Here is a 54,177-nt window from a genome sequence, read left to right on the forward strand (position 1 = left end):
ACAGCGCCGCGCCGCCCAGGATCTGGATCGAACCGCCCAGACCGGCGGCGGTGCCCGACAGGTGCGGCCGCACCGACAGCATGCCCGACGTCCCCGAGGGCAGCACCAACCCGTTGCCCAGACCCACCACTGTCATGAACCCGAAGAACACGTAAGGAGAGCTGTGGCCGTTCACCGTCAGCAGCAGCGACACCACCAGGCCGGCGGTGGCAATCAGCGTGCCGGCAAGGATCATCCGGTTCAGCCCGACGCGGGCAGCGAACATGCCGGTCATCCAGTTGCCCAGGAAGTATCCGATGGCCGGGGCCCCGGTGAAATAGCCGAACTGCGCCGGGGTCATGCCATAGACGTTGGACGCCACGAAGGGTGCGCCGCCCAGGAAGGCAAAGAAGGCCCCCGAGGTGAAGGCGGTGGCCAGGCAATAGCCCCAGAACCGGGGCGAGCGCAGAAGCTCGGGGTATTCCGCGAACTGACGGCCCAGGGTCAGCCCGCTTGGCGTGCCGGTTTCGCCCAGGTCGAACCAGACGATCAGCAGCACGACAAAGCCAAAGCCGAACAGCACCCAGAAGGTCGACTGCCAGCCGAAGGCCTGATCCAGGACGCCGCCGATGGCGGGGGCGATCATCGGCACGATCGACATGCCCATGACCACGTAGCCCAGCACGGATGCGGCCCGGTCGGCGGTGTGCATGTCCCGCACCACGGCGCGCGACAGCACCATGGCCACCGCGCAGGTGGCCTGCAGGGATCGGAATACCAGGAAGACGCCCACGTTTGGCGCATAGATGCAGCCAAGCGTCGCGACGCAGAAGATGCCAAGCCCCCACAGGATGATCGGCCGGCGTCCGAACTTGTCCGCCATCGGCCCGACGAACAGCTGCAGCAGCCCGTTGGTGGCCAGGAAGACGGCAACCGACAGCTGGACATAACGGTAGGGCGCGTCGAAATGCTCGGCCATGCGGGGCAGGGACGGCAGGAAGACGTTCATCGCCAGGGCGGTCATGGACGCCAGCAGGATCAGCGTCGTCACGTGGGGCGGAGAGTCATTCCGCATGTAGCGGGGGGCGTTGTCGATCATGGCCATCAATCTGCGTTATCCGTGCACTTGGTCAAAGTCCATGTAGGTGTCATGTATTTTTCGCAAGCTCGGATATGCGGCTCTGAGCTAATTTGCTGGTTTGCAATTAGCTTTAGCTGCGCTGCCAATTCTTTGCAAATTTGCCAAATCCTCCTTTGGCTTGCGCAGCAAAGCCCCTATGGTCCGGCCAGAATGGACAGGGCCGCCCGGCCCGTCAGGACACCCCGTCAAGAGGAAGCAGCCCCATGAAGGACATCCTGCAAGAGCTTCACGACCGCCGCGAAGCCGCCCGCCTGGGTGGCGGCCAGAAGCGGATCGACAGCCAGCACGCCAAGGGCAAGCTGACCGCCCGTGAACGGATCGAACTTTTGCTCGACCACGACAGTTTCGAGGAATTCGACATGTTCGTGGCGCATCGCTGCACCGATTTTGGCATGGAAGAACAACGCCCTGCGGGCGACGGGGTCGTCACCGGCTGGGGCACGATCAATGGCCGCATGGTCTATGTCTTCTCTCAGGATTTCACCGTTTTCGGCGGGTCGCTGTCTGAAACCCACGCCCAGAAGATCTGCAAGATCATGGATATGGCGATCCAGAATGGCGCCCCGGTCATCGGTCTGAACGATTCGGGCGGCGCGCGGATCCAGGAAGGTGTCGCCTCGCTTGCCGGTTACGCCGACGTGTTCCAGCGCAACATCATGGCCTCGGGCGTGGTGCCGCAGATCTCTGTCATCATGGGCCCCTGTGCCGGTGGCGCGGTTTACTCGCCCGCGATGACCGACTTCATCTTCATGGTGAAGGACAGCTCTTACATGTTCGTAACCGGCCCCGACGTGGTGAAGACCGTCACGAACGAGGTCGTCACCGCCGAGGAACTGGGCGGTGCATCGACCCATACCAAGAAATCCAGCGTTGCCGACGGCGCGTTTGAAAACGATGTCGAAGCCCTGGCCGAGGTGCGTCGCCTGGTCGACTTCCTGCCGCTGAACAACCGCGAAAAGCCGCCCGTGCGTCCCTTCTTCGACGCGCCCGGCCGGATCGAGGATAGCCTGGACACGCTGATCCCGGAAAATGCCAACACCCCCTACGACATGAAGGAACTGATCCTGAAGGTCGCGGACGAAGGCGATTTCTACGAGATCCAGGAAGACTACGCCAAGAACATCATCACCGGCTTCATCCGTCTGGAAGGCCAGACCGTGGGTGTCGTCGCCAACCAGCCGATGGTTCTGGCGGGCTGTCTGGACATCGACTCCAGCCGCAAGGCCGCGCGCTTTGTCCGCTTCTGCGACGCGTTCGAAATCCCGATCCTGACCTTCGTCGACGTGCCCGGCTTCCTGCCCGGCACGACGCAGGAATACGGCGGGGTCATCAAGCACGGCGCGAAGCTGCTGTTCGCCTATGGCGAGGCGACGGTCCCCAAGGTCACGGTCATCACCCGCAAGGCCTATGGCGGTGCCTATGACGTGATGGCGTCCAAACACCTGCGGGGCGATTTCAACTACGCATGGCCGACGGCGGAAATCGCCGTGATGGGGGCCAAGGGCGCGGTCGAGATCCTGTACCGCTCGGAACTGGGCGATGCAGAGAAGATCGCCGAACGCACGCAGAACTATGAAGACCGTTTCGCCAACCCCTTCGTGGCGGCCGAAAAGGGCTTCATCGACGAGGTGATCCAGCCGAAATCGACCCGCAAGCGGGTGGCGCGCGCCTTTGCGTCGCTGCGCAACAAGAAGCTCCAGAACCCCTGGAAAAAGCACGACAACATTCCGCTGTGATCGCCTGAGATGACCCGCAACACCTGCCATATGGCGCGCGACGCCGACACGCTGACCCTGGCCCGGCACCTGCCGGCCCGGTTCGACGTGGTCGCGCGCGCCGATCTGTCCGGGGATGCGGGGCTGTCGCTTGGACGGCTGGCACATCAGGTGCGCCAGGACGTCTGGCGCGGGCTTCAGCGCGTGCGGGGCTTTTCCCCGGTGGTCCGCGTGACCCGCGCCGCCCATGGCGTGACGATCGAGGCGGGCGGACGGCTGGCGGCCCCGCGTGCTGCCGGCGGGGCCGAGGCCGCGCTGAGCGATATTCTGGCGAACCCGACCAATCGCGCCCGCTGGACGGCCCAAGCTGTAAAGGGCCAAGCGGCCAAGGGCCAAGCCGCCAAAGGCCATTCGGCGCGGGGCCGGAAGGGCCGGGCAGAATGATCCGGTCTTGGATAAACGTCGCGGCCATGGGGGTGCTCTGCGCCGCCGCGACCACGGTGCGAGGGCAGGAGGGGCCCTCGCCCGTGCCCTCAGATTCTGGGCACTCTAATCCCGCGCGCGTCGAAGCAGCGGTGATCGCCGTGCCCTCGGGCCGCGCGCTGTCCCTGCAAGAGGTCCGCGAGGAAACCCAACCCGACGGAACGCTGTGGCTGCGGCTGCGCTATGTGGCCCCGGGCATGACCCGCGCCGACCGTGCGGCGGTTGCGGATGATTTTCAGGCATTGTGCCAGACCGACGCCCTGCGCTACCAGCCTCAGGCCCCGGTGACGGCGGCGCAGGCGGTGATCTCGATCGCGGCCGCGCCGATGGAATTCGGGGTATCGAACCCTGAAATTCCCCAGTTTTTCGAGGCATTCCGGTTGGAAAACGGCACCTGCATATGGGAGGCATTCTGATGTCCCCACTATATCTAGCAAAACGCGCAACTTCCCGCTTGGGCGCTGCGTCTTTCCCGTCACAGCGGCTTTCGGCCCTAAGCTCTCCGTATGAAAGTGAAAAAAATTGCGCTATGTTCTGTGAAGGCGGTTCCCAAGACCTGCCCTCAAGCAGCCGATGCGCGTCGGAATTCACCGGCGGGCGTCAGGTTGGGACAATGTACAGGAGAAACGGATGTCCAAGAGCATCAAACTCACCTTCGCTTTCGGTCTGGTTGCTTTCGCAGCCGCATGTGCTCAGCCCGAGCCGGTCTATGTCGAGCCCGAGCCGGTCTCGGTCGAGCCGGTTTACACTGGCAAGTACAAGTAAGCGCATTCGGGGTCGGGCCTTCGGGCCCGCCCCGGCACCCCTTGCACGCATGACCGCGGGCCTGACCGGAAAGGGACGGCCATGCTGAAACACCGCGGTTTCCCCGGACGCCTTCGTGGCACCGATTTCCAGTTCACCATCCGGCGCGCCAATCCCAAGGGCGCATCCCCGATCACCCGGCGCGAACGCTATCGCGACCGCCGTGCCCCCGACCGCCGTGCCGACGAAGGCTTCCTGGCGGCACTGTGGGAACATTTCGGGGCCGAGCCTTTTGAGCGTGGCAACCTGGACGCCGGTCGGCTGTCCTGGCTGTTCGGGCGCGAAGTCGTGGCAGTGGACGATCCTTTTGATCCCGAAAGCTACGAGGCGCTGCTGCGCATCGACGAAGACGCCGCCCGCGCAAGCTTTCCCCAAGTCTTTGAAGAGAATGGGGATCTCTGGTGATGCAAAACGGGGCGACAGGCACCGCGATGCCGCGGATTTTGGGCGAATTCCTGCCAGCGCAGCGCGCGCATGGGCAGGTTTCGGCCCAATCTTCTGCATCCGCGAAAACGGCCTTTGATCGCCCCGGAATCGCGGGCAACGTCGCTTGTGTCGCCGGTCGGCCGTACAACCGGACGGCGGCGGGTCACTACCGTTACCCTTCCCTTAACGGGCGGTCTGATGTCCCCAAGGTCAGACCGTCCGCCCTTTTTTCGCAGCATGCGGAGATCCCCCGAAATCAGCCCCTTCGGCCAAAACCTGCCGAGCATGATTTTGCGATGGAACTTTCCCGCGCGCCGTCTGTTAATCAGTCGACATGCATTGATCGAGGAGTAACGGAACGATGCGCAGAGCAAAAATCATCGCCGTGGCATTTGTCGGTTTCGCGGGCCTTGCGGCTTGCGGCGGCACTGTCGGGGAACAAGCCCTTGTCGGCGGCGCAGCCGGCCTTGGCACCGCAGCAGTCACGGGCGGCAACATCGGCACCGGTGCCATCATCGGTGGCGCAGCGAACGTTGCCTATTGCCAGTCGAACCCCGGCGCCTGCCGGAGCGTCAACTGATCTGACAGATATCACCCGCCGGGTCCGCCCGTCGGGTCACATCGACATGAACCCCGCCGCAGCCGGTCTGCGACGGGGTTTTTGCATGCAAATTCGTTCCGGGACATCCGGAACCAGGGACTGGGCCAAAAGCCGGGGAAGGGACTGATATGTTCGATAAAATCCTGATCGCCAACCGGGGTGAGATCGCCTGCCGCGTCATCAAGACCGCGCGCAAGATGGGCATCCAGACGGTGGCCATCTATTCTGACGCCGACCGCAATGCGCTGCACGTCTCGATGGCGGACGAAGCGATCCACATCGGCCCGCCGCCTGCCAACCAGTCCTATATCGTCATAGACAAGGTGATGGCGGCCATCAAGGAATCCGGCGCGCAGGCCGTGCACCCGGGCTATGGCTTCCTGTCGGAAAACGCGAAATTCGCCGAGGCGCTGGATGCCGCCGGCGTCGCCTTCATCGGCCCGCCCGTCAAGGCGATCGAAGCCATGGGCGACAAGATCACAAGTAAGAAGATCGCGCAGGAAGCAGGCGTGTCGACCGTGCCCGGCTACATGGGCCTGATCGAGGACGCGGACGAAGCCGTGAAGATCTCGAACGATATCGGCTATCCCGTGATGATCAAGGCCAGCGCCGGCGGCGGCGGCAAGGGCATGCGCATCGCCTGGAATGATCAGGAGGCCCGCGAAGGCTTCCAGTCGTCCAAGAACGAGGCCGCGAACAGCTTTGGCGACGACCGGATCTTTATCGAAAAGTTCGTCACCCAGCCGCGCCACATCGAAATTCAGGTTCTGTGCGACGCGCATGGCAACGGCGTCTACTTGGGCGAACGCGAATGTTCGATCCAGCGCCGCAACCAGAAGGTCGTCGAAGAGGCCCCCAGCCCCTTCCTGGATGAAGCCACCCGCAAGGCCATGGGCGACCAGGCCGTGGCCCTGGCCAAGGCCGTGGGCTATGCCTCTGCCGGTACCGTGGAATTCATCGTCGACGGGTCCAAGAACTTCTACTTCCTGGAAATGAACACCCGCCTGCAGGTGGAACACCCGGTGACGGAACTGATCACCGGTGTCGACCTGGTGGAGCAGATGATCCGCGTCGCCAACGGCGAGCCGCTGAGCATCACCCAGGACGACGTGAAACTGACCGGCTGGGCCATCGAAAACCGCCTGTATGCGGAAGATCCCTATCGGAACTTCCTGCCCTCCATCGGGCGTCTGACCCGCTATCGCCCGCCTTCGGAAACCGCCGGCTACACCCCCGGTGTGGCCCCCGGTGACGCGGGCGACGTGGTCGTGCGCAACGACACCGGCGTCTATGAAGGCGGCGAGATCAGCATGTACTACGACCCGATGATCGCCAAGCTCTGCACCTGGGCCCCGACCCGCGAGGCGGCGATCGAGGCGATGCGCGTCGCGCTGGACAGCTTCGAGGTCGAAGGCATCGGTCACAACCTGCCCTTCCTGTCGGCCGTGATGGACCACCCGAAGTTCATCAGCGGTGACATGACCACCGCCTTCATCGCCGAAGAATATCCCGAAGGCTTCGACGGCGTCGAGCTGCCCGAGGACGACCTGCGCCGCATCGCCGCCGCCTGTGCCGCGATGAACCGTGTCGCCGAGATCCGCCGCACCCGCGTCTCGGGCCGGATGGACAACCACGAACGCCACGTCGGCGAAGATTGGGTCGTCACCCTGCAGGGCCGCGATTTCGAGACCACCATCGACGCCGATCCCAAGGGCGCGACGGTCGCCTTCTCGGACGGTACTTCGCTGCGGGTCGAAGGCAACTGGACCCCGGGCGATCAGCTGGCCGAGATGACCGTGGGCGATGCGCCCCTGGTGCTGAAGGTCGGCAAGATCTCGGGCGGGTTCCGCATCCGCAATCGCGGCGCGGACCTGAAGGTGCATGTGCGCAGCCCGCGCCACGCGGAACTGGCACGCCTGATGCCGGAAAAACTGCCGCCCGACACGTCGAAACTGCTGCTCTGCCCGATGCCGGGCCTGGTGGTGAAGATCGACGTGGAAGAAGGCCAGGAGGTCCAGGAGGGCCAGGCGCTGTGCACCATCGAGGCGATGAAGATGGAAAACATCCTTCGCGCCGAGAAGAAGGGCGTTGTCTCCAAGATCAACGCCGGCGCAGGCGACAGCCTGGCCGTCGACGAAGTGATCATGGAATTCGAGTGATCCGATGCATGCCATCCCCCTGATATTGATCCCGTCGCGGGCCATTGGGGTGCATCCCCGCCGCGCGCGTCGGGTCGTCCGGGGGGACCTGGCAGAAAACCTGTCCGAAAAACTGGCCGGGGCCGCAGGGGCCCCGGTTCGGCTCTACCGTCCGATGGCCACGCCGCCGCGCTGGCCCAGGTCACGCAGTTCCTGCTGGCGCAGCGGCGATTTGTCGATGGCGCGGGACAGTTCCCGCACGTCCCAGGGCAACGGCTTGCGCAGCTTGATCTGCCCGTCCTTGCCGACCAGCACCAGCATGAAGCCGCGCGGCCGGAAGGTCTGGCGCAGGGCGCTGTCGGCGGCAGGGTCGGTGTCGGTCAGCACCACCACGTCGCGAAAGGCCAGGGGGGCGGGATCACGCTCCAGCGCCTCCATCTGGCGGCGGAACAGCGGGTCGTTCGGGCTGTCGGCAAAGACCGCGACGACGCGCTTGATCCAGCGCAGCTCCTCGACCGTTTCGGGCGGTTGGGCGGGAAAGATCCCGTCGGTCGCCTGGGCGGCGGGTTCGGGGGGCGTCTCTGTCCCGGCCTGGCCCGCAGGTTGTGAAGCCGGTTGTTCCTTCGTGTCGGCGGCCTGCGCGGGTACGACAGGGGCCGCATCCGCGCCCGTGCCGGCACTTGCCCCTGGGGCGGTCGCAGAGACGGCATCCTGCGCGGCCAGCGGGCCGGACGCCAGAATGACAAGACAAGTCAGAAGTTTACGCATCAAGGGCCAGTCCTCCGTACCTACCGATATAGGGTCGGAAAGCCGCGCCGTCATCCATCGCGTCGGGATTTGTCCCGATCCCCTTCCACTTCCGGTCGCAACCGGAGCTGAAATTCCCGGAACGCCGGGCAGGGCCCCCTGCCACGGCACCCCCGGCCAATAAGAGGATTTTCACCATGGCATCGAAAAAAGACGCCTGGGCGGAGCTGGCCCAGAAGGAAATGAAGGGCAAATCGCCCGACACGCTGAACTGGGACACGCTGGAAGGCATCCGGGTCAAGCCGCTGTACACCGAAGAAGACACCGAGGGGCTGGATCACCTGGGCTCGATGCCCGGCATGGCCCCCTTCACCCGTGGCCCCAAGGCGACGATGTACGCGGGCCGTCCCTGGACCATCCGCCAGTACGCCGGTTTCTCGACCGCCGAGGAATCCAACGCCTTTTATCGCCGCAACCTGGCCGCCGGTCAGCAGGGCGTGTCGGTCGCCTTCGACCTGGCGACGCACCGCGGCTATGACAGCGACCACCCCCGCGTGGTGGGTGACGTCGGCAAGGCCGGTGTGGCCATCGACAGCGTCGAGGACATGAAGATCCTGTTCGACGGCATCCCGCTGGATCAGGTGTCGGTGTCGATGACGATGAACGGCGCGGTGATCCCGATCCTGGCCTCCTTCATCGTGACGGGCGAGGAGCAGGGCCATGACAAGTCGGTCCTGGCGGGCACGATCCAGAACGACATCCTGAAGGAATTCATGGTGCGGAACACCTATATCTATCCGCCCCAGCCCTCGATGAAGATCATTTCCGATATCATCGAATACACCTCGAACGAGATGCCCAAGTTCAACTCGATCTCGATCTCCGGCTATCACATGCAGGAGGCCGGTGCGAACCTGGTACAGGAACTGGCCTATACCCTGGCCGACGGCCGGGAATACGTGAAGGCCGCGATCGAGGCCGGCATGGACGTCGACAAATTCGCGGGGCGTCTGTCGTTCTTCTTTGCCATCGGCATGAACTTCTTCATGGAGATCGCCAAGCTGCGCGCGGCGCGCACCCTGTGGCACCGCGTCATGACGGAATTCGGGGCCAAGAACGAACGGTCCAAGATGCTGCGGACGCACTGCCAGACCTCGGGCGTGTCCTTGCAGGAACAGGACCCCTACAACAACGTCATCCGCACCGCGTATGAAGCCATGTCGGCGGTCCTGGGCGGCACCCAGTCGCTGCACACCAACGCCCTGGACGAGGCGATCGCGCTGCCCACGGACTTCTCGGCCCGGATCGCCCGGAACACCCAGCTGGTGCTTCAGGAAGAAACCGGCGTGACCAAGGTCGTCGATCCGCTGGCGGGCTCCTACTATATCGAAAGCCTCACGGATGAGCTGATCAACAAGGCCTGGGCCCTGATGGAAGAGGTCGAGGAGATGGGCGGCATGACCAAGGCTGTGGCCTCTGGCATGCCCAAGCTGCGGATCGAGGAATCGGCCGCGCGCCGTCAGGCCATGATCGACCGTGGCGAAGAGGTCATCGTCGGCGTCAACAAGTACCGCAAGGACAAGGAAGACCCGATCGACATCCTGGATGTCGACAACGTCGCCGTGCGCGAAAGCCAGATCAAGCGCCTGGAACAGATCCGTGCGACCCGGGACGAGGCCGCCTGCCAGGCCGCGCTTGATGAATTGACCCGCCGCGCCAAGGAAGGCGGCAACCTGTTGGAAGCCGCGGTCGAAGCCGCCCGCGCCCGCGCCTCTGTCGGAGAAATCAGCATGGCAATGGAGAAGGAATTCGGCCGCCACCGCGCCGAGGTGAAGACCCTGGCGGGCGTCTACGGCGCCGCCTATGAAGGCGACGAAGGCTTTGCCGCCATCCAGAAGGACATCGAAGCCTTTGCCGAGGAAGAGGGCCGCCGCCCGCGTCTTCTGGTGGTCAAGATGGGCCAGGACGGCCACGACCGCGGCGCCAAGGTGATTGCCACGGCCTTTGCCGACATCGGGTTCGACGTCGACGTGGGCCCGCTGTTCCAGACGCCGGACGAGGCCGCGCAGGACGCCATCGACAACGACGTGCACGTCGTGGGGATTTCGTCCCAGGCCGCCGGTCACAAGACCCTGGCCCCGCAGCTGATCGAGGCGCTGAAGGGCAAGGACGCGGGCGACATCATCGTGATCTGCGGCGGTGTGATCCCGCAGCAGGACTACGATTTCCTGAAGAAGGCCGGTGTAAAGGCGATCTTCGGGCCGGGGACCAATATCCCCTCGGCCGCGCAGGACATCCTGCGCCTGATCCGCGAGGCGCGCGCGTAAGGGCGCGACGAGCCGCTCGTCCCGCCCTTGCATGCGGGCCTCGCAGGGGCGGGCGGCCGCGTCTGGGATCGAAATTGCCCCAAGGGCGCGGGGCCGCCAACGGGTGCTGCGTGTTGACGCTGCCCCGTTCGGCTGCAATGAAAGGCGTGATCTAACGACCAAGGCCCGGTTCCATGGATGTATCTGCCTCTGCCGACCAGAAAGATGTCGAATGGGGGCCGTTCGAACGGCCCTTGTTCTCTGACCCCTCTGTCCGGCACCTCAGCCGCGTGGGCGTCGTGGATGTCGGGTCGAACTCGGTCCGGCTGGTGGTATTCGACGGCGCGGCGCGCAGCCCGGCCTATTTCTACAACGAAAAGATCATGTGCGCCCTGGGCGCGGGCCTGTCCGAAACCGGACGCCTGAACCCCGAAGGCCGCGCCCGTGCCCTGGCCGCGATCAAGCGCTTTCAGCTTCTTGCCCACGGGATGGAGGCCACGCCCCTGACCGCCGTGGCCACCGCCGCCGTGCGCGATGCCGAGGACGGGCAGGATTTTGTCGACCAGGTGCATCGCGAAACCGGCCTGCGGATCAACGTGATCCCCGGCGCGGAAGAGGCCCGGCTGTCCGCGCAGGGCGTGCTTCTGGGCTGGCCCGGCAGCTACGGCCTTGTCTGCGACATCGGTGGATCCTCGCTGGAACTGGCGGAAATCAAGGGCGGTCAGGTCGGGCGGCGCGTCACATCGGCCCTGGGGCCGCTGAAGCTGCGCGAAATCCCCGGCGGCCGGAAGGGACGGCGCGCCTATATCAAGCAGGTCGTGGCCGAGCTTCTGGACCAGATGGGATCGCAGCGCGACCGGCTGTTCCTTGTCGGCGGCTCCTGGCGGGCCATCGCGCGCATCGACATGGACCGGCAGGCCTATCCGCTGCACGTGCTGCATGAATACCGCATGTCCACCAAGGCGATCCGCGCCACCGCCGACTACATCCGCGAATCCGACCTGAACGAGCTGCGCGGGCGGTGCAGCATCTCGTCGGCGCGGATGGAACTGGTGCCCTTTGCCTCGGAAGTGCTGACCGAAATCGTCAGCGCTTTCCGCCCGCATGACATCGCCGTCTCCAGCTATGGCATCCGCGAGGGCATGCTGTACCAGCAGATGCCCCAGGCCCTACGCGACCGCGATCCCCTGATCGAGGCCTGCCGCTTTGCCGAGGCCAAGGATGCCCGCCTGCCGGGCTTTGGGCGCACCCTGTACAAGTTCATCCACCCGATCTTCCGCGCCGCCAAGCCGGAAAAGCAGCGTATCATCAAGGCCGCCTGTCTGTTGCACGACGTGACCTGGCGCGCGCATCCCGATTACAGGGCCGAGGTCTGTTTCGACAATGCCACCCGCGCCAACCTGGGCGGGCTGAAGCACAAGGAACGGATCTTTCTGGGCCTTGCCCTGCTGCACCGCTACCGCAACAAGCGCGAAGGCACGTCGTTTGAAAACCTCTATGGCTATCTGACCGAGGCCGAGCAGCTGCAGGCCGAGATCCTGGGCAAGGCGATGCGGTTCGGCGCGATGCTCTGGCTCGAGGCGGACGCGATCCCCGGCGAATTCCGCTGGTATCCCAAGAAACGCGTGCTTGAACTGCGCCTGTCCGAAGCCGCCTGGCCCCTGCTGGGAGAGGTGGCGATGTCGCGGCTGAAATCGCTCGCGGGGTCGCTGGATGCGACGCTGGACGTGCGGATGACCCGCTAAAGGTCGATCGCCCCCTCCGGGGCGGTTTCCCTGCCGTCCGGGGTATCGTCCGGGGCATCCGGGAGCTCATCCGGGGTCTTGCGGCGCATGATGATGTCCCCATTGGGAAGCCGTTCCGGCGGATGATAGACCGAGAAATCCTTCACATCCGCGAAGAGCTCGGACAGGGCGGGGCCCATTTCCTGAAGAAAGCTGCGCATGGCGGGCCCGGCCTCGTCCAGGAAGGCCCCGAAGTCGCGCATCGCCGGCTCCATCTCGTCACTGAGGCCGCGGAAGAACAAGTCGATCCCGCGCGACATCAGGGACCGGCTGTCCTCTTCGGTCGTGTCCTGTGGCGCGCTATCCTGCGACAGGGCGGGCAGGGGCGCGAAGGCCAGGGCAGAGATCAGGATCAGGCGTTTCATGACCCAGATATAAGCTTTGATCGTCTGAATGAAAGGCGATGGAAGAACGCGTCCCGGATCAGCCCCCGGATAAGGGCAAGCTCGCCTAGACGTCGATGTCCAGCACCACCGGGAAATGGTCCGAGGCGGTGATCAACGCATCGCGCAGCTCCGCCCGGGCATAGCAGTCGGAATCGTCGAAGGGATGCCAGATCCGCCAGCGTGGATCCTGCGCCATAAGGTCCGGGGAAATCATCGCATAATCCAGAAGCGCCTGAAGATATCGTTTCTCGGGCTGGATATAGAACCGCGCCGAGGTTGGTGAGGCCGCAAGCTTCGAGGTCAGCGCCTGCGCCGCATGGGGATCATAGATCTGCGTGTCCCCGTCGCCCATCACGATCTCGACTGAGGAGCGGCCGAACAGGTTTTCATATTCGTCCAGCCCGGGGCCGTCGTTCAGATCGCCCATGACGATCAGGCTGTCGCCTTCTGCCAGATGCTGGGCGATGCGCTGCCGCAGCCAGATCGCCTGGGCCAGCTGCTTGCGGCGGTTGGCGATGGACAGGCGCATCACCTCGTCCCGGGCGCGGGCGCCATGCGGGGCCTTGGATTTCAGGTGCACGCCGATCAGCCGCAGCCGCGTGCCCCGGTTGGTTTCCACCGCCAGTTCCAGCGGGGGTTTGGAAAACCGCACCTGATCCTCGGTCGCGTCGATATCCAAGTCGATGCGGAATTCGGTGTCGAAGCGCGGCGCATGGGGGGCGTCGGGCAGCCCTTGCGGGCTGTGGCTGACCACCATCCGGTCGGGATCATACAGAAAGGCGATTTCCTGCTGGGTGGTGTTCACATAGCCGGTGACGGCGCGGCGGGCGCGCAGATCGAATGCCTCGGCAAAGCTCTGAAGCGCGCGGACGGAATTGCGGCGGCGGTTGGTGTCCGGGGCCTCGATCACCATGAGGCCGTCGGCATCCAGCGCGGTCAGCACGGTGGCGATCGCCTCGGCCTGCTGGGCGCGGGTCACGTCGCGGCGGGCGGACCAGCCGTCATCCAGAAGCAACCGGCCATCGTCATCGAAAAGCGCGTCGAACCACTCGATATTGTAGCTGACGAAGCGCATAGCCCGCTACAGCACCAGCGCGTCTGTCGGGCGCTTGGCGTTGATCTCGTCCCAGGCGAGGTTGATGTCGATCAGGCGCCTTTCGGCCATGCTCATCGCCTCTTGCGGCAGGCCACGAGCGGCCAGCCGGTCGGGGTGGTTTTCACGCACCAGCCGTTTCCAGGCGGCGCGGACCTCGTCATAGGTCGCCCCCGGATCAACGCCGAGGATCGCGTAGGGATCGGCCATGGCGTCGGGCACATGGCGGGCGCGCAGGTTGCGGAACCGCGCCTCGCCCATGCCGAAGATGCGCGCCACCTCGGCCAGGAATTCATCCTCGGCCGGGTGATAGCCGCCGTCGGCCATGGCGATATGGAACAGCCCGTCCATGATGTCGCAAAGCGTCTCGCTTGCCGGGCCGAACATCTCGGCGATGCGGCCGGCATAGACGTCGAAACCGGCGACGTCCTGGCGCGCCAGGTTGAAGACCCGCGCCGCCTGGGCCTCGTCCTGTTCGGCGATTTGGAACACTTCGCGGAAGGCGGTGACTTCATCGCGGGTGACCTGGCCATCGGCCTTGGCCATCTTCGCGCCAAGCGCGATCACGGCGATGGTAAAGGCGACGGATCTTTCGGGCGGGGCGCGCAGCCGGTCAAAGACCTGCGACAGGCTTTCGCCACGGCGCAGGGCTTCAAGGGCTTCGGATATGCGGCTCCAGACGGACATGGGTTCAGTTTATCGCGGCACTGCGGCAATGTCAGAGGGTTTTCTGCATGAGAACAAGATCAAGCCACCGCCCGAACTTGCGCCCGGCCTGCGGCATCCGACCGACGTGGTCGTAGCCCATGGCCTGATGAAAGGCGATCCCGGCGGCGTTTTCCCCGCTGATGCCGGCCACCATGATATGGGCACCCCTTTCGCGGGCGTGGCTTTCCACCGCCTGCATCAGGGCGCGCCCCAGCCCCTGTCCGCGCGCGGCCACGCCCAGGATGACCGTGTGTTCCATCGCATGGACATAGCCATCCCCGCCACGGAACTGATCGTAGGAGGCAAAGCCCGCCACCACGCCATCGACCAGCGCAACAAAGGTTTCGCGGCCCCGCGCGCGGCGATCTTCGACATAGGCGGTCAGCCCCGCCTCGTCCCGTTGGGCCGAGGCAAAGGTGACCGTCGTGTCCCGGATGATCGGGTTCCACAGGGCAAGCAGCGGGGCGATGTCTTCCGGCAGGGCAGGGCGGATCTGGTTCACGGGGGACCTGTCAAGGCTTGGGGGTTGGCCCGACACTCTGACCCGGATCGCTGCCGGGGAAAAGCGAAAGCGGACGGGGGTGCGCCCCATCCGCTTCACGATCCGGTCAGGGCTTTGAAACCCTTTGCGCCGAGACCCCGATCAGAAGGGGATCAGTCGGTGTCGTGGGTCAGCACCGGCACGTCGCTGGCCCCGGCCGATCCGCGACCGGAAAGCGACGGGTTTTCCATGAAGAACCGGTGGCAGTTGAAGGCGAATTCGCCCTCGGCCAGTTCAGGCCGGGCGAAATGACCATCGGGCTGCATCACCCAGCTTTGCGCCTGGTCGGCAAAGTTCGCCGCCATGATCTGGCTGACGATCTGCGCCTTGACCGTGGGGTTGGTGATCTCGACCAGGGTTTCCACCCGGCGGTTCAGGTTGCGGCCCATCCAGTCGGCGGACGAGATGAACACCCGCCCCTTTTTCGACGGCAGCCCGTGGCCATTGCCGAAACAGACGATCCGGCTGTGTTCCAGGTAGCGCCCGACGATGGACTTCACCCGGATGTTGTCCGACAGGCCTTTCACGCCAGGGCGCAGCCCGCAGATGCCCCGGATCACCAGGTCGATCCTGACGCCCGCCTGGCTGGCACGGTACAGCCCGTCGATGATCTCGGGGTCGATCAGCGAATTCATCTTGGCCCAGATCTGCGCAGGACGTCCGGCGCGGGCATGTTCGGCCTCGGCCTCGAATTGGGCCAGAAGGAAGTCCTTCATCAGGTGGGGCGAGATCTTGAGGTTTTCCAGCGTCTCGGGTTGGGCATAGCCCGAGAGGTAGTTGAAGACCTTCGTCGCGTCCCGCCCAAGCGAGGCATCGCAGGTGAAGAAGCTGAGGTCGGTGTAGATCTTCGCGGTGATCGGGTGATAGTTGCCCGTCCCATAATGGGTATAGGTGACAAGCTTGTCGCCTTCGCGCCGCACCACGGTGGAAATCTTGGCGTGGGTCTTCCAGTCGACGAAGCCATAGACCACATGCGCGCCCGCACGCTCCAGCCGGCGCGACTGGCGGATGTTCGCGGCCTCGTCAAAGCGGGCCTTCAGTTCCACCAGGGCGGTCACCGATTTGCCATCCTCGGCCGCATCGCACAGCGCGGCGACGATCGGGCTGTCCTTGGACGTCCGGTACAGCGTCTGCTTGATCGCCACCACGTCCGGGTCATGGGCGGCCTGCTGCAGGAAACGCACCACCATGTCGAAGGTCTCGTACGGGTGGTGCAGCAGCATGTCCTTCTGGCGAATCGCGGCGAACATGTCGCCGTCGTGGTCCTGCACCCGTTCCGGGACACGCGGCGTGAACGAGGGCCACAGCAGGTCGGGCCGCGCGTCGATCACCAGCTCCTTCAGGTCCGAGATGCCGATCAGGCCCTGAACCTCGACCACCTCGTCGGGGGTGACGTGCAATTCGCGCATGATGACGGTCTTCAGCGCTGCCGGGGCCTCGGCCGAGATCTTCATGCGGATCACTTCGCCACGGCGACGGCGTTTCAGCGCGGTTTCGAATTCGCGCACCAGATCCTCGGCCTCTTCCTCGACCTCAAGGTCGCTGTCGCGCAGCACCCGGAAGGTACAGGACCCCTTGGTGCGATAGCCCGGGAACAGCTGATCGATGTTCAGCAGCAGAAGGTCTTCCAGCGGCAGGAACCGGTGCTGACCCGGCGCGCTTGGCAGCGCCACAAAGCGAGAGATCTGCTGCGGGATCGGCAGCAGCGCCATCAGCGAATTCTTGTCCTTGCGCCGTTCCAGCGTCAGGGCCAGCGAAAAGCCCATGTTCGGAATGAAGGGGAAGGGGTGCGCGGGGTCCACCGCCAGCGGCGACAGCACCGGGAAGACCTGCATCAGGAAGACGTCGCGCAGATAGGCCAGATCGTCGTCCGACAACTCGTCCTGGCGCAGGACGGTCAGGCCCTCTTCGCGCATCTGAAGCTGCAGCTTGTCCAGGATCCCCTGTTGCCGCGCCATCAGGCGGCGCGCGTCCTCGTCGATCAGCACCAGCTGTTCGGCGGGCGTCAGCCCGTCGGCGGCGGCGTGGGTATGGCCTTCGCGGGTCAGTTCGCGCAGGCCCGCGACACGGACGGTGTAGAATTCATCCAGGTTGGTGGCGCTGATCGACAGGAACCGCAGCCGTTCCAGAAGCGGGACCTTGGGGTTCTCGGCCTCTTCCAGCACGCGCCAGTTGAAGCCCAGCCAGCTGAGTTCGCGATTCACGAAGCGGCCGGGACCGTCGATATCGATGGTCTTCAGAACCTGTGCGGGGGGCAGGTCCGATTTCAAGAAGTCTGCGCTGGTCATATGTCGCTTCCGTCTGATTGGACGGTCTTAATGAACTGAAAGTGCAACGGATTTATGACCTATTCGGCGATCTCTTCCAAGACTTGCCGCGCAAGGGGCACATTGATCGCGCGCCGTTCCGCCAATGACGCCCGATCCAGCGCCGAAACCACCCGTCGGGCGGTGTCGAAGGACCGGTCCATGTGGCGCACCAGATAGGCCAGGACCGCCGGGGGCACGTTCAGCTGCCGTTCACCGAATTGCTTGGCCAGCAGCGCGGTCAGCAGCGTGTCGTCGGGCAGGTCCAGAACCGCCGATTGCGCCCCCTGCAGCCGGCTTTTCAGATCCGGCAGGGTCAGCGGCCAGCCGCCCACGGCCAGCGCCCCGGTCAGCAACAGGGGGTGGCCCTGTGCCTTCATCAGGTTGTGCAGGTGGAACAGGGCGTTTTCCGCCGCGGTGCCGCCGATCCGGTCGGCGTCTTCCACGGCCAGAGGACCTTCGGCCAGGGCGGGCACGCTGTCGCTGTCCAGGTCCCGCGCCGCCACGATCCGCGCGCCGCTTTGCGCCGCCCAGATATGCGCCAGATGGGTCTTGCCCGATCCGGGCGGGCCGGTCACCACCAGCTTGTCGCCGGGCCAGCTGCGCCAGCCGTCGATCATCGCCAGCGCCACCGCGTTTGAGGGCGCGATGACGAAATCATCACGACCCAGCCCCGGCAGACGGGGATGTTTCAGGGGAAGCGGATCGATCATCGGTCAGTCTTGCGCCTGGTCCGGCGCATAGCTTTCGTCCAGGACGGATTGCCGTGGCCCATCCGTGTCCAGCCCGCGATACAGCCGGCTGTCCTTGTACTGCGAGATCACGAAGCGCATCAGCACGCCGATGGCCGCAGCGACAGGCACCGCAACCAGCATCCCCACGAAGCCGAACAGCGATCCAAAGACCGACAGGGCGAAGATCAGCCAGACCGGGTGCAGCCCGACGGAATTGCCGACCAGCTTGGGGGTCAGCACGTTGCCCTCGATCACCTGGCCGATGACGAAGATGCCCGCCACCAGCCCGATAGACACCCAGTCGCCCCAGAATTGGAACAGCGCCAGCCCGATCGCCAGCGCGCCGCCCAGCAGGGCGCCGACATAGGGAATGAAGGTGATCAGCCCGGCAAAGGCCCCGACCACCAGCCCGAACTGCAACCCGACCAGCATCAGGGCCACGGCGTAATAGCTGCCCAGGATCAGGCAGACCGTGCCCATGCCCCGGATGAACGAGGCCAGCGTCTGGTCGATCTCGCGCGCCAGCTTGCGGATCACCGGCGCATGGTCGCGCGGCAGCAGGTTGTCGATCTGCGCCACCATCCGGTCCCAGTCGTACAGCAGATAGAAAGCCACCACCGGCACGATGACGAACAGCATCACCACGTTGATCAGTGACCCGACCGAGGTCAGCGCCGTTTCCAGCAGCTGCCCGCCCTTGGACTGGATCGTTTCCGCGACCGAGGTCAGCGACTGCCGCAGGGTCGACCCTTCGTCCAGCAGGTCGGGGAAGCGCGCGGTCAGAAAGGCCTGGAAGTCCTGGAAGACCTTGGGCACCGTGTCGAACAGCTGCACCGCCTGGTTGATCAGCGTCGGCACCACCAGAAGCGCCAGCACCACGAAGATCAGCACGCCGAACAGCGTGATGATTGCCGTCGCCAGCGCCCGGCTTGCGCCCGCGGCCTCCAGCCGGTCGGCGACCGGGTCCAGGAAATAGGCCACGGCCCCGCCCAGCACGAAGGGCAGGATCACGTCGCCCAGCCACCACAGCGCGATCATGAAGACCGCCGCCGCGACGCCCCAGTATTTCATTTGGTCCTTGACCGGCAATGCCATCGCAGCCTCCGTTTCCGCCATAACTGGCGGTTCGACGACAAAATCGCAAGAGCGGTGACGCAAGTGGCCCTGTCATTTTGACTGGACGAAACCTATTCCTTTGGATAGGTGGGCGTGGATCGCTCGCTCCCAACCCTGAGCGATCACTTTTTCCGCCTCGGCCGCGACCGGATTTTCCGGGTCAGGGGCTAAGCCTCGTGAGGCGGGAAATGCCCGGAGGGTCGCTTTGCGGTCATCTCTCCGGGGAATATTGCCGTGATCGCCCGGGGGGCGTTTCCCCACACCCCCGCGATCCTCTGTGCCCCCCCGCATCCCCCGCACCGCCCCAGGTGCGTTTCGGGGGGCACAGATCTTCCCTTCGGCCGCCCTTGGGTCGCGAGACGGCCCCGCGAACTGCGAAATCCGGGGGCAATCCTCTCAATCCTCGTTGTCTGGCTTGTCTGGCGCTTTTTGCGGAATTAAACCGCTGGCAACCAGTAAAGGACACGCCCATGCGCCTCAGCCGCTATTTCCTGCCCGTTCTCAAGGAAACCCCCGCCGACGCCCAGATCGTCAGCCACCGCTACATGCTGCGCGCCGGCATGATCAAACAGGCCAGCGCCGGGATCTACTCCTGGCTGCCCCTTGGCTACAAGGTGCTGAAGAAGATCGAAAACATCGTGCACGAGGAACAGCAGAAGGCCGGCCATATCCCGATGCTGATGCCGACGCTGCAATCGGCCGACCTGTGGCGCGAATCCGGTCGCTATGATGACTACGGCCAGGAGATGCTGCGCATCACCGACCGCCACGACCGCGACATGCTCTATGGTCCGACCAACGAAGAACTGATCACCGACATCTTCCGCAGCTACGTGCGGTCCTACAAGGATCTGCCGCTGACGCTGTACCACATCCAGTGGAAATTCCGCGACGAGATCCGCCCCCGCTTCGGCGTGATGCGCGGCCGGGAATTCCTGATGAAGGACGGCTACAACTTTGACCTGACCAAGGAAGAGGCGCTGCATGCCTACAACCGGCATCTGGTCAGCTACCTGCGCAGCTACGAACGCATGGGCCTTCAGGCGATCCCGATGCGCGCCGACGGCGGTCCGATCGGCGGCGATTATACCCATGAATTCCTGGTGCTGGCCGAGACCGGCGAATCCGAGGTCTTCTATGACAGCGAGATCACCGATCTGACCTTTGGCGACCGCGCCGTCGATTTCGACAATGTCGCGGAATGCCAGGCCGTGCTCGAGGAATTCACCTCGCGCTACGCGCGCACCGACGAAACCCATGACGAGGCGCTATTCAACGAGATCCCCGAGGAACGCCGCCGCACTGCCCGCGGCATCGAGGTCGGCCAGATCTTCTATTTCGGCACCAAGTATTCCGAGGCCATGGGCGCCAACGTCCAGACCGCGGACGGCCAGCAGGTGCCGGTGCACATGGGGTCGCACGGGATCGGCGTATCGCGTCTTCTGGGCGCCATCATCGAGGCCAGCCACGATGACAAGGGCATCATCTGGCCCGAGGGCGTCACCCCCTTCCACGTCGGCATCGTCAACCTGCGTCAGGGCGACGCGGAAACTGACGCCGCCTGCCAGGCGATCTACGACAGCCTCACCGCGCTTGGGCTGGAACCGCTTTATGACGACCGTGACGAACGAGCGGGCGGCAAGTTCGCCACAATGGACCTGATCGGTCTGCCCTGGCGCATCACTGTCGGCCCGCGCGGGCTGAAGAACGGCGTCGTCGAACTGACCTCGCGCCGCACCGGCGAGAGCGAGGAGATGCCCGCCGAGGACGCCGTGAAGCGCATCGTCGCGATCTACGAAAACGTCTGATCCTTTTCCCCGTCGCCGGGAACAGGCGCGGGGGATATTGGCAGCAAATCGAAACCCCGGGTGGGATCACCCGGGGTTTTCTTATTGACAGGGCTGTGCCAAAAAAACTTGTAGGCGATCCACTTCGGATCTTGCCGCTACTTTACTGATTTAACCTTGGACCCGTGATTCATGAAACTCACACTCAAATCTGCAATTGCTGCCACCGCGCTTCTGCTTGCCGCGCCTGTCTCGGCCGCCAGCCTGTCCACCGGTTTTTCCGGTGCCAATGGCTCCTCCGGCAATATGTTCGACATCTCCGTCGGATCAAGCAACCTGACGCTGACCGACCTGCAGGTCCATATCGACCAAGCGATCACAACCACCGTGTCATTCTGGTATCGTGATGGCAGCTATGTGGGCAATGAAAACAGCAGCTCCGGCTGGACGCTTTGGGACAGCGCAGCGCTTGATGGTGCTGGGGTAACCAACCCGACGGGCTGGGATATTGCGGATCTCATGCTGAACGCCAATTCGACCTACGGCATCTACATCCACGACAACAACAGCGCCATCGGCTATGCCAATGCGGTGTCCCAAGGGCTGGTCGCTGCTCAGAACGCGGATCTGACCATCTTTTCCGGCATCGGACGAAGCCTGAACGCAGATCCGTTTGCAGCCGTCACCCATGGCGCGCGCACCTGGGAAGGCACGATGACCTACACCACAACGCCCGCCGTGCCGCTTCCGGCCAGTGGTCTTCTGCTGGTCGCCGGGGCCGGTGCCCTGGCCGGTCTGCGCCGCCGCAAGTAACCCGACCGACCGCGCCCCAGACCCGGGGCGCGGTCTTTTCGCCGTGATCGTCGCCCGCTAGTCTGCCGGAAACCTGTCCGGTCCCGGGGTCGTCATGCGCCTGTTCCCTCTGATTGTCCTTTGTCTGTCGCTGGCTTTGCCGGGTTCTGTTCGCGCGCAACCGGTGGAGGCCCCCGAGGATCCCAAGGTGGCCGACTTCCGCGCCGCCTTTGCCCAGTGGATGCAGGACGCCGGGGCGACGCGCGGGGCGCTGGCGCTGCGCAGGGACGGGCAGGCGGTTGCGGCCTTGGGGCTGGGGATGGACGCCGGGCGGCCGGTTGATCTGGCCTCGCTGTCGAAGGCGATCACCGGGGTCTGCATCGCCCGGCTGGTGGACGAAGGCGCGCTGGATTACGCCGATCATGCCCGCGCGATCCTGAACCTCGCTCATGCCGCGCCGGTCAGTATCGCCGCGCTTCTGGGCCATGGCTCGGGCCTTCGGCGGGATCACACCCAGGGGCCCATGGCGGTCTGGCGGAACGATCCGACGCCGCGCTGGCCGCGCATCGCCCGCACCGCGCTGGCCCGCGACCGGATCAGCGCCGACACCTCGTATTACTACAGCAACGAAAACTACGCCGTCCTCGGCGCGGTGATCGAGGCGGTGACAGGCACCGACTATGAAACCGCCTGCCGCGACCGTGTTCTGACCCCCGCCGGCGTGACGGGGCAGGGCTCTGCCCTGGCCTCGGGCTATCTGCCCTGGGGCGGGTGGGAGATGACGGTGGCCGATTACGCCGCCTTCCTGGATCACAGCTTTGGCCCCGAGGGCTGGCTGACCGAAAGCATCGCCACTCTGCCGCGCACGCGCATCGTGCCGCAGGTCTACTATGGCCTGGGCATGGTGCAGCGCGACCACGCGGGCGGCACCAACCTTTGGCATTTCGGCGCGCTGTGTTTCGAGGGCGGGCCGAACCTGGGCAGCTATGCGGTGCATTGGACCAACGGCTGGACGGTGACCGCCTGGTACGACGCCTGTGTCACGGACGACGACATGGCGCGGCTCGACCGGGCGATGATCGGCGTCGCCTTCGCCCGCTAGGGGCGCGCCCTTGACCTTCGCCTCGGCAGGCCGCACATCTGCACGACCTCTCGTCGGGCCTTACCTGTGCCCTAACTGGACCCCGTATCGACCCCAGATCGGACCCAACCCCGGAGCGCCCATGGCCACGTCCCCCAAACCCTTCGCGCCCTTCGAATGGATGATCGCCTGGCGCTACCTCCGCGCCCGCCGCGCCGAAGGCGGTGTCAGCGTGATGACCTGGATCAGCCTGATCGGGATTTCCCTGGCGGTGGCGGCGCTGATCATCACCCTGGCCGTGCGCGCCGGGTTCCGCACCGAATTCGTCGACACGATCCTGGGGGCCAATGCCCATGTGACCGTCTATACCGCCGGTCAGACCAACGAGGCGGGGCAGCTGGACCGCACCATCCCCGACTATCAGGCGATGGCCGAGCGTCTGGCGCAGGTTCCCGGCGTCACCCGTGCCGCGCCCCTGGTGAAGGGGCAGGTCATGGCCAGTGCCTTCGGGGCCACCACCGGGGTCGAGGTCTTTGGCATCGCAGGTGCAGACCTGGCTACCATCCCGCGCGTGGCCAATGCCGAGACCTCCCAGGGGGATCTAGGCAATTTCGACGCGGGCATCGCCCTTGGCTCGGGCATTGCGCGCAGCCTGAACGTGACCCTGGGCGACAGGGTCAAGCTGATCTCGCCCGACGGGGTGAAGACCGCCTTTGGCACCAGCCCCCGGGTCAAGACCTACGAGGTCACCTATATTTTCACCGCCGGGCGCTATGACATCGACCAGACCCGCGTCTACATGCCCTTCGCCGAGGCGCAGAGCTATTTCAACCGCGAAGGTGTCGCCGATGAGATCGAGGTGATGGTCGAACACCCCGAGACGGTGGACGAGATGGGGCTGGACCTGCTGCGTGCCGCCGGGGACCGCGCGCTGTTGTGGACCTGGCGCGACAGCGCGGGGGCCTTCCTGCGCGCCCTGGATATCGAGGACAACGTGATGTTCATCATCCTGTCGGTGCTGGTGCTGATCGCCTCGATGAACATCGTGTCGGGGCTGATCATGCTGGTGAAGAACAAGGGCCGTGACATCGGCATCCTGCGCACCATGGGCCTGACCGAGGGGTCCGTTCTGCGGGTGTTCTTCCTGTGCGGGGCCTCGACCGGGCTGATCGGCACGGCGATCGGGCTGGTGCTGGGCTGCCTGTTCGCGATCTACATCGACCCGATCTTTGCGCTGGTCGACCGGCTGTCGGGGGGCGGAGTCTGGGATCCGTCGATCCGCAACATCTATGCGCTGCCAGCGCAGCTGAAACTGGGCGACGTGCTGGCGGCGGTGTCACTGTCGCTTGGCCTGTCCTTCATCGTCACGATCTTTCCCGCCCGCCGCGCCGCGCGGATGAACCCGGTAGAGGCCCTGCGCTATGAGTGATCCCGCGACCGAAATTGCCCTGCAACTGACCGGGATCGAGAAGGTCTATAACCGCGACACCCCCGGAGAGATCCGCGTGCTGCGTGGCATCGACCTGACCCTGAGCGCCGGAGAGGCGGTGGCCCTTGTCGCGCCCTCGGGGGCAGGAAAATCCACCCTGCTGCATATCGCCGGCCTGCTGGACCAGCCCGACACCGGCGAGGTGCGGATCGGTGGCGAGGCCGTGCAACACCTGAACGACGCCCGCCGCACCGCGATCCGTCGCGCCGACGTAGGCTTCGTCTATCAGTTCCACCACCTGCTGCCCGAATTCACCGCGCTGGAGAATGTGGTGCTGCCGCAGCTGGCCAATGGCACGGCAAGCTCCTCGGCCCGGGGGCGGGCCTTGTCGCTGCTGGACAGCGTGGGCATCAAGCCGCGCGCCGATCACCGGCCGGCTGCGCTTTCCGGTGGTGAACAGCAGCGCGTGGCCTTCTGCCGGGCGCTGGCGAACCGGCCCCGCGTGCTTCTGGCGGATGAGCCGACCGGCAACCTGGACCCCGATACCTCGGACCGGGTGTTCGGCGCGCTGATGGACCTGGTGCGACAGACCGGGCTGGCCGCACTGGTCGCCACCCACAACATGGAGCTGGCCGCCCGCATGGACCGCGTCCTGCGTTTGGAGAACGGTCAGCTGGTCAGCGGGTAACCGTCCGCTTCGAGGCCGGTGATCGCGGGCGTGGTCAGGGTGGTCCGGGCTGGTGTAGGGGGCGATGTTCGCTTCGGTCGGGATGGCCTTGGGATTGGGGTGCGATAGGTCCGGGCTGAAATCAGGCCGTGAAGGTTTTCGGGCGGGGACGGCTTTGGGGACCAGTTCAGGACGGACGAGGCACGAACGGAAAGGCCCGATGGCCCGCCAAACTGTCCCTGAAACGACGGGCAGGGCCGACCCGCCGCGTTATCCAGTAATTGCGAAATCAGGCGGATCCTGCCGCCCGCTTGCGCCGGTCAGACAGGCCGCCGGCATGGCCTGATGAGACAGATGTGACGAGATGGAGCCTAGCGACAGGCCACTCTTCGTGGGCGCACCGCCAAGGCTGAACATCTACGCCGCTCGCGCAGCCGGATCGCCCAAGGCCGAACCCGGTTAGCCGCCCGCTAAACCGAAACCGCCGGCTCAAACCAGCCCAGTCCAAACCAACCCGGCCACCCAACCCAGTCAGATCACCCGATCAATAGGCCAGCCGGAAATAGGGCACCGAAAAGGGATCCTCCATCCCCGTGCCGCAGAACCCCATCTGCATGTTCGACGTGCCCGAGATCACGCCGCCCGAGATGATCGAGGCCCCCTCGATCCCGCCGGCATTCGCGGCGAATTGCACGTCCTTCCGCGCGATCACCTTGCCGCCGTAGAATTCCATCGCGGCCGGCACATCCATCCCGCCATAGGTGATGATCTGGGCCCCGCCGCCCTCGGCGCAATTGTCATCCTTGCCGATCTGAAGGCCCTCGACTGCGGTGATGCTCTTGATGTCTTCCGACCGGCTGAAGATCACCGAATCCTCCAAAACAACGCCATTGCCGAACTTCACCGCGCAATCCGTCACGATGACGACCTTGCTGACGCGGGTGCCCGGCTCGACCGTCAGGCTGTTGCCCGAGCAGCTGACACGGTGCACGCGCCCCTCGACCAGGGCGCTGCCGTCGATCTTCTTGCCGGTGTAGATCACCGGCACCGCGCTTTCGATATAGCTGGGTAGAAAGCGGCCGCTGGCCCAATAGAGATCCTCGTGCATCTGTTCCAGCTGGTTCAGCACGCGCAGCCGGTAATAGCCGTTGCGCAGCGCGGCCTTCAGGCCTTCGTTGGTGGCAAACCCCGACCGCGGCAGGTCGATTTCCGTGCTGTCCGGCATCGAGACCACGGTCCCCGCCTCGAAGGTGTTGTTCGAATTGACCGAGACATGGTCGTTCGAATGCACGCAGAAGCCCTTTTCATAGCCGTTGTTCGACTGGATATCGACCACGCCCTCGGCCACGAACCCTTCGCGCAGGCAATGCGGATCGAAGGTGACAAAGACCGCCTGCGCGGTCAGATCCCACAGCTTGCGATCCATGATGCGGAAGAGATAGGCGGTGACGGGATTGCCCCGCGCCTCGCTTCTTCCCGGGCGCACCCGCACGGCCTCGAGCGAGCTTTCGTCGACGGTGAAGGTGCGGTTGGCATAGCTCCAATGGCCGAACTGGATGTCGTCGGCACGCAGCACGGTGCCATAGCTGGACTGCGGCATGGAATAGCTGGCGACTTCGATCGCCTTCAGCTTCGAGGCATCCGCCCCGTTGCGTTCCCGGTAATACAGCGCCGCATGTCCCGCCGCATCCGCCGCCACCTGCAGCTGATTGCGCGCCGCCAGCAGATAGGCGAAGTCGACCGCAAAGGCGCTGACCGCAAGAATCCCGGCCAGGAAATACAGCGACAGGACCGTCATGCTGCCCCGGTCTTCCCCCCTGAACCTGGTCAATCTGCGCATCGCTCAATACTCCATGAAGTGCTGCGCCGAGATGTCGATCCGCAGGTTCACCAGCGATTCCATGATGTTCGGCATGAAGAGGTTCGACACCTTGTAGGACACGTCCGAGGTGACGACGCCCTTGTCGATCACCGTGGTCACGCTGGCCTCGGGCGCGATGCCGGCCAGGCGGTCCTTGATGAAGGCCTCGGTCTCGGCCGCGGTCAGCATGTAGCCGGTCGACAGGATGCGGTTGGCGTTCTGCACGATGCGAAACGCCTGGTTCTTCTCGAACAGGATCAGCGAGACGTTGATGATCATCACCAGCACCCAGACGAACACCGGGATCCAGATCAATGTCTCAATGGTGGCCGACCCCTCGTCAGAGGAGCGGAACCTGTGCAGCAGTCTTTTCATTTGGTCACCCAATCCAGGTGGTCCCCGCGTCCCCCCGGAGCGGATTTTTCGAAAATCCCCCCGGTTTTGGGCGGAAACATGGCAATATCTTGATATGTGCGGATCTGACCGGATTTCGGACACTGACGTGGCAAGTGTTTCAAAAAGCCTAAGAATGGACACGAAGCATCAACAAAACGTTTAGGGTCATTCCGGGGCAGGGGGGCTAGATGCCTGAGTGAAATACGCAGGTAACAGAAAGGACCTTGCCCGATGACCGCACAGACCCCCGACACCCTCCAGACCACCTGGGCCCCACGTATGCTCTCGGTGCTCCGGATCGTGTCCGCATTGATCTTCTTCGCCCATGGCACCCAGAAGATTCTCGGGTTTCCCGCATCCGACATGAACCCCGCCGCCTTCTCTCTGCCCTGGATCGCCGGCATGCTCGAGCTGTTCGGCGGCGCGCTGCTGATCGTCGGCTTCCAGACCCGCCCGGTGGCCTTCGTGCTTTCGGGGCTGATGGCGGTGGCCTACTGGATGGCCCATGCCCCCCGCAGCCCCTTCCCGGCGCTGAACGGCGGCGACGCGGCGATCCTTTATTGCTTTGTCTTCCTCTACTTCGTCTTCTCCGGCCCCGGCAGCTGGAGCGTCGACGCCCTGCTGAAGCGCAAATCCTCCGCGGCCTAACCTTCGGGCGGCATCTTGAAACGGAAAAGGCCGGGCATCTGCCCGGCCTTTGTCTTTCTGCGGATCCGACACGGGATCTACAGATCCAGATCCTCGGCAAAGCGCGCGTTCTCCTGGATGTACTGGAACCGCAGCTCGGGCTTCTTGCCCATCAGCCGTTCCACCAGGTCACTGGTCTCGCCCGGCGCATCCTCGTCCACGGTGACGCGGATCAGCTTGCGCGTGGTCTTGTCCATCGTGGTTTCCTTCAGGTCCTTCGCATCCATCTCGCCCAGACCCTTGAAGCGGCTCACCTCGATCTTGCCCTTGCCGCCCAGACCCTTGGCCAGCCATTCGTCGCGCTCGGCCTCATCCTGGACATAGACGCGCTTGGCCCCCTGAGTCAGGCGGAACAGCGGCGGACAGGCCAGGTACAGGTGCCCCTTGTCGATAAGCGGCCGCATCTGGGTGAAGAAGAAGGTCATCAGCAGCGACGCGATATGCGCCCCGTCGACATCCGCATCGGTCATGATGATGATCTTGTCATAGCGCAGATCGTTGATGTCGAACTTGGTGCCCAGGCCGACGCCCATGGCCTGGCAGAGGTCGCTGATCTCCTGGTTGGTGCCGATCTTGTTGCTGGCGGCCCCAAGGACGTTCAGGATCTTGCCCTTCAGCGGCAACAGCGCCTGGGTCTTGCGGTCGCGCCCCATCTTGGCCGATCCACCGGCCGAGTCGCCCTCGACGATGAACAGCTCGGTCCCGTCGCGGTTGGTGGCGGAACAATCGGTCAGCTTGCCGGGCAGACGCAGCTTCTTTGTGGCGGTCTTGCGCTGCGTCTCCTTCTCCTGCCGGCGGCGCTGGCGCTCCTCGGCGCGCAGCACCAGGAAATCCAGGATTGCGCCGGCGGATTTCGTATCCGCCGCCAGCCAGTTGTCGAAATGGTCGCGCACGGCGTTTTCCACCAGACGCTGCGCCTCGACCGTGGCCAGCCGGTCCTTGGTCTGGCCGACGAACTCCGGCTCCCGGATGAAACACGACACCAGCGCGCAGCCCCCGGCCATCAGGTCGTCTCGGGTGATCTGCGCTGCCTTGCGGTTGCTCACCAGCTCTCCATAGGCCTTGATGCCCTTCAGGATCGCCGACCAGAAGCCCGCCACATGGGTGCCGCCCTCGGGCGTGGGCACGGTATTACAATAGGATTGCACGAACCCGTCGCGCACCGGCGTCCAGTTGATCGCCCATTCTACGCGCCCCGGCACGCCGAACCGTTCCTGGAACGACACGCGGCCAGCAAAAGGGGCCTCGGAATAGGTCATCGCCCCGGTCAGCGACTCGCCCAGGTAATCCGCCAGGCCCCCGGGGAAATGGAAGGTCGCTTCCGTCGGGGTCTCGCCGTCGTCGATGGCGGATTTCCAGCGGATCTCCACGCCCGAGAACAGGTAGGCCTTTGACCGGATCGACTTGAACAGCCGCGCGGGCTTGAACTTGTGGCTGCCAAAGATCTCCGGGTCGGGATGGAAGGTCGTGGTGGTGCCGCGCCGGTTCGGGGCGGCCCCGATCTCCTGCAGCGGCCCCTGCGGAATGCCGCGCGAAAACCGCTGCTCCACCAGCTTGCGATCCCGCGCCACCTGCACGACCATCAGGTCCGACAGCGCGTTCACCACCGAGGCCCCGACGCCGTGCAAGCCGCCGCTGGTCTCGTAACTCTTGCCCGAGAACTTGCCGCCCGCGTGCAGCGTGCACAGGATCACCTCAAGCGCCGATTTGCCGGGGAACTTCGGATGCGGATCGAAGGGCATGCCGCGACCGTTGTCGCGAATGGTCATCGAATAATCCTCGTGCAGCTCCACCTCGATCCGGTTGGCATGCCCTGCCACCGCCTCGTCCATCGAGTTGTCGAGGATCTCTGCCACCATATGGTGCAGGGCGCGTTCATCGGTACCACCGATATACATGCCCGGCCGTTTGCGGACCGGCTCCAGCCCTTCAAGGACCTCGATCGAGGAGGCGTCGTAAGTATCGGGTGCGGTCTCGTGCAGAAGATCGTCGGCCATTGCGCTGCTCTTGTTCAGATGTTGGCGCACAGTATGTCAGGCATCGCGGCCAAGCAAAAGCCAAAGCCCGCCCATCCCGCGCAAATCCCCCATCATCTTGCCAAAAATACTCCCGCCGGAGGCAGATCCGCGATCCTGCCCCGCAGGATCGCCCAGAATCGCTTGCGCCGCAGGCGCGCAATTGGATCACGCCCGCGGATTCCGCACTGCTATCAGACCCAAATCAGATCCCGCTCAAAGACCGATCAGATCCCCGCCATCCCCCGCTGGATCGGTGCGAACACGGGCCAGAGCTGCCGGAACTCCGCCTCGATGGCATCGGCCAGATCGCCGTCGGGCAGGGGCATGTCGTGAAACAGCACCATGGATTTGCGCCGCAAAAGATCTCCGCGCGGGTGGTCCTTGTCATAGGGGGCGGGCACCCGCTTCAGCGCCGGCTCCCATGTCGTGTCGCCGCGCGCCAGCCGCTCCTCGATCGCTGTGGCGATCTCCTCGCCCGCCGCACTGTCCACCACCGCGCGCCAGGCGGTCAGCGCGGCCCCCTCCAGCCCCATGTAGCCGGCACCGATACGGATCCGGTCGGTCTCGATCCCGAAGAACCAGCCCAGGGGTGCGGCCCCGCCGTCGGGGGCATACCACAGCATGTGCAGGTGATCCTTGTAAGGCGGCTTTCCCTTGGCGAACCGCAGGTCGCGGTTGATGCGGAACAGCTTGGTCCGGCAGGGCCCGCCGGTCAGCGCCGCCATCCGGGGGCGCAGCACCTCCAGCAGCTCTTCGGCCGGGCGTTTCAGCCGGGTTTGATAGGTGTCCTTGTGCGCCATGTACCAGTCGCGCGTGTTGTTCGCGGCCAGCTGGCGGCAGAAGTCCTGCGCGTCCGCGATCAGCGTGGCAAAGGCCTGATCGGGTGCGGTGCTCATGCCCCATTCTCCAGCCAGTTGCGCAGGATCTGCGCCACCTCATCCGGGCGCTGATGCACCAGCCAGTGGTCCGCGCCCTCGATCTCGACCCGGGTCAGGTCGTCGCAATAGGTCTCCAGCCCCTCGGTTGCCTCGGGCAGAAGCGCGGTGTCGCCCAGGCCCCAGACCAGCAGATGCGGCATCCGCACGCGCAGCTTTTCCGGGTCCATCGGCGGCACCGCGACCGTTTCACCGGGTTTGGGGATCACCAGTGGCGTGGCGCGATACCAGTTGACCATGCCGCGCAGCCGACCCGGGCGGGACCATTCCCCGACATAGACATCCCGCCGTTCGGGCGTCATCCAGCTCATGTCCATGTTCTCGGCAAACAGGCCCAGCAGCTTGGCGTAGCCATCGGCCGACAGCCGCGCCTCGGCGTCGTCGCGCCGCAGGAAGGTCATGTACTGCGAGGCCGCCGTCTGCGTGCCCCCCGCCGCCAGCGCGGTCTGGAAGGGGCCGGGATGCACACCGTTCAGGATCACCAGCTTCGACACCAGATCGGGCCGCGCCATCGCCAGCCCATAGGCCATGGCCGCGCCCCAGTCGTGGCCCACCACGACGACCGGCCCGCCCAGGTGGTCGATCAGGGCCACAATGTCGGGCATCATGGCCGAGACGCGATAGGCCTCTGGCTCGGGCGGGGCGTAGGATTGGCCATAGCCGCGCTGGTCCGGGGCGACGCAGTGATAGCTGTCCTCCAGCCTCTCGGCCAGGTCCGCCCAGGCCCCGCCGTATTCGGGAAACCCGTGCAACATCAGCAGGGTCGGTTTGCTGGCATCGCCCCACTCGCGGATGTGGAAGCTTTGGCCGTTCAGGATCAGGTCATGCTGTTTCATGCCCACACCGTACCGCAGCTTTGACACGTATCAAGGCGCCAATCGGTTCCCCCGCCTAGACTGCGCCCGAGTGATGACAGCCCAAGACAGGACAGCACGACGATGGAGACCCTGAAGACCCTGCCGCAGGACGCGGCCACCACGCAGACACCCGACGCCACCCGGACGGACCCGATCGCATCCGCGCCCAAGGACACTGCCCCCAAGAACTCCGCGCCCGGCACCACCGACAGCCTGCGCCGCGCCTTCGAGGCCGGGGCCTACCCCTATGACAAGCGCCTGTCGCGCCGCAGCTACGAGGCGCAGAAGGCCCGGATCCAGGCCGAGCTTCTGAAGGTCCAGCTTTGGGCGCAGGAGACCGGACAGAAGTTCGTCCTGCTGTTCGAGGGGCGCGACGCCGCCGGCAAGGGCGGCACGATCAAGCGCTTTACCGAACACCTCAACCCGCGCCACGCCCGGGTCGTCGCCCTGAACAAGCCAAGCGAGACCGAGAAGGGCCAGTGGTTCTTCCAGCGCTATGTCGAACATCTGCCGACCGCCGGGGAAATGGTTCTGTATGACCGGTCCTGGTACAACCGCGCGGGCGTCGAAAGGGTCATGGGTTTCTGTGAGCCGAATGAATACCTGGAATTCATGCGCCAGACGCCCGAGCTGGAGCGGATGCTGACCCGGTCCGGCATCCGGCTTTACAAATACTGGTTCTCGGTCACCCAGGAGGAACAGCGCAACCGCTTCAAGTCGCGCGAAACCGATCCGCTGAAGCGCTGGAAACTCTCGCCGATCGACAAGGCCAGCCTGGGCAAATGGGACGACTATACCGAGGCGAAAGAGGCGATGTTCTTCTACACCGACACCGCCGATGCGCCCTGGACCATCGTCAAGTCCGACGACAAGAAACGCGCCCGGCTGAACTGCATGCTGCATTTCCTGTCGACGCTGGATTATCCCGGCAAGGACCTGCGGATCGCCCATGCGCCGGACCCCAAGATCGTTTCGACCGCGCATCATGTGATCCACGCCAGCGACCATATCCTGGGGGCCTCGCTGCATCCCGATCAGCGCCGCAGAGGACCCGCCAGTTGCGAATGAGACGCATTGTAAGGTGCTGTTATTGCGTTGACTTTTGGATGCCGCGCCCCCATCTCATCCGCATCGGGGAGTAGCGATCGCCCCCTCCCCACACACCGGGGGGCGAAGGCATGTCAACAGGCTCGCACCTCATGTGCGTGGCATGTCTGATCCGGTCGGAAGGCCGGATTATGCGAGACCGTGGCACGGGTATCTGCGGGCGGATGCCGTCCAGTGCCCGGATCCGCCCCAAGGAAAGCCACATGTCCCCTTTGTCCATCGGCGTTCTTGCCGTTTCGATGTCCGTCGACGCCTTTGTCGCCGCCGTGGGGCGGGGCACCGCCGCCCCGCGCCCGACCCTGGCGACCACCCTGCGCACCGGGCTGATCTTCGGCTCAGTAGAGGCGCTGACCCCGCTGATCGGCTGGTCGGCGGGCATGGCGGCCTCGTCCCATGTGGCGGCGGTGGACCACTGGATCGCCTTCGTTCTGCTGGCCGGGGTCGGGGTGCATATGGCGCTTCAGGCCTGGACCCGGGCCGAGGATCGCCCGCGCGCCACCACCCTGTGGTCGACGGCGCTGACGGCCCTGGGCACCTCGATCGACGCCATGGCCGTGGGCGTGTCGCTGGCCATGCTGCAGGTCGACATCCTGCTGATCGCGCTGGCCATCGGTGCCACCACCATGGTGATGAGCTCGGCCGGGCTGATGCTGGGCCGCTTCATCGGCGCGCGCTTTGGCCGTATCGCGGAAACCCTGGGCGGCGCGGCGCTGTGTGGCATCGGCACGCTGATCCTGTGGCAGCATCTGACGGCCGGCTAGGGATGCGGGCCGTCAGGTCGGGGTGGCGGGACGCAAGAGGCTAAGGGCGCGCGGACCCGCAGGCCCGCCCGCTGAATCGCCTGTCATCGCTTCAGGCCGCCTAGCGGATTGCGACCGGATTGATGATCATCTGCACCGCGCCGCGCACCTTGGCGTGGCCCAGCACGAACATGAATTCGGTCACGCCATCGGCGGCCAGTTCCTCGGTCACCATGTTTTCCAGGATATAGATCCCGTGGTGCGCCAGCAGGATCTGGTGCACCTCGAAGACGCCGACGCCTTCCTCGAACGGCACGGCCTCAAGCCCCCAGGTGTCCGCCCCGATGGCCACGACGCCGATCTCGGCCAGGTATTCGGCCCCGGATTTGCCCAGCCCCGGCTCGACCGAGCCATAGCGCGCCGCATCGCGTGTCTCTTCCTTCAGAAGATCCAGCCAGCCCGAGTGGAACAGCACCACGTCGCCTTCGCGGATCTCGACGCCCTGCGCCTCGGCCGCGGCCATGATGTCGTCGCGGGTGTAGGCGGTGCCTTCGGTCACGATGTCCTGGCCGTAGAACTTTGACATGTTCAGCAGCACGCCGCGCGTCACGATCGGCGGCACCTTTTCGATGCCCAGCTTCTTCATTCCGTCCGCCGCCACGAAGTCCGACCCGTCGTTGCCGTTGTAATAGACGTGATCTTCGCCGATGTGGCCCAGCCCGTCGATCTGGCTGCCGATGCCCAGCCAGCCCATGAAGATGTCGTCGTTATAGGTCGTCTTGGTCGGCCCGAGACCCGAGTTGTTCACCTGTCCCGGCTGCAGGATGGCAATCGACATCGAGCGCGGCGCGAAGGCCGGAACCGTGCTGTCCAAGGTCAGGCCAAGCGAATAGGTCTTGCCCTCGGTCACCAGTCCGGCGGCGGCCTTGGCGCGGTCCGGGGTCAGCAGGTTGGCGGCGCCGATCTCATCCTCAGGGCCATATTTCGACTTGGTCCAGGCCATGTCGCCATGGCTTTCGGCCAGCGCGGATCCCGTCATCAGGGCGCAGGATATCAGCCCGGCCGTGGCCAGGGTTTTCAAGGGTGTCATGGACGTCTCCTCCCGTAGTCGTCACGTTTCGTGCCCCGGGGTAAGTTTACCGACCCTCGGGTAACCTGACCTTAGGGTAAGCAAAATGACCTGTCACGCCGCGCCGCCGTAGCTGCCACGCAGCATGGGCAAAGCCTTGCCAAGCGGGGTCTTGCGGCGGGGTGCAGCCCCTGCGGACCCTTGCCGGGGCAGGGGGCAAAGGCTACCCATGGGGCATGATCAGATCGCGCCGTTTCACGCCTGTCCTTCGCCGCCGAACCGGCTTTGCCTTCGGGCTTTGGCCGTGGTTTCGTCCCGGTGCGGGCGTGACGGCCGCGCTGGTGGCGCTGAGCCTAGCCGCGGGGCTGTGGCCCGGCCAGGCCCGGGCGCATCCGCATGTCTTCGTCGACACCGCCCTGACGGTCGAGCTGGACGCCCAACAGCGCATCACCGCCGTCACCGTCACCTGGGTCTACGACGATTTCTATTCCCTTCTGGTGCTGCAAGACATGGGCCTGGACGAGGATGCGGACGGCAGCCTGACGCCCGGCGAACTGGCGCAGCTGGACGGTTGGGACATGAAATGGATCGAAGGCTATGCCGGCGATCTTTACGTCGCCGATGCCACGGGCCGGGACGTGGCGCTGTCGCCGCCGCAGCCCCTGCGCACCGATGTGATGGAAGGCCGTATCGTCACGCAGCACCGCCGCGTCCTGCCCGATCCGCTCGCGGTGAGCGGGGCCAGCCTGCGCGCCTATGATCCCGAGTTCTATACCGCCTATGACCTGACCGGAGGCGTCACCCTGATGGGCGTTGTCGCGGGCTGCACAGCCGGGGTCGCGCGCCCGGACGAAGACAGCGCCTATGCCGAGGCGCAGGCGCTGATGGCGCAATTCCCCGAAGACGCCGAAGAGGTGCCCCTGATGGGCCATGTCTTTGCCGAGACGGTGACCATCACATGCGCGCCGAAAAGCTGAACGCCGGGGCCGAGGGGGCAAGCAGGTCGCGCCTGGCGCGGGGGCTCATCCTGACGCTGCCGCTCCTGTTCTTCGCCCTGGCGGCGCTCTGGCTCTGGCCGGGCGGCGGGATGGAGAGGATCGGGACCTGGGCCGCGCAAGGCCAGCGCGAGGCGCAAAGCGCCCTGGCCCGCACCCTGCGCGCCCTGCGGCAGGGCGAGGCCGGGGCGCTGGCGGGGCTGATGGGCCTGTGTTTCCTTTACGGGGTCTTCCATGCCGCCGGGCCGGGCCACGGCAAGGTGCTGATCGGCGGCTACGGCCTGGGCCGCCGGGTGGCGGCGCTGCGGCTGGCGGGGCTGGCGCTGGCCTCGTCCCTGGCGCAATCGGCGACGGCGGTGCTGCTGGTGTTGGCGGGGATCGGCGTGATCGGCTGGACCCGGACCCAGGTGACGGGCCTGGCGGACGGGGTGCTGAACCTGGCGTCCTATGGGGCGATTGCGCTGGTCGGTCTGTGGCTGGTGTTACGCGGGTTGCGGCATCTGTGGCGGACGGGGACTGGTGGTTCTGGGCATGCCGATCCGCATGACCATCCTCACCACGACCACGACCACGCGCACCACCACCACGACCACCACCATCACCACGACCACGGCCCAGACTGCGGCTGCACGCACGCCCATGGCCCCAGCCCGGAACAGGCGGCCCGGGTCCACAGCCTGCGCGATGCGCTGATGCTGATCGGGGCCATCGCCATCCGGCCCTGTACCGGCGCGCTGTTCCTGCTGATCATCGCCTGGCGGATGGACCTTCTGGCGGCAGGCATCGGCGGGGCCTTTGCCATGGGGCTGGGCACGGCGACGATCACTGTGGCGGCGGCCCTGGCCTCGGTCTGGGTGCGGGCGTCATCGCTGGACCGGATCCGCGCGGCGCTGCCCGACCCGCGCCTGGCCGCCCGCGCGGCGGCCCTGACGGAACTGGGCGCAGGCCTTCTGATCGCGCTTGTGGCCCTGTCGCTGCTGACCCGCGCGCTCTGATTTGTCTGACTGCGCGATGGTCCACCGGATGGATCGGAACGACGGGCAAACGATTGACTGCGTGACCGCCCCTGCGATGCGCCCCGCCAATGGCCCCTGCGCTGCGCCGGAACCTCCCGCAACGACGTGCTTGCCGGGCCAGCGCCGGGCGGAACGGACCACCGGACTTGCCCGGACACTTTGGCAATCGTATGGGGGGATATGACGAATTTCCGCGCATATCTGCCTCATATCCGGGCATTGCTGACATTGGGCCTGCCCCTGATCGGCAGTCACGTGGCGCAATTTGCCATTACCCTAACCGATACGATCATGCTGGGCTGGTACGATGTCACCGCCCTGGCGGCCCAGGTCCTGGCGGGCGGGTTCTTCTTTATCATCTTCATCACCGGGTCGGGCTTTGCCTGGGCCGTGACGCCCCTGGTGGCCGAGGCCGAGGCGCGCGGAGACACCACCCAGGCACGTCGCGCCACGCGCATGGCGCTTTGGCTGGTCGGGCTTTACACCGTCGTGATGCTGCCGCTGATGTATTTCTCGCAGGCGATCTTCCTGGCCATTGGCCAGACCGAAGAGGTGGCGCGGCAGGCCGGCCTCTACCTGGCGATCGCGGGGCTGGGCCTGCTGCCCGCCAATATCGTCATGGTGTTCAAAAGCTTCCTGTCCGCATTGGAGCGCACGCGCATCATCCTGTGGGTGACGCTGGCGGCGGTGGTGGCCAATGCGGGGATGAACTATTTGCTGATCTTCGGCCACCTGGGCCTGCCCGAGATGGGGATCCGCGGGGCCGCCGTGGCCTCGGTCGGGACGCAGATCGTCTCGGCCCTGCTGATGATCGCCTATATCCAGCGCCGCCTGCCGGAACACACGATGTTCCAGCGCTTCTGGCGCCCCGATTGGGAGGCTTTCGGCCGCGTCTTTGCCCTGGGCGTGCCGATCGGTCTAACCACCCTGGCCGAGGTCGGGCTGTTCAGCGGATCCTCGGTCATGATGGGCTGGCTGGGGGAAATCCCGCTGGCGGCGCATGGCATTGCACTGCAGATCACCTCTCTGACCTTCATGGTGCATATCGGCCTGTCCAATGCGGCGACGGTGCGTGCCGGCCGGGCCATGGGCGCACGCGACTGGGACAGCCTGCGCGACGGAGGGCTGGCGGCCTTCGCCCTGTCGCTGGTGGCCGTGGTGGTGACGATTGTTGTGCTGCTGACCCTGCCGGGGCCGCTGATCGGGCTGTTCCTGGACCCCGCCGACCCCGAGCGCGGCGCGGTGATCGCCCTGGGCATCGGCATGCTGGCGGCGGCGGCGCTGTTCCAGCTGGTCGATGCGGCGCAGGTCATGGCCGTGGGCATCCTGCGCGGCGTGCAGGAGACGCGTGTGCCGATGGTGATCGCCACCATCAGCTACTGGGCGATCGGCATGCCGGTGGCCTATCTTCTGGGCTTTCCCCTGGGCCTGAACGGCGTAGGCGTCTGGCTGGGTCTGGCCACGGGGCTGGCCTGTGCGGCGCTGGCGCTGAACTGGCTGTTCTGGCGGCGCACCTATCCGCGCCTGCGGGCCAGCGGGTGCTGAGCCCCTTCGGGACGTTTTTGAGGGACGTTTTATGGGGTGGTCCGGGGGGCGTCGTTTCAGCGGTTCCGGTCGGGATGCCCTACACCGCCTTCCTTTGAAGGGCGCGGGCGCACCGTCCGTCGCTTTTGAAATCGTCGAAACTCCCCCGACCCGTTCAGGATCCGCCGGTCATCGCCCGGCGGTCCCGCCTCAGGCCATACCGCGCGCCTTCAGCACGCGGTCAGCCTTTTTCCGCACCAGAACGGAGCGCAGGTCATGCATGGCCAGCAGAAGGTGATCGGTCACCAGGTCCAGATCGTCATCCGCCGCCTTGGACTGCGCCCAATGGGTGGTCTGGTTCAGCGTGTCGACGGTGCGCAGGATGTCGTCCACCTCGCGGGCGGCCTGAACCTCGGCCCGGTCGGCCATCCAGTTGCGGATCGCCTCAAGCTCTTCCGGGGTCAGCTCTCTTTCGCCGTGGGGCTTGATCTCGCCGTTGCGGGTGTTCGCGACGGCGATCTGTTCCAGCTCGATCCGGCGGGCACGGTCGGCGGTCAGCACCTTGAAGACAAAGGCCCCGTTGTCGCGGACGCGGAAGTAATACGGGGGGAGTTCGGTGGACATTCTGCTCTCCTGCTGTTCGCGCGGACCATAAGGCCGGGGAACGGGGCGCTCAAGAGGCGGCGAGGTTGAGGTTGATCAGGGCTATCGACCAGGCCTAGGACATAGGTCCCGCCCGGCGGTACGCCGGGCAGCGCCCGTTGCCCGGCAAGCGATTGCATGCAACCGCTAAAAGGGGCCCGCCCCCGTCGCACCAAAGGTGCGCCGAAATCTTCAGGCACGCCTCTGGCGTGACGGCGGCGCTATGCGCCCCCGGGGCTCCGCCCGTGATCAGGCGAAATCGTCCACTGGACGATTTCCGGGAAGCCTGCTCACCCCCGCGGGACGGCGCTGCCCTTGAGCATGGGATCGAACCGTTCTGGGCACCACAATCAGTCACCCCAAACAAAAACGCGCGGGCCAAAGGGACCCGCGCGTCAAATCCTAAATTCACACCTGTCTTACGACAGCGATGCGCAGAACTCCTGGATCCGGGTGCAGGCATCTTTCAGCGCCTCGTCCGAGGTCGCATAGGACACGCGGAAGTTCGGGCTCAGGCCGAAGGCCGCGCCAAAGACCACGGCCACGCCCTTGTCTTCCAGAAGCGCCGTCGCGAAGGTTTCGTCGTCCTCGATCTTCACACCCGCCGGGGTCGTCTTGCCGATCAGGCCGGCGATCGAGGGATAGACGTAGAAGGCCCCCTCGGGCACCGGGCAGGTGATGCCGTCGATGGCGTTCAGCATCTCGCAGACCAGGTTCCGGCGACGCACGAACACCTCGTTGTTGGACGCGATGAAGTCCTGCGGACCGTTCAGCGCCTCGACCGCGGCCGCCTGGGAAATAGAACAGGGGTTCGAGGTCGACTGCGACTGGATCTTGCCGATGGCCTTGATCAGGTCCTTGGGACCTGCCGCATAGCCGATCCGCCAGCCGGTCATCGCATAGGCCTTGGACACGCCGTTGACGGTCAGGGTGCGGTCATACAGCTCGGGCTCGATCTCTGCCGGGGTGCAGAACTTGAAATCGTCATAGGCCAGGTGCTCGTACATGTCGTCGGTCATGATCCAGACCTGCGGGTGCTTCTTCAGCACGTCGGTCAGCGCCTTCAGTTCATCCGCGGAATAGCCCGCGCCCGTCGGGTTGGAGGGCGAGTTGAAGATCAGCCACTTGGTCTTGGGCGTGATCGCCGCATCCAGCTGTTCGGGCGTGATCTTGAACTGGGTCTCAAGCGCGCCTTCCACGAAGGTCGGCGTGCCGCCGGCCAGCAGCACCATGTCGGGGTAGGACACCCAGTAGGGGGCCGGGATCAGAACCTCGTCACCGGGGTTCAGCGTCGCCATCAGCGCGTTGTACAGAACCTGCTTGCCGCCGGTGCCGACGGTCACCTGGTCGGGGGTGTAGGTCAGGTTATTGTCGCGCTTGAGCTTGGCGCAGATCGCCTCTTTCAGCTCGGGCGTGCCGTCCACGGCGGTGTATTTCGTTTTCCCCTCATTGATTGCCGCAATCGCCGCATCCTTGATGTTCTGCGGCGTGTCAAAATCGGGCTCACCGGCGCCAAGGCCGATCACGTCCTTGCCTGCGGCCTTCAGCTCTCGGGCCTTGTTGGTCACGGCGATGGTCGGCGACGGTTTGACGCGGGACAGGGTGTCGGAAAGGAAAGGCATCGGGGCCCCCGGAGGTTTGAGTTTCGGACGGCCCTGTCATAGAAGCAAAGCAACCGGCCCTCAAGCGGGATCGGCGGAGGATATGATGACGGACGAGAACACCAACGGCTGGTACGACGCCGACAGCGCCACATTCGGCGATCGCCTGGCCGCGGGCCGCGAGGCGGCGGGCATGACCCAGGGCCAGCTGGCCAAGCGCCTGGGCGTGAAGGTCGCCACCCTGCGCGGCTGGGAAAACGACCTGTCCGAACCGCGGGCGAACCGGCTGTCGATGCTGTCGGGGCTTCTGGGCGTGTCGCTGCCCTGGCTCTTGACGGGCCAGGGCGAAGGTGTACAGGCCCCCGGTGAGGCCGGCGAACTGCCGCAGGACATCACCGCGCTTCTGGCCGAGCTGCGCGACCTCCGCGCCGATCTTGACGCCAAGGCCGACCGCCTGGGCATCCTGGAAAAACGCCTGCGGGCAAAACTGAAAGAGGACGTCTGACCCATGACACCCGAACCGCGCGAGACCCGTCTGAAACGTATGCTGATGCGGTCTATGCGGCGCGGGATCAAGGAAATGGACATCCTGATGATGCGCTTTGCCGAGGCGCACCTGGACACGCTGAGCGACGAGGACCTGGATCTGTATGACCAGGTCCTGTCGGAGAACGACCAGGATCTGTACCAATGGGTGACGGGCCAGGTTCCGGCCCCCGCCCCCTTTGCCCCGCTGATCGACCGGATCGCGGCGGCGGCCAAGGACGACCCAGTGTCGCGCCGGCCCGTCTAATTACGCTGTGGTGCGGTCTGGCGGTTGATCCGCAGGGCGCACCGGATCCGAAGGCCGGTTTCGCGGCGGGGATGCTTTTCCTCTGCCGCTTAACGGTTTTTTCGGCTTTTGCGGTCACTCTGATCCCGAGCAGAAGCGACGGAACGGAAGACGACCCATGTCCATGCACGACCCAACCCCTCTCCCTGCGGGAGAGCAGGCCTTTCTGGCCTCATACCTCGACGCCCTTTCCCTGGTGGAACGGCTGCACCGGCTTCTTCTGGATGTCATCAAGGATGAATTCGAACGCACCGGCGTTCTGGAAGTGAACGCCGTTCAGGCGCTGCTGCTGTTCAACATCGGCGAGAACGAGGTAACGGCAGGCGAGCTGAAGTCGCGCGGCTACTACCAGGGCTCCAACGTCAGCTATAATCTGAAAAAATTGGTTGAAATGGGCTATATGCACCATCAGCGGTGCGAGATTGACCGCCGGTCGGTCCGGGTGCGCCTGACCCCCAAGGGGCGCGAGGTCCGCGACACCGTTGCCGCCCTGTTTCAACGCCAGGCCGGCGAACTTGGCGGCCGCGAAATTCTTGATGTCAGCGGGATCGACCTGATCACGGGCTCGCTGCGTCGCATCGAACGTTATTGGTCCGACCAGATCCGCTATATCTATTGATGGCGGCCGCCATCGCGGCGGGTCGGACCAGTGCGAAGCCTCACCCTCGGTTGGTGTCTGTCCAGAAAGGACTTGGGAAATGGTTGTGCAGGCACATCCAAATGGGGTCATTGCCCTGGGCAATGGCTACGTGAGTGTAAGGTGACGGGCCGGGATCGCAGGATGTCGGCCCGTTTCCTTTGGCGTGTTTGCGGGCTTTGGGGGGTAGGCGGCTGTGACTTATGGGGCCTCGATTTGGGTCATCAATTTTGGGGTCCGCGATTTAGGGGGGCGGGGCTTCAGGGGCCTAGACTTTGGGGCCTCCTGGTTGGGGGACTGCGATTTATGGGGTTGTGGCTTCTGGGACCTAGACTTCGGGGCCTTCTAGTTAGTGGGCTGCGATTGGGAGGGCTGCGACTTATGAGCCCTCGACTTTGGAGCCTCTTAGTAAGGGGACTGCGACCTCGAGGCAGTGTCATGGGGCGCTGTCTTGATGTCTGCCTCACGGAGGATGCGTCTTGATGTTTGCAGTTCGGTCTCTTTGACCTAGGGGGCATGCACCGCAGGTGCCCCTAGGCTCTTGCGGGTCAAGGACGCGACCACAGCACCGGGCGCGTCTTTCTGTCAGAGCACCGCATGTCGCGCCGTATAGAAGCCTCGCGGTTTCAAGCCGCCCCGCGGGGAAAGGCATCGGCCCGGACCCTGCGTTCTTCCAGACCTCAAATCCCGCACCAAACGCCCGCCAGAGACGCGAATGCCGCATCCGCCGCGCAGGGGGCCCGCCAAGCGCCGCCCCCGCACGGACACCCACACAGCCCCCGCTACCGGACCTCCGACACCGCCACGACCTGCAATTCCCGCAATAGCTTGCGGATCATCGCGGCTTCGAAATCCTCGAACCCCTGCGCGGCCTCGACAAAGGCGCTGTCGCCCCGGATCACATAGGCGCGGAAATAGGCCACCAGCTCTCCGATCCCCGGGCTGCGCCCGTGGGGGTCCTGCGGCTCTCCGACCACCAGGCCGTTCACGATGATGTCGGCGGGGGTCAGCGTCACCGACTGGGGCAGGGGGCCGGTGTTGGCTTTGCCGTCGCCCGAGACATCCATGACCCGCCGCCAGCAGCCCATCTGATCCGCCAGCAACTGCGCCCCGCGCAGCAGCGCCGACCCGATGGCGGTCGACGGATCCGCCGGTACGCGCCGCACCCTGCGCAGATGATCCGCGATCCCGGCCAGATCGCTGCGCCCCTGAACCTCTTGCCAGGGCAGAACGACCCGCTGAAACCCCGCGCCGGACCATTCCATCACCGCCAGCCGCAACGGCGCACCGGGCATCGCCTGAAACGCGCCCACGACGGCCGGGTCCATCAGCGCCGCCGCCAACCCGTCCAGCTGCAACCGATATTCCCGCGCATCGACCGAGCCGGAGACATCCAGCGCCAGCAACAGCGCCTGCCGGCACTGTGCCCGTGCAACCCCGGGCAGAAGCAGCACGACGACCAGCGTGACCCTCAGCCAGGCGGCCATGCGGACCCCCGCGCATCCCCCATGTCGCCCACGACCATGCCGTTGATTTCCCGAAACAGTTTCCGCGACATGGCGTTTTCGAAATCCTCGAACCCGTCGGCGTATTCGACAAAGGACCCCGGTCCGCGCGGCACATGGCGCAGGTAGAAGTCCAGCACCTCGGGTTCGCGCCCCTGCACGACAAGCCCGTTCACCGTGACCCCGGCAAAGGGGAAATATTCATAGGCGCTTTCGGGCAGGAACCCTTCGTTGTTCGCCCCGTCGCCAGAAATGTCGATCACCTTGCGATCACAGCGCGGACCATCCGCCAGCCGCCCGGCCGCATAGCCCAGGGCATAGCCGATGGCCGTCGGGAATTCCTTGTAGATCCGCTTGTGACCCGCGACCGCAGCGACCGCGCGGTCGATGGCGGCGTCGCTGTCCAGAACCGTCCAGTCCAGCATCACGTCCTGCTGGTACCGGCCGCTCCATTCAAAGATGTACAGCGCGACGTGACCCGGTGCGCCCCGAAGGATCGCCGTCCGGATCACGTCCTGGTCCAGGGCTGCGGCCAGCCCGTCACGCTGCAACCGGTAATCCGCCCCGTCCACCGAGGCCGAGACATCCAGGGCCAGCACCAGCGCCAGCCGGCACTCCGCCAGCGCGCCGCCCGCCCAGAGGGCGGCCCCCGTCAGAAGACCGAGGGCCCGGATCACCGCAGCCCCTGCATCACCAGTGCCCGGTGTTTTCCATGCTGGCCCAGGGCTCCGCCGGTTCCAGCGTGCCCTCTTGCAGCAGCTCGATCGAGATATTGTCGGGCGAGCGGACAAAGGCCATATGCCCGTCGCGCGGCGGACGGTTGATCGTCACGCCCGCATCCATCAGCTTCTGGCACATCTCATAGATATTCTCGACCCGATAGGCGAGGTGGCCGAAATGCCGGCTGTCCGAGGGCAGCGCGTCATCGCCGTCCCAGTTGTAGGTCAGTTCGACCGGGCAGTCCTCCTGCCCCTCGGGGGCCATGAAGACCAGCGTGAACCGGCCCTTTTCATTGTCGATGCGCCGGGTTTCCTTGAGCCCGAGCAATTCGTAGAAGGCCATGGAGCGTTCCAGATCCTTCACCCGGACCATCGTGTGGAGATAGCGGACTTTCATCGCGGTTCCTTTCATTCGCGTCTCCCTCAGGATAGGCCCCTGCGCGCCCCTGTCGAGGAACAAGTCAGGGGTCGGCCTGGCAGATCGTGGCGTCACCCTGCTGCGCGGCCCCAAGGGGCAGGCACGGATTCCCGGAAAAGCCACCGCATATAGCGGTTCAAATCAACCGCCCCGCAAGATATGTTGGGCAGAGACTCGCCCCCTGTTGCCACCCCCTGTCCCCGGATCCGCCTGTTCGGCCAGTCCGGGCCAGCGACCGGCCCCCGCCAGAAGGACCCCGCCATGCGCCAGTATCACGATGCCCTGCAAACCGTCCTGGACCACGGCACGCCGTCCACGGACCGCACCGGCACCGGCACGATTTCCTATTTCGGCATGCAGCAGCGCTATTCCCTGGCGGATGGCTTCCCCCTTGTCACCACCAAGAAGCTGCACCTGAAATCCATCGTGCACGAACTGCTGTGGTTCCTCGCCGGGGATACGAACATCAAGTATCTCAAGGACAACGGCGTTTCGATCTGGGACGAATGGGCGGACGAAAACGGCGATCTGGGCCCGGTTTACGGGTCGCAATGGCGGGCCTGGCCGACGCCGCAGGGGCAGATCGACCAGATCGAGAAACTGGTTCAGATGATCCGCAAGTCCCCCGACTCGCGCCGCCTGATCGTGTCGGCCTGGAACCCGGCCGAGGTCGACGAGATGGCGCTGCCCCCCTGTCACACCCTGTGGCAGGTGCGGATCTCGGGCGGGAAGCTGCACCTGCAACTGTACCAGCGCTCGGCCGACATGTTCCTGGGCGTGCCCTTCAACATCGCCTCTTACGCGCTGCTTCTGGTCATGCTGGCCCATGTCACGGGGTATGAGCCCGGCGATTTCGTGCATTCCATCGGCGACGCCCACATCTATTCCAACCATATGGAGCAGGTGAAGCTGCAGCTGTCCCGCACGCCCCATGCGCTGCCGCAGCTGCGCCTGACCCGCGACGTCGGCTCGATCTTCGATTTCCGGTTCGAGGATTTCGAATTCCTGAATTACACCCCCGACGCGGCCATCAAGGCCCACGTCGCAGTCTGAGGGCGCGCCGATGATCACGCTTATCGTCGCCCGCGACCGCAACGGCGCCATCGGCCGGGACGGAGACATCCCCTGGCACCTGCCGGGCGATCTGAAGATGTTCCAGCGCGAAACCACCGGCGGAGCGGTGATCATGGGCCGCGCCACCTGGGAGAGCCTGCCGTTCAAGCCGTTGAAAAACCGTTTGAATATCGTCGTTTCCAGGGATCACTCGCTGTCCGACCACGTGGTGGGATCGGTTCAGGACGCCATCGCCCTGGCCCGGTCCGAGGGCCATTTCCGCATCTACGGCATCGGCGGCGCAGGCATCTACCGCGAGATGTTGCCCCTGGCCGACCGGCTCTTGCTGACCGAGGTCGATTGCGCCGTCGAAGGGGCGGATACCTGGTTCCCTACGGTGGATGAGGGCGACTGGCGCGAGATGTCGCGGCAGGTCGGCGAAGGTGAGTTGGGGTATGTGGTGCGGGAGTTGGTGAGGTGAGTAGAGAAGATGCCAAAATACTCAGAAGACGAAGAAAATTTCCAAAGGGCTAAGCGACACGCTCATTCAGAAATTTCTATGTTACAGAATGCTGTCGACGGATTGCGCAATGCGACTGCACCCAAAGAAACCACCTATCATTGGGCTGCATTGCTTCGCCATTTCAAGAACGCATACGATGCTATCGTTAGCGCTGGAAAGAAGCATCCATCCAAGAGAGAGCGGGGGCGAGGTTACAGGGTTGAAAACAAGAGAAAGAACTGCGCTGTTCTGAATTATGTGTTCCATTCGAGGAACGCAGCCGAACATGCAGAAGATCATCAGTACAGGAAATATGCAAATTACGACGCTGAGCGCATAAATGTCGGCGGCGGGGCTCTTAGTTTTAATTCCGGAGCTACAGTCATTGTCTCCAATTGTATATTTAATGGTATGCCGACGGACATGGTGTCGGGCCAAGCAAACGGGAAGCCCTATTTGGCTGTGAGAGGTAATGTCCCCATAGATATAGAGCGTGCTGGCTTGAGGTTTGACGACGTGCCTTCCAACCATGGTGATGTTATTCGCGCTCCCAAAATTCCGAAGTCAGACGAGCGTAGCAGAGAGGTCTTCATTGGCGAGACTGCGACTGCTTTCATTATAAATTCTTACCAAGAGATTTTTGACGAAGAGTTTTTCGACAGAGATTAAGCGTGTCTCGCGGTATTTAGCATTCTACTTATTGCCCGGGGAGACTAACGCCGGGCCGCGCCTGTTCCGGGGAGGCCGCAAGCCGCGCAGACCAAACAAAATGCTATTGACGAGAATTTGCCACCTCAATCACCGCTGAGCGCCGACCAAAGGGCACACGGGTCCTTCTTCCTTCGACGCTGACACCCCCCCCCAACCCCGCCAAACCAGCCCCAAAAAAGTGCCGCAACGTCACGGGAAAACCTCCATACCCAACCCTCTAATTGGCCTTGCTGGACTCAGCCCTACTTCCTAGCGTGGGCATACCTAGGGAGGAAACACATGAAAAACATCGCGACGGTGGCCGCCTTGGCCACGACCATTGCCATGCCTGTGGCGGCCAGTCCGCTCAGCTCGGCCTTTTCCAGTTATTTTGCCTTCGGGGATAGCCTGACCGATGACGGCAAGCTGCAGGCGCTGGCTCCGCCCAGTTTCGAGGGGCGCTTTACCAACGGGCTGACCTATGCCGAACATATCGCCAAGGATTTCGCGGTCAGCGGCAACTTTGCCCTGGGAGGGGCGACGGCTGGTCCGGTGAACACCAACCAGCCTTATGGTGGGGATCCGGCCAATCCGGTGAACCTGTTTGCCAATCTCGATAGCCAGATCGACGTCTTCCAGGCGACCGTGCCCCTGGCTTCCGTGGGGGATGATCCGCTGGTCTCGATCCTGATGGGGTCGAACGACATTTTCCAGAACGCCTATACGCTGGACGCGGGGGGCAATCCGATCCCGAACGCGGCCTATGACGTGACCGCGACGGTGGATTACGTTGTCAATGCGGTGCACCGGCTGGCGGCCCTTGGTCCGTTCGACAGTTTCATCATCCCGCTGACGCCCGGCGCGGCGGATCCGGTGTTCGGGGCCTGGCGGCAGACCTACAACAGCTACCTGATGGGGCAGGTCGCGGATCTGCGCAGCCAGGGGTTCACGATCTTCGTGCCCGACCTTGACGCGGCCTCGGCCCGGATCGCGGCGGACCCCGGGGCCTATGGCATCACCAACACGGGGGCCTGTACGGAGTCTCTGACCTCGTTCAGCTTTCCGAACTGTGCGGTGACGGGGTTCGACCAGAACGGCATGCCGATCGTTGATCTGCGTCTGGCCGATGCCTATTCGACCGTCGACGGGGTGCATCCGACCGCGCCGGTGCACCTGGAATGGGCGGCCGAGGTCTCGGCCACCGTCCAGGCCGGTCTTCCGGCGGTGCCGCTGCCGGCCTCGGGCCTGCTGCTGCTGGCCGGTGTCGGGGCGCTTGGGCTGCGGCGTCGCGCGGCCTGATCCATATTTGAACTCCGCCCCGCTGCCAGATCCGGCGGCGGGGCACATCCGCGCAAGGGCGGCAAAGCCTGTGCACGGGGCCCGGATGCCAAAGAAAAACCGATCCAGGCACCGCGGTTTCGCGTAACAAGGGCAAACAACGCGAAAGCCCTTTCATGCAACTCGTCACCCTTTACCTCTCCACCGCCCTAATCTTCCTGGGCCTCGATGCGATCATGCTGAAAAACGTCATGCGCCCGCTGTTCGAGACGCGGATCGCTGATCTTCTGCTTGATGACCTCAGGCTGGCCCCGGCGGCGGTCTTCTATCTGTTCTACGTGGCGGGGGTGGTCTGGTTCGTGTCCTGGCCGGCCTATCGCGACGGGTCGGCCTGGGGGGCACTGATGAACGGGGCGCTGATCGGGGCCATGGCCTATGGCACCTATGAGTTCACCAATTACGCCACGCTGAAGGCATGGGCCCCGAAGATGGTCGCGGTCGACCTGATCTGGGGCACGCTGCTGACCGGCGGGGCGGCGGCCCTGGGTGTTCTGATCACGCAGGCCATCTTCCGTAACCCGGCGTGACCATTTGCTTTTGCGTTTCCGGGCCCGGATGCTACTCTGCCCGCGAACGGCCCCGGAATGGGGCGGATATCGGATGAACCGGGCGTAAAGGCGAGGGCAGAGAGATGAAGAAGCTGAGTGTAAGCGCAGGCCTTGGACTGGGTCTGGGGCTGATGGTCCTGGCGGGATCGGCCGCCGCGATGGACGCCAAGACCTTTGCCTATCCGGCCAAGGCGAACTACTGCCCGCAGGGGCTTCAGCCGATCCAGATGGGCGGCGTCATCTGCTGTGGCGTGCCGAACCAGAAGGGCACCTATTCGCAATACATGGCGCATCCCGCGACCACCCGGTCCTATGGGCACAGCTATGGGTCCAAATCGCCCGATAACTGGGACGGGTCGAAATCGCCGCAGGGCTACTGATACCGGGGTTTCAAACCCTGGGACATTGATCGGGGCGTGCCAGCGGGCGCGCCCTGTGTCGTTTTCGGGGGGGCGGGACGGATCGGCCCCAGGCTGATGACCCGCGGCGCGAAATCTTCTCGCCCGGATGTCATAAAACTGTTACGATTGTGGTCACGCAACAGCGAGGCCCATCATCTTGATCCGCACCTTCCTTGTCGCCAGTTCCCTCATCCTGTCCATGGCCCAGACGGCCACGGCCAATCCGATCGCGGATGTGATCTGCGAACCGACGGAACGTATGACAAAGAAGCTGAGCCAGGCCCTGATGAGCGAACGCCAGGCCATGGGATTGCGCGGCCCCGAACAGGTGGTCGAGGTCTGGACCGACCAGGCCGGTGACTGGACCATGGTCATCACCTATGCCAGCGGCCAAAGCTGCATCGTGGCCATGGGTGAGGCCTGGATGGAGACCGCAAAAAGGGATCCGGCGTGACCCGCCGGACCTATGGCTGAATTTAATCGCTGAAATTACAGCAGTTTGAGGTCCGACGCCATCTGTCGGCCGTCACGCCCATCCTGAAGCTCGTACCCGACCTTCTGATTGTCGGCGAGGCCGGTCAGACCCGAACGCTCGACTGCTGAGATATGCACGAAGACGTCCTTGCCGCCTTCTTCGGGCTCGATGAAACCATAGCCCTTGGTGGTATTGAACCATTTTACGGTGCCCACAGGCATGCCGCTCTCCTTCCAAGTCAGTCTTCCCGCGGAATTGCGGGTCTTCGCACCCGAAGGGCCGCCCTCACCGCCCGCGCTGACCGGCAGTCAAAGGTGGACCTGCAGATACTATACTTAAGGAGAATGGGGTGCGGATGTAAAAAGCAAGCAAAACCGGGGTGAATCTGAACGATTTGTTACCTATCTGTGGGGAAACGCCTAACGAAGGGGAACCCATGCAGATCTTTGGCCTGAAAAACTGCGACACCTGTCGCGCTGCCCGCAAGGCCCTGCCGGGGGCCGAGTTTGTCGATGTCCGGGATCAGCCCATGGATGCGGCGATTCTTGATGCGGCGCTGGCGACCTTTGGCGAGGCGCTGGTGAACCGACGCTCGACCACCTGGCGGGGGCTGGACGAGGCCACGCGCGCGCAGGACCCCCGCAGCCTGCTGGCCGACCATCCGGCCCTGATGAAACGGCCGCTGATCCTGGATGGTGACCGCATGGTGCTGGGCTGGACCAAGGCCACCCAGGCCGAGCTGGGGGTTTAAGGCGATGCGCAACGCGGCCTTGATCCTGGGTCTGATCGGCGGGCTGATGGGGCTTCTCGTCGGGCTGGCCAGCTATGGCTACACCAGCGCGGTGGAAACCTTCGGCGAGGTCGAGGGCCTGTTCGAACAGGTCACCCGGCTGGAAGCGATCCGCGCAGCATCCGTCATCGCGCCGATCCTGGCGCTGGCCGGCGCGGGCATGGTCAAGGTGCGCGCGCTTTGGGGCGGGCTGCTTCTGCTGGCCTCGGTCGCGGGGATGTACCTGGGCTTTGGCCTTGGGTTCTTTACGCTTTTCCCGATGACCTTCTGCGCCGTGGCGGGGATCATCGCGCTGGCTGCAGGTCGGCCGGATGAGCCGAAGGCGCATTTCTGAACAGCAGCCGGTCGGCAGACAGCACCCCGCCGCCCAGCACCACCAGCGTGGCAAGCGTGGTGATCCAGAATGCCCGCTGATCCAGGATCAGCGCGTCGGGGGCCTTATCGAACCAGGCCCCCAGGGTGCCTGCGTGGTCGATCCCGCCGTGCCCGAACAGGTCGGTCAGGCTTTGCACCACGATGAACCCGATCATGCCAAGCGCCGACAGCCGGGTCAGCAGGCCCAACACCACAAGGGCCGGAAGGATGAATTCGGCCCACATTCCGGCCACGACCACGGCCCAGTGAAAGACGCCAAGGTTCGACGGGTCATAGCCCGCCGCCTCCATCGCGCGGGGGAAGATCTGCGCATAGGCCCCGACAGAAGGCGAAAGAAGCCCGAAGATCCCCGATCCCAACTTGGTGACGGCCGAGGCCCAGAAATAGGGCAGAAGCACCGCCGCAAAGGTAAAGCGCGCCAGCAGGGGCAGCAGCGGGGTGAGGCGGGCGAGGGGGGCGGTCGGGTCAGTCATCTCGGGCTCCTGTCTGGGGGTGTGCTTGGGGGATCAGTTGGTTTGCACGGCGGGCTCGGCCGCAGTGAGAGAGGCAGTGAGAGAAGCGGTCTGCATCAGCAGTGTCAGGATCGCGGCGGGGTCGTGATCGGTGTTGACGGCGGCACCTGCGGCGATCGCCGTGGCCAAGGTATCCCCGGCGCGCAGGGCGGCCAGGAACGCCACGTCGCCCGGGGCCAGCAGATGCGCCTGCGGGTCGTAATCCGTGCGGGTGATCAGCACGTCCTCGGCCCCTGGCTGGGCCGTGGGGGCGGTCGGATCCAGCGCTTTCACGTGGATCGACAGCACGGGCCAGTCCGACCGCAGCACGCGCAGGGCAGGCACCAGGCCGAAGCGCTGATCGGGAAGGGCTTCGGGCGGGATGGCGGCCAGCGTCGCATGGGGCAGCGGCGCGCCGTCGGCGGCGTGATAGGCACTGCGTAGGGCCAGTTCCAGCCGCGCCAGATCCCCCATCCAGCGCATCCGGGCCAGCTGGGGCGCGGCGTCCAGGAAGGCGGGCAGGGCCTGCCCGAAATGCATCATCAAAGGCGAGGCGGGGGGATGCACCCGAAGGTAGGCCCCGGCCATGCCGCGGAAGGTCTCGTCCCCCAGCAGGCGGTAACAGGCGGGAAAGCCGTCGATCAGCGCCTCGGTCAGGCTGACGGCGACATTGTTGCGATAGACGGAAAAGCGCCGCCCGGCTGGGCGTCCGGCCCCGTCCTGCAGGCCCTGTGGCACCGGCTGGGCAGGATCCAGGATCGCGGCGCGCAGATGCGCCTGATCGGTTGGCGGGGCCGGGGCGATCATGCCGCCGCCCTTTCGCCAGCCCGGGTCAGCGCCGCCTGGCCGCGTGCGGCCTCGGCCGCCAGCACGGGCCAGTCGGGCACATCCGTGTCCCATTCGATCAGCAAGGGCGCGGGGCCGAGGCGGTCCAGTACCACGTCCAGAAGCGCCCAGACCGGATCCGCGACCGCGCGCCCGTGGCTGTCGATCAACAGCGGCGCGCCGTGGTCGTCGTGGTCTTCGTCATGGCCGCCCAGGTGCAGTTCGCCTACCTTCTCGATGGGGAAATCGGCGACATAGGCGCGCGCATCCAGGCCAAGGTTCGTGGCCGAGACGAAGACGTTGTTCACATCCAGCAACAGGCCACAGCCGGTGCGGTCCGCGACGGCGCGCAGAAAATCCGTCTCGCTCATCTCGCTTTCCGCGAAGGCCAGGTAGGACGAGGGGTTTTCCAGCAGCATCCGCCGGCCAAGGGCCTCTTGCAGTTCGTCGATGTGATCGGCGACGCGGGTCAGCGTGGCGGCGGTATAGGGCAGGGGCAGCAGGTCGTTCAGAAAGGCCCCGTCATGGGTCGACCAGGCCAGGTGTTCGGAAAAACTGGCCGGTTGCAGCCAGTCGCACAGGTGTTTCAGCCGCGCCAGGTGGTCGGGATCAAGGCGGCCCTCGCCACCGATCGACAGGCCGACGCCATGCACAGAAATCGGAAAACGCTCGGCCAGGTGACGCAGCTGGGCCAGCGGGCGGCCGCCGTCGCCCATGTAGTTCTCGGCGTGGATCTCAAGCCAGGTGACAGGCGCGGGATCCGTCAGGATCGCGTTGTAATGCTGGGGTTTGTAGCCGACACCGGGACCGGCGGGCAGGGTGGGGGAACCGGGCATTGGGGCCTCCGCTTGGATCAGACCGATAGGGTCGGGCGTAAGGGTTGGGCATCAGGGCGGGGATGTCCCGCCCTGGCCCGGGGTTGGATCGCGGTTGGATCGGCCGATCAGCTTTCCATCGGCAGGTCACGCTCCAGCGCGGACAGGCTGCCCATCTTGCCTTCGGGCAGCATCACCTTGGTGCCGTCGGCCAGAACCGGGGTCGCGCTTTCGCAGGTGCCGTCCTGAACCAGGGTCCAGGCGTTGCCCTGGTAGTCGACCTTGGACGTGCCGGCGCAGGTCGTGCCCGGGCCCGCGGCGCAGTCGTTCTTGCCGGCCATCGACACGCCAAAGCATTTGACGTTGTCGGCGGCATGCGCGGGCAGGGTCGCGGCGGTGGTGGTCAGAGCAGCGGCAAATGCGGTCAGCGCGATGGCTTTGTTGGACTTCATGAGTTTCCCTCCTTGGGTCGCCGGATCGGCGGTATGGTTGCGGCACCTGAATTGGCGTCCGTGCCTTCCCTTTCGCGGCGGGGACAAAAGGTGTTACATCGCTCACGAACGAGTGATGTGAATGTCGGAAAAAAATCCGTAGCTGTAACGTTTGCCGGGTTTGGGGCGAAGGGAGAGGGGAATGCCGGATCGCAATGATCGTTGGGACGATCTGCTGCGACGGGCGATGCGCGGGGATGCAGCGGCCTATGCCGCCTTCCTGTCCGACATCGCCCCCGTGATCCGAGGCATCGTACGCGCCCGCACCCGTGGGGCCGAGGATGCCGAGGACATCGTGCAGGAGGTCCTTCTGGCGGTCCACGCCAAGCGCCACACCTGGCGCGAGGACGAACCGGTGGCCCCCTGGCTCTATGCCATCGCCCGCTACAAGGCGGCCGATGCGGGGCGCAGGCGGGGACGTCAGGGCGGCCACGTGCCGCTGGACGACGTGGAAGAGGTGCTGCCCGATGAGGGCGGCGACGTGACGGCGACCCGCGATCTTGCGGTGATGCTGGACCGGCTGGACGCGCGCGCGGCGCGGATCGTGCGCGCCATCGGGGTCGAGGGGCAAAGCGCCCGCGACGTCGGCACCAGCCTGAAGATGAGCGAAGGGGCCGTGCGCGTGGCCTATCACCGCGCCATGGTCAGCCTGAAAGAGCTGGCCGAGACGGAAGATTAGGGACGACCAGAGACGACAGGGCCGGATGGACCACGGGGGTGCCCGCAGGCACCCCCCGGAGTGGGCCGGAAAAGCCCGGATAAGCCCGGACAAGACAGCAACGGTCAAGCGACCGGAAGAGACGAAGACAAGATGAAGACCGACGATCTGATCACCATGCTGGCACAGGATGCCGCCCCGACCCCCGCCGCGCCCCTGGCGCGCCGGACGGGATACGGGCTTGCCGTCGGCTTTGCCGTGGCTCTGGGGCTGTTTCTTGCGGTGCTCGGGCCGCGCCCGGGTCTGGGCGGGCTGATGCTGGACCCGGTCGTTCTGGCCAAGACCCTGCTGCCGCTGGCGCTGTTTGCGCTGGCGCTGCGGCTTGGGCTTCGATCGGTGCGC

59 protein-coding genes (2 of these 59 only partly in view) are annotated in these 54,177 nt (G+C 65.0%); 34 read left to right on the top strand and 25 right to left on the bottom strand.

From position 1 onward, the window contains the following. A protein-coding gene (locus tag BMX99_RS01850; protein ID WP_244525614.1) for a multidrug effflux MFS transporter crosses the window boundary here: on the bottom strand, window positions 1-1,078 show its 5' portion. Its footprint begins 134 nt before the window's first position; only the first 1,078 of its 1,212 coding nucleotides appear in the window; its start codon is at window positions 1,076-1,078; its stop codon lies beyond the left edge, outside the window. Between the two features lie 245 nt (window positions 1,079-1,323). Between BMX99_RS01850 and BMX99_RS01855 the strand changes: the two genes are divergently transcribed. From BMX99_RS01855 to BMX99_RS01880, 7 genes are all read left to right on the top strand, one after another. After that, a complete protein-coding gene (locus tag BMX99_RS01855; protein ID WP_093446436.1) occupies window positions 1,324-2,856 on the top strand; it encodes an acyl-CoA carboxylase subunit beta in 1,533 nt (510 codons plus the stop codon). A gap of 9 nt (window positions 2,857-2,865) precedes the next feature. Further along, window positions 2,866-3,279 carry a hypothetical protein gene (locus tag BMX99_RS01860; RefSeq protein WP_244525613.1) on the top strand — a complete coding sequence of 138 codons (414 nt, stop codon included), beginning with the start codon at window positions 2,866-2,868 and terminating at the stop codon, window positions 3,277-3,279. Beyond that, entirely contained in the window at window positions 3,276-3,734 is a 459-nt protein-coding gene (locus BMX99_RS01865) for a DUF6497 family protein (protein WP_093446439.1), read from the top strand. The genes BMX99_RS01860 and BMX99_RS01865 overlap by 4 nt, the downstream gene beginning before the upstream one ends. Before the next feature lie 214 nt (window positions 3,735-3,948). Beyond that, window positions 3,949-4,083 carry a hypothetical protein gene (locus tag BMX99_RS19960; RefSeq protein WP_261315393.1) on the top strand — a complete coding sequence of 45 codons (135 nt, stop codon included), beginning with the start codon at window positions 3,949-3,951 and terminating at the stop codon, window positions 4,081-4,083. 81 nt (window positions 4,084-4,164) lie between these two features. Further along, the gene (locus BMX99_RS01870; protein ID WP_093446442.1) at window positions 4,165-4,527 is read left to right on the top strand and encodes a hypothetical protein; all 363 of its coding nucleotides are present in this window, start codon (window positions 4,165-4,167) and stop codon (window positions 4,525-4,527) included. Window positions 4,528-4,909: 382 nt separating this feature from the next. Next, the gene (locus BMX99_RS01875; RefSeq protein WP_093446447.1) at window positions 4,910-5,128 is read left to right on the top strand and encodes a hypothetical protein; all 219 of its coding nucleotides are present in this window, start codon (window positions 4,910-4,912) and stop codon (window positions 5,126-5,128) included. Window positions 5,129-5,277: 149 nt separating this feature from the next. Next, the gene (locus BMX99_RS01880) at window positions 5,278-7,308 is read left to right on the top strand and encodes an acetyl-CoA carboxylase biotin carboxylase subunit (RefSeq protein WP_093446453.1); all 2,031 of its coding nucleotides are present in this window, start codon (window positions 5,278-5,280) and stop codon (window positions 7,306-7,308) included. A gap of 144 nt (window positions 7,309-7,452) precedes the next feature. Here the strand turns inward: BMX99_RS01880 and BMX99_RS20040 are convergent, their stop codons facing one another. Beyond that, window positions 7,453-8,055 (bottom strand): DUF4174 domain-containing protein, encoded by a 603-nt coding sequence (locus tag BMX99_RS20040; RefSeq protein ID WP_093446456.1) that lies wholly within the window; start codon window positions 8,053-8,055, stop codon window positions 7,453-7,455. 176 nt (window positions 8,056-8,231) lie between these two features. On the opposite strand from BMX99_RS20040, the gene scpA reads away from it, so the two are divergent. Both scpA and BMX99_RS01895 read left to right on the top strand, forming a co-directional pair. Further along, window positions 8,232-10,361 (top strand): methylmalonyl-CoA mutase, encoded by a 2,130-nt coding sequence (gene scpA, locus BMX99_RS01890; RefSeq protein ID WP_093446459.1) that lies wholly within the window; start codon window positions 8,232-8,234, stop codon window positions 10,359-10,361. 173 nt (window positions 10,362-10,534) lie between these two features. After that, on the top strand, window positions 10,535-12,085 hold the full coding sequence (locus BMX99_RS01895) for a Ppx/GppA family phosphatase (protein ID WP_093446462.1): 1,551 nt from the start codon (window positions 10,535-10,537) through the stop codon (window positions 12,083-12,085). Here the strand turns inward: BMX99_RS01895 and BMX99_RS01900 are convergent. The 7 genes from BMX99_RS01900 to BMX99_RS01930 all read right to left on the bottom strand — a co-directional run bounded on the left by BMX99_RS01900 (window position 12,082) and on the right by BMX99_RS01930 (window position 18,987). Next, a complete protein-coding gene (locus BMX99_RS01900) occupies window positions 12,082-12,489 on the bottom strand; it encodes a hypothetical protein (protein ID WP_093446465.1) in 408 nt (135 codons plus the stop codon). The two genes, BMX99_RS01895 and BMX99_RS01900, sit on opposite strands and share 4 nt — an antisense overlap. A gap of 85 nt (window positions 12,490-12,574) precedes the next feature. Next, on the bottom strand, window positions 12,575-13,585 hold the full coding sequence (locus BMX99_RS01905) for an endonuclease/exonuclease/phosphatase family protein (RefSeq protein ID WP_093446468.1): 1,011 nt from the start codon (window positions 13,583-13,585) through the stop codon (window positions 12,575-12,577). 6 nt (window positions 13,586-13,591) lie between these two features. After that, window positions 13,592-14,290, bottom strand: a complete 699-nt coding sequence (locus tag BMX99_RS01910; protein ID WP_093446471.1) for a molecular chaperone DjiA — start codon at window positions 14,288-14,290, stop codon at window positions 13,592-13,594. Window positions 14,291-14,321: 31 nt separating this feature from the next. Beyond that, window positions 14,322-14,813: a GNAT family N-acetyltransferase gene (locus BMX99_RS01915; RefSeq protein WP_244525612.1), complete on the bottom strand. Its 492-nt coding sequence runs from the start codon at window positions 14,811-14,813 to the stop codon at window positions 14,322-14,324. 152 nt (window positions 14,814-14,965) lie between these two features. Further along, on the bottom strand, window positions 14,966-17,140 hold the full coding sequence (locus tag BMX99_RS01920; RefSeq protein WP_093446477.1) for an RNA degradosome polyphosphate kinase: 2,175 nt from the start codon (window positions 17,138-17,140) through the stop codon (window positions 14,966-14,968). A 59-nt stretch (window positions 17,141-17,199) separates the two neighbouring features. After that, entirely contained in the window at window positions 17,200-17,871 is a 672-nt protein-coding gene (locus BMX99_RS01925) for an HdaA/DnaA family protein (RefSeq protein ID WP_093446480.1), read from the bottom strand. Between the two features lie 3 nt (window positions 17,872-17,874). Next, window positions 17,875-18,987: an AI-2E family transporter gene (locus tag BMX99_RS01930; protein ID WP_093446483.1), complete on the bottom strand. Its 1,113-nt coding sequence runs from the start codon at window positions 18,985-18,987 to the stop codon at window positions 17,875-17,877. 491 nt (window positions 18,988-19,478) lie between these two features. On the opposite strand from BMX99_RS01930, the gene proS reads away from it, so the two are divergent. The 5 genes from proS to BMX99_RS01955 all read left to right on the top strand — a co-directional run bounded on the left by proS (window position 19,479) and on the right by BMX99_RS01955 (window position 24,785). After that, window positions 19,479-20,816 (top strand): proline--tRNA ligase, encoded by a 1,338-nt coding sequence (gene proS / locus BMX99_RS01935; RefSeq protein ID WP_093446486.1) that lies wholly within the window; start codon window positions 19,479-19,481, stop codon window positions 20,814-20,816. A gap of 171 nt (window positions 20,817-20,987) precedes the next feature. Beyond that, the gene (locus BMX99_RS01940; RefSeq protein WP_093446489.1) at window positions 20,988-21,608 is read left to right on the top strand and encodes a VPLPA-CTERM sorting domain-containing protein; all 621 of its coding nucleotides are present in this window, start codon (window positions 20,988-20,990) and stop codon (window positions 21,606-21,608) included. A gap of 94 nt (window positions 21,609-21,702) precedes the next feature. Further along, window positions 21,703-22,689, top strand: coding sequence for a serine hydrolase domain-containing protein (locus BMX99_RS01945; RefSeq protein ID WP_093446492.1), 987 nt, complete (start codon window positions 21,703-21,705; stop codon window positions 22,687-22,689). Window positions 22,690-22,810: 121 nt separating this feature from the next. Beyond that, entirely contained in the window at window positions 22,811-24,097 is a 1,287-nt protein-coding gene (locus BMX99_RS01950) for a lipoprotein-releasing ABC transporter permease subunit (RefSeq protein WP_093446495.1), read from the top strand. After that, window positions 24,090-24,785 carry an ABC transporter ATP-binding protein gene (locus BMX99_RS01955; protein ID WP_093446498.1) on the top strand — a complete coding sequence of 232 codons (696 nt, stop codon included), beginning with the start codon at window positions 24,090-24,092 and terminating at the stop codon, window positions 24,783-24,785. Before BMX99_RS01950 ends, BMX99_RS01955 begins: the two co-directional genes overlap by 8 nt. Before the next feature lie 523 nt (window positions 24,786-25,308). Here BMX99_RS01955 and BMX99_RS01960 read toward each other — a convergent pair. Both BMX99_RS01960 and BMX99_RS01965 read right to left on the bottom strand, forming a co-directional pair. Continuing rightward, entirely contained in the window at window positions 25,309-26,562 is a 1,254-nt protein-coding gene (locus BMX99_RS01960) for a pilus assembly protein TadG-related protein (RefSeq protein ID WP_244525611.1), read from the bottom strand. Between the two features lie 45 nt (window positions 26,563-26,607). Beyond that, a complete protein-coding gene (locus BMX99_RS01965; RefSeq protein WP_093446504.1) occupies window positions 26,608-27,000 on the bottom strand; it encodes a TadE/TadG family type IV pilus assembly protein in 393 nt (130 codons plus the stop codon). 252 nt (window positions 27,001-27,252) lie between these two features. On the opposite strand from BMX99_RS01965, the gene BMX99_RS01970 reads away from it, so the two are divergent. Further along, window positions 27,253-27,669, top strand: a complete 417-nt coding sequence (locus BMX99_RS01970; protein WP_093446507.1) for a DoxX family protein — start codon at window positions 27,253-27,255, stop codon at window positions 27,667-27,669. A 77-nt stretch (window positions 27,670-27,746) separates the two neighbouring features. Here the strand turns inward: BMX99_RS01970 and parE are convergent, their stop codons facing one another. The 3 genes from parE to BMX99_RS01985 form a co-directional block, all read right to left on the bottom strand. Next, window positions 27,747-29,705 carry a DNA topoisomerase IV subunit B gene (gene parE, locus BMX99_RS01975; RefSeq protein WP_093446510.1) on the bottom strand — a complete coding sequence of 653 codons (1,959 nt, stop codon included), beginning with the start codon at window positions 29,703-29,705 and terminating at the stop codon, window positions 27,747-27,749. Window positions 29,706-29,950: 245 nt separating this feature from the next. Then, on the bottom strand, window positions 29,951-30,622 hold the full coding sequence (locus tag BMX99_RS01980) for a DUF2461 domain-containing protein (RefSeq protein WP_093446513.1): 672 nt from the start codon (window positions 30,620-30,622) through the stop codon (window positions 29,951-29,953). After that, entirely contained in the window at window positions 30,619-31,497 is an 879-nt protein-coding gene (locus tag BMX99_RS01985) for an alpha/beta fold hydrolase (protein ID WP_093446516.1), read from the bottom strand. Before BMX99_RS01985 ends, BMX99_RS01980 begins: the two co-directional genes overlap by 4 nt. 102 nt (window positions 31,498-31,599) lie before the next feature. Here BMX99_RS01985 and ppk2 point away from each other — a divergent pair, with 102 nt between their 5' ends. Then, on the top strand, window positions 31,600-32,586 hold the full coding sequence (ppk2, locus tag BMX99_RS01990; protein ID WP_093446519.1) for a polyphosphate kinase 2: 987 nt from the start codon (window positions 31,600-31,602) through the stop codon (window positions 32,584-32,586). Between the two features lie 242 nt (window positions 32,587-32,828). Continuing rightward, complete coding sequence (locus BMX99_RS01995; protein ID WP_093446522.1) at window positions 32,829-33,386, top strand: manganese efflux pump MntP; 558 nt, start codon at window positions 32,829-32,831, stop codon at window positions 33,384-33,386. A 100-nt stretch (window positions 33,387-33,486) separates the two neighbouring features. Here the strand turns inward: BMX99_RS01995 and BMX99_RS02000 are convergent, their stop codons facing one another. Beyond that, window positions 33,487-34,455, bottom strand: coding sequence for a cyclase family protein (locus tag BMX99_RS02000; protein ID WP_212632879.1), 969 nt, complete (start codon window positions 34,453-34,455; stop codon window positions 33,487-33,489). Between the two features lie 215 nt (window positions 34,456-34,670). On the opposite strand from BMX99_RS02000, the gene BMX99_RS02005 reads away from it, so the two are divergent. The 3 genes from BMX99_RS02005 to BMX99_RS02015 all read left to right on the top strand — a co-directional run bounded on the left by BMX99_RS02005 (window position 34,671) and on the right by BMX99_RS02015 (window position 37,990). Beyond that, on the top strand, window positions 34,671-35,411 hold the full coding sequence (locus BMX99_RS02005) for a DUF1007 family protein (protein ID WP_093446525.1): 741 nt from the start codon (window positions 34,671-34,673) through the stop codon (window positions 35,409-35,411). Beyond that, a complete protein-coding gene (locus tag BMX99_RS02010) occupies window positions 35,393-36,424 on the top strand; it encodes a nickel/cobalt transporter (RefSeq protein WP_093446531.1) in 1,032 nt (343 codons plus the stop codon). Before BMX99_RS02005 ends, BMX99_RS02010 begins: the two co-directional genes overlap by 19 nt. A 201-nt stretch (window positions 36,425-36,625) precedes the next feature. After that, window positions 36,626-37,990: an MATE family efflux transporter gene (locus BMX99_RS02015; protein WP_093446534.1), complete on the top strand. Its 1,365-nt coding sequence runs from the start codon at window positions 36,626-36,628 to the stop codon at window positions 37,988-37,990. 189 nt (window positions 37,991-38,179) lie between these two features. Here the strand turns inward: BMX99_RS02015 and BMX99_RS02020 are convergent, their stop codons facing one another. Together BMX99_RS02020 and BMX99_RS02025 are read right to left on the bottom strand one after the other, a co-directional pair. Next, on the bottom strand, window positions 38,180-38,593 hold the full coding sequence (locus tag BMX99_RS02020) for a hypothetical protein (RefSeq protein ID WP_093446538.1): 414 nt from the start codon (window positions 38,591-38,593) through the stop codon (window positions 38,180-38,182). A 437-nt stretch (window positions 38,594-39,030) separates the two neighbouring features. Next, entirely contained in the window at window positions 39,031-40,233 is a 1,203-nt protein-coding gene (locus BMX99_RS02025) for a pyridoxal phosphate-dependent aminotransferase (protein WP_093446541.1), read from the bottom strand. Window positions 40,234-40,318: 85 nt separating this feature from the next. Here BMX99_RS02025 and BMX99_RS02030 point away from each other — a divergent pair, with 85 nt between their 5' ends. The 3 genes from BMX99_RS02030 to BMX99_RS02040 all read left to right on the top strand — a co-directional run bounded on the left by BMX99_RS02030 (window position 40,319) and on the right by BMX99_RS02040 (window position 41,663). Continuing rightward, window positions 40,319-40,717, top strand: a complete 399-nt coding sequence (locus BMX99_RS02030; protein WP_093448388.1) for a helix-turn-helix domain-containing protein — start codon at window positions 40,319-40,321, stop codon at window positions 40,715-40,717. A gap of 3 nt (window positions 40,718-40,720) precedes the next feature. Next, window positions 40,721-41,005 (top strand): FAD assembly factor SdhE, encoded by a 285-nt coding sequence (locus BMX99_RS02035; protein WP_093446544.1) that lies wholly within the window; start codon window positions 40,721-40,723, stop codon window positions 41,003-41,005. Between the two features lie 157 nt (window positions 41,006-41,162). After that, window positions 41,163-41,663 (top strand): MarR family winged helix-turn-helix transcriptional regulator, encoded by a 501-nt coding sequence (locus BMX99_RS02040; RefSeq protein ID WP_170848801.1) that lies wholly within the window; start codon window positions 41,163-41,165, stop codon window positions 41,661-41,663. Window positions 41,664-42,463: 800 nt separating this feature from the next. Here the strand turns inward: BMX99_RS02040 and BMX99_RS02045 are convergent. From BMX99_RS02045 to BMX99_RS02055, 3 genes are read right to left on the bottom strand one after another with little or no spacing between them, the layout of a single operon-like run. Then, window positions 42,464-43,168 carry a DUF1194 domain-containing protein gene (locus BMX99_RS02045; RefSeq protein ID WP_093446548.1) on the bottom strand — a complete coding sequence of 235 codons (705 nt, stop codon included), beginning with the start codon at window positions 43,166-43,168 and terminating at the stop codon, window positions 42,464-42,466. Continuing rightward, window positions 43,153-43,863, bottom strand: coding sequence for a DUF1194 domain-containing protein (locus BMX99_RS02050; RefSeq protein WP_093446551.1), 711 nt, complete (start codon window positions 43,861-43,863; stop codon window positions 43,153-43,155). Before BMX99_RS02050 ends, BMX99_RS02045 begins: the two co-directional genes overlap by 16 nt. Before the next feature lie 13 nt (window positions 43,864-43,876). Continuing rightward, window positions 43,877-44,302, bottom strand: coding sequence for a VOC family protein (locus BMX99_RS02055; protein WP_093446554.1), 426 nt, complete (start codon window positions 44,300-44,302; stop codon window positions 43,877-43,879). 282 nt (window positions 44,303-44,584) lie between these two features. Here BMX99_RS02055 and BMX99_RS02060 point away from each other — a divergent pair, with 282 nt between their 5' ends. The 7 genes from BMX99_RS02060 to BMX99_RS02090 all read left to right on the top strand — a co-directional run bounded on the left by BMX99_RS02060 (window position 44,585) and on the right by BMX99_RS02090 (window position 49,309). After that, window positions 44,585-45,376: a thymidylate synthase gene (locus BMX99_RS02060; RefSeq protein ID WP_093446557.1), complete on the top strand. Its 792-nt coding sequence runs from the start codon at window positions 44,585-44,587 to the stop codon at window positions 45,374-45,376. A 10-nt stretch (window positions 45,377-45,386) separates the two neighbouring features. Beyond that, window positions 45,387-45,857 carry a dihydrofolate reductase gene (locus BMX99_RS02065; RefSeq protein ID WP_093446560.1) on the top strand — a complete coding sequence of 157 codons (471 nt, stop codon included), beginning with the start codon at window positions 45,387-45,389 and terminating at the stop codon, window positions 45,855-45,857. Between the two features lie 9 nt (window positions 45,858-45,866). Then, the gene (locus tag BMX99_RS19440; RefSeq protein WP_139199395.1) at window positions 45,867-46,547 is read left to right on the top strand and encodes a hypothetical protein; all 681 of its coding nucleotides are present in this window, start codon (window positions 45,867-45,869) and stop codon (window positions 46,545-46,547) included. Window positions 46,548-46,868: 321 nt separating this feature from the next. Beyond that, the gene (locus BMX99_RS02075; protein ID WP_093446567.1) at window positions 46,869-47,867 is read left to right on the top strand and encodes an SGNH/GDSL hydrolase family protein; all 999 of its coding nucleotides are present in this window, start codon (window positions 46,869-46,871) and stop codon (window positions 47,865-47,867) included. 155 nt (window positions 47,868-48,022) lie between these two features. Further along, window positions 48,023-48,433: a DUF2177 family protein gene (locus BMX99_RS02080; protein ID WP_093446570.1), complete on the top strand. Its 411-nt coding sequence runs from the start codon at window positions 48,023-48,025 to the stop codon at window positions 48,431-48,433. 104 nt (window positions 48,434-48,537) lie between these two features. Next, complete coding sequence (locus tag BMX99_RS02085) at window positions 48,538-48,834, top strand: hypothetical protein (protein WP_093446573.1); 297 nt, start codon at window positions 48,538-48,540, stop codon at window positions 48,832-48,834. A 178-nt stretch (window positions 48,835-49,012) separates the two neighbouring features. Next, complete coding sequence (locus BMX99_RS02090) at window positions 49,013-49,309, top strand: hypothetical protein (RefSeq protein WP_244525610.1); 297 nt, start codon at window positions 49,013-49,015, stop codon at window positions 49,307-49,309. 35 nt (window positions 49,310-49,344) lie between these two features. Here the strand turns inward: BMX99_RS02090 and BMX99_RS02095 are convergent, their stop codons facing one another. After that, window positions 49,345-49,551 carry a cold-shock protein gene (locus BMX99_RS02095; RefSeq protein WP_093446579.1) on the bottom strand — a complete coding sequence of 69 codons (207 nt, stop codon included), beginning with the start codon at window positions 49,549-49,551 and terminating at the stop codon, window positions 49,345-49,347. Window positions 49,552-49,766: 215 nt separating this feature from the next. Here BMX99_RS02095 and BMX99_RS02100 point away from each other — a divergent pair, with 215 nt between their 5' ends. Both BMX99_RS02100 and BMX99_RS02105 read left to right on the top strand, forming a co-directional pair. Further along, a complete protein-coding gene (locus tag BMX99_RS02100; RefSeq protein ID WP_093446582.1) occupies window positions 49,767-50,081 on the top strand; it encodes an arsenate reductase family protein in 315 nt (104 codons plus the stop codon). A 4-nt stretch (window positions 50,082-50,085) separates the two neighbouring features. Beyond that, window positions 50,086-50,454 carry a hypothetical protein gene (locus BMX99_RS02105; protein WP_093446585.1) on the top strand — a complete coding sequence of 123 codons (369 nt, stop codon included), beginning with the start codon at window positions 50,086-50,088 and terminating at the stop codon, window positions 50,452-50,454. Here the strand turns inward: BMX99_RS02105 and BMX99_RS02110 are convergent. From BMX99_RS02110 to BMX99_RS02125, 4 genes are all read right to left on the bottom strand, one after another. Beyond that, window positions 50,405-50,968, bottom strand: a complete 564-nt coding sequence (locus tag BMX99_RS02110; RefSeq protein WP_093446588.1) for a DoxX family protein — start codon at window positions 50,966-50,968, stop codon at window positions 50,405-50,407. The genes BMX99_RS02105 and BMX99_RS02110 overlap by 50 nt on opposite strands. 33 nt (window positions 50,969-51,001) lie before the next feature. Further along, complete coding sequence (locus tag BMX99_RS02115; RefSeq protein WP_093446591.1) at window positions 51,002-51,793, bottom strand: HvfC/BufC N-terminal domain-containing protein; 792 nt, start codon at window positions 51,791-51,793, stop codon at window positions 51,002-51,004. Next, window positions 51,790-52,647, bottom strand: coding sequence for an MNIO family bufferin maturase (bufB, locus tag BMX99_RS02120; protein WP_093446593.1), 858 nt, complete (start codon window positions 52,645-52,647; stop codon window positions 51,790-51,792). The genes BMX99_RS02115 and bufB overlap by 4 nt, the downstream gene beginning before the upstream one ends. Window positions 52,648-52,754: 107 nt before the next feature. Then, the gene (locus BMX99_RS02125; protein WP_093446596.1) at window positions 52,755-53,078 is read right to left on the bottom strand and encodes a BufA1 family periplasmic bufferin-type metallophore; all 324 of its coding nucleotides are present in this window, start codon (window positions 53,076-53,078) and stop codon (window positions 52,755-52,757) included. A gap of 181 nt (window positions 53,079-53,259) precedes the next feature. On the opposite strand from BMX99_RS02125, the gene BMX99_RS02130 reads away from it, so the two are divergent. Next, the gene (locus BMX99_RS02130) at window positions 53,260-53,796 is read left to right on the top strand and encodes a sigma-70 family RNA polymerase sigma factor (protein WP_093446599.1); all 537 of its coding nucleotides are present in this window, start codon (window positions 53,260-53,262) and stop codon (window positions 53,794-53,796) included. A gap of 132 nt (window positions 53,797-53,928) precedes the next feature. Further along, a protein-coding gene (locus tag BMX99_RS02135) for an NrsF family protein (RefSeq protein WP_093446602.1) crosses the window boundary here: on the top strand, window positions 53,929-54,177 show its 5' portion. It continues 393 nt past the right edge of the window; 249 of the gene's 642 nt are visible here — the first part of the coding sequence; its start codon is at window positions 53,929-53,931; its stop codon lies off the right edge, out of view.

The sequence above is a fragment of the Pseudooceanicola nitratireducens genome (assembly GCF_900109195.1).
Taxonomy (GTDB): domain Bacteria; phylum Pseudomonadota; class Alphaproteobacteria; order Rhodobacterales; family Rhodobacteraceae; genus Pseudooceanicola; species Pseudooceanicola nitratireducens.

Bases quoted from the DNA above. Each gene is read 5' to 3' on its own strand.
- BMX99_RS01855 (WP_093446436.1), top strand. From the start codon at position 1,324: ATGAAGGACATCCTGCAAGAGCTTCACGACCGCCGCGAAGCCGCCCGC.
- BMX99_RS01860 (WP_244525613.1), top strand. From the start codon at position 2,866: ATGACCCGCAACACCTGCCATATGGCGCGCGACGCCGACACGCTGACC.
- BMX99_RS01865 (WP_093446439.1), top strand. From the start codon at position 3,276: ATGATCCGGTCTTGGATAAACGTCGCGGCCATGGGGGTGCTCTGCGCC.
- BMX99_RS19960 (WP_261315393.1), top strand. From the start codon at position 3,949: ATGTCCAAGAGCATCAAACTCACCTTCGCTTTCGGTCTGGTTGCTTTC.
- BMX99_RS01870 (WP_093446442.1), top strand. From the start codon at position 4,165: ATGCTGAAACACCGCGGTTTCCCCGGACGCCTTCGTGGCACCGATTTC.
- BMX99_RS01875 (WP_093446447.1), top strand. From the start codon at position 4,910: ATGCGCAGAGCAAAAATCATCGCCGTGGCATTTGTCGGTTTCGCGGGC.
- BMX99_RS01880 (WP_093446453.1), top strand. From the start codon at position 5,278: ATGTTCGATAAAATCCTGATCGCCAACCGGGGTGAGATCGCCTGCCGC.
- BMX99_RS20040 (WP_093446456.1), bottom strand. From the start codon at position 8,055: ATGCGTAAACTTCTGACTTGTCTTGTCATTCTGGCGTCCGGCCCGCTG.
- scpA (WP_093446459.1), top strand. From the start codon at position 8,232: ATGGCATCGAAAAAAGACGCCTGGGCGGAGCTGGCCCAGAAGGAAATG.
- BMX99_RS01895 (WP_093446462.1), top strand. From the start codon at position 10,535: ATGGATGTATCTGCCTCTGCCGACCAGAAAGATGTCGAATGGGGGCCG.
- BMX99_RS01900 (WP_093446465.1), bottom strand. From the start codon at position 12,489: ATGAAACGCCTGATCCTGATCTCTGCCCTGGCCTTCGCGCCCCTGCCC.
- BMX99_RS01905 (WP_093446468.1), bottom strand. From the start codon at position 13,585: ATGCGCTTCGTCAGCTACAATATCGAGTGGTTCGACGCGCTTTTCGAT.
- BMX99_RS01910 (WP_093446471.1), bottom strand. From the start codon at position 14,290: ATGTCCGTCTGGAGCCGCATATCCGAAGCCCTTGAAGCCCTGCGCCGT.
- BMX99_RS01920 (WP_093446477.1), bottom strand. From the start codon at position 17,140: ATGACCAGCGCAGACTTCTTGAAATCGGACCTGCCCCCCGCACAGGTT.
- BMX99_RS01925 (WP_093446480.1), bottom strand. From the start codon at position 17,871: ATGATCGATCCGCTTCCCCTGAAACATCCCCGTCTGCCGGGGCTGGGT.
- BMX99_RS01930 (WP_093446483.1), bottom strand. From the start codon at position 18,987: ATGGCATTGCCGGTCAAGGACCAAATGAAATACTGGGGCGTCGCGGCG.
- proS (WP_093446486.1), top strand. From the start codon at position 19,479: ATGCGCCTCAGCCGCTATTTCCTGCCCGTTCTCAAGGAAACCCCCGCC.
- BMX99_RS01940 (WP_093446489.1), top strand. From the start codon at position 20,988: ATGAAACTCACACTCAAATCTGCAATTGCTGCCACCGCGCTTCTGCTT.
- BMX99_RS01945 (WP_093446492.1), top strand. From the start codon at position 21,703: ATGCGCCTGTTCCCTCTGATTGTCCTTTGTCTGTCGCTGGCTTTGCCG.
- BMX99_RS01950 (WP_093446495.1), top strand. From the start codon at position 22,811: ATGGCCACGTCCCCCAAACCCTTCGCGCCCTTCGAATGGATGATCGCC.
- BMX99_RS01955 (WP_093446498.1), top strand. From the start codon at position 24,090: ATGAGTGATCCCGCGACCGAAATTGCCCTGCAACTGACCGGGATCGAG.
- BMX99_RS01960 (WP_244525611.1), bottom strand. From the start codon at position 26,562: ATGACGGTCCTGTCGCTGTATTTCCTGGCCGGGATTCTTGCGGTCAGC.
- BMX99_RS01965 (WP_093446504.1), bottom strand. From the start codon at position 27,000: ATGAAAAGACTGCTGCACAGGTTCCGCTCCTCTGACGAGGGGTCGGCC.
- BMX99_RS01970 (WP_093446507.1), top strand. From the start codon at position 27,253: ATGACCGCACAGACCCCCGACACCCTCCAGACCACCTGGGCCCCACGT.
- parE (WP_093446510.1), bottom strand. From the start codon at position 29,705: ATGGCCGACGATCTTCTGCACGAGACCGCACCCGATACTTACGACGCC.
- BMX99_RS01980 (WP_093446513.1), bottom strand. From the start codon at position 30,622: ATGAGCACCGCACCCGATCAGGCCTTTGCCACGCTGATCGCGGACGCG.
- BMX99_RS01985 (WP_093446516.1), bottom strand. From the start codon at position 31,497: ATGAAACAGCATGACCTGATCCTGAACGGCCAAAGCTTCCACATCCGC.
- ppk2 (WP_093446519.1), top strand. From the start codon at position 31,600: ATGGAGACCCTGAAGACCCTGCCGCAGGACGCGGCCACCACGCAGACA.
- BMX99_RS01995 (WP_093446522.1), top strand. From the start codon at position 32,829: ATGTCCCCTTTGTCCATCGGCGTTCTTGCCGTTTCGATGTCCGTCGAC.
- BMX99_RS02000 (WP_212632879.1), bottom strand. From the start codon at position 34,455: ATGACACCCTTGAAAACCCTGGCCACGGCCGGGCTGATATCCTGCGCC.
- BMX99_RS02005 (WP_093446525.1), top strand. From the start codon at position 34,671: ATGATCAGATCGCGCCGTTTCACGCCTGTCCTTCGCCGCCGAACCGGC.
- BMX99_RS02010 (WP_093446531.1), top strand. From the start codon at position 35,393: ATGCGCGCCGAAAAGCTGAACGCCGGGGCCGAGGGGGCAAGCAGGTCG.
- BMX99_RS02015 (WP_093446534.1), top strand. From the start codon at position 36,626: ATGACGAATTTCCGCGCATATCTGCCTCATATCCGGGCATTGCTGACA.
- BMX99_RS02020 (WP_093446538.1), bottom strand. From the start codon at position 38,593: ATGTCCACCGAACTCCCCCCGTATTACTTCCGCGTCCGCGACAACGGG.
- BMX99_RS02025 (WP_093446541.1), bottom strand. From the start codon at position 40,233: ATGCCTTTCCTTTCCGACACCCTGTCCCGCGTCAAACCGTCGCCGACC.
- BMX99_RS02030 (WP_093448388.1), top strand. From the start codon at position 40,319: ATGACGGACGAGAACACCAACGGCTGGTACGACGCCGACAGCGCCACA.
- BMX99_RS02035 (WP_093446544.1), top strand. From the start codon at position 40,721: ATGACACCCGAACCGCGCGAGACCCGTCTGAAACGTATGCTGATGCGG.
- BMX99_RS02040 (WP_170848801.1), top strand. From the start codon at position 41,163: ATGTCCATGCACGACCCAACCCCTCTCCCTGCGGGAGAGCAGGCCTTT.
- BMX99_RS02045 (WP_093446548.1), bottom strand. From the start codon at position 43,168: ATGGCCGCCTGGCTGAGGGTCACGCTGGTCGTCGTGCTGCTTCTGCCC.
- BMX99_RS02055 (WP_093446554.1), bottom strand. From the start codon at position 44,302: ATGAAAGTCCGCTATCTCCACACGATGGTCCGGGTGAAGGATCTGGAA.
- BMX99_RS02060 (WP_093446557.1), top strand. From the start codon at position 44,585: ATGCGCCAGTATCACGATGCCCTGCAAACCGTCCTGGACCACGGCACG.
- BMX99_RS02065 (WP_093446560.1), top strand. From the start codon at position 45,387: ATGATCACGCTTATCGTCGCCCGCGACCGCAACGGCGCCATCGGCCGG.
- BMX99_RS19440 (WP_139199395.1), top strand. From the start codon at position 45,867: ATGCCAAAATACTCAGAAGACGAAGAAAATTTCCAAAGGGCTAAGCGA.
- BMX99_RS02075 (WP_093446567.1), top strand. From the start codon at position 46,869: ATGAAAAACATCGCGACGGTGGCCGCCTTGGCCACGACCATTGCCATG.
- BMX99_RS02080 (WP_093446570.1), top strand. From the start codon at position 48,023: ATGCAACTCGTCACCCTTTACCTCTCCACCGCCCTAATCTTCCTGGGC.
- BMX99_RS02085 (WP_093446573.1), top strand. From the start codon at position 48,538: ATGAAGAAGCTGAGTGTAAGCGCAGGCCTTGGACTGGGTCTGGGGCTG.
- BMX99_RS02095 (WP_093446579.1), bottom strand. From the start codon at position 49,551: ATGCCTGTGGGCACCGTAAAATGGTTCAATACCACCAAGGGCTATGGT.
- BMX99_RS02100 (WP_093446582.1), top strand. From the start codon at position 49,767: ATGCAGATCTTTGGCCTGAAAAACTGCGACACCTGTCGCGCTGCCCGC.
- BMX99_RS02105 (WP_093446585.1), top strand. From the start codon at position 50,086: ATGCGCAACGCGGCCTTGATCCTGGGTCTGATCGGCGGGCTGATGGGG.
- BMX99_RS02110 (WP_093446588.1), bottom strand. From the start codon at position 50,968: ATGACTGACCCGACCGCCCCCCTCGCCCGCCTCACCCCGCTGCTGCCC.
- BMX99_RS02115 (WP_093446591.1), bottom strand. From the start codon at position 51,793: ATGATCGCCCCGGCCCCGCCAACCGATCAGGCGCATCTGCGCGCCGCG.
- bufB (WP_093446593.1), bottom strand. From the start codon at position 52,647: ATGCCCGGTTCCCCCACCCTGCCCGCCGGTCCCGGTGTCGGCTACAAA.
- BMX99_RS02125 (WP_093446596.1), bottom strand. From the start codon at position 53,078: ATGAAGTCCAACAAAGCCATCGCGCTGACCGCATTTGCCGCTGCTCTG.
- BMX99_RS02130 (WP_093446599.1), top strand. From the start codon at position 53,260: ATGCCGGATCGCAATGATCGTTGGGACGATCTGCTGCGACGGGCGATG.